We start from the raw sequence: 57,671 nt of genomic DNA, 5'->3' as shown, positions 1-57,671 counted from the left end.
CCGATCTGCACGTAGACCATGTTGGTCTGCACCGGCTCGACAGCGTAGCCGAGCCCGCTCAGGCCTTCGGCCAGAAACGCAGCATTGGCATGGTCATCCGCCAGCCGCTCGACCTGATGATCCAGCGCGTAGAGCCCTGCGGCAGCCAGCCCTCCGGCCTGACGCATGCCGCCACCGAGCATCTTGCGCAGGCGACGCGCTCTGGCGATCAATGGCTGCGATCCGCACATTACCGAGCCGATCGGTGCGCCCAGGCCCTTGGAAAGGCACACCGAAACAGAATCGAAGTGCCGGGTAATCTCGCGGACATCGACGCCCAGCCTGACCGATGCGTTGTACAGCCGTGCGCCGTCCAGATGAAGGGCGAGGCCTTTTTCCAGCGTCAGTGTGCGTGCGGCAGCCAGGTATTCCAACGGTAGCACCTTGCCCTGCATGGTGTTTTCCAGGGCCAGCAGGCGTGTGCGGGCAAAGTGAAAGTCATCGGGCTTGATGGCGTCGAGCACCTGCTTCAGGTCCAGCGAGCCATCGGCCTGCACGTCCAGTGGCTGCGGCTGGATGGAACCCAGCACCGCTGCACCGCCGCCTTCGTACTTATACGTGTGTGCCTGCTGGCCAACGATGTATTCATCGCCACGCTCACAGTGCGCCATCAGTGCCAGCAGATTACTCATGGTGCCTGACGGGACAAACAGCGCGGCATCAAACCCGAGGCGCTCGGCGAGCGTCGCTTCGAGCAGGTTGACGGTTGGGTCCTCACCGTAGACGTCATCGCCAACGGGCGCACTTGCCATGGCATCGAGCATGCCGGCCGTAGGCAGAGTCACTGTGTCGCTGCGCAGATCGATGACAGTCACGAAAAAGCTCCCTGAAGTTGAAGATCGATAATGCATGCAACCTTTGGCTTGCAACAAGGCATTACTGAGGCCGCGGTACATGATAATCAAGCACCGCCGCTCTCGATACTCCGTGCCCTTATAAGAAAAAGGTAGGTGCACCGTACGAAAGTGTCCATGCATGATCCAGCGAACTGTGATAAAAATCCCGCGCCGGCCACGTAAAGTGCCGGCAACGTTCTCAGGGCGGGGTGCAATTCCCCACCGGCGGTAATGGCGCGCAATGCGTCTAGCCCGCGAGCGCTTGGGGGTCGCAGCTTTGGCTGGCGATCGGCAAGGTCAGCAGACCCGGTGTGATTCCGGGGCCGACGGTCATAGTCCGGATGAAGAGAGAGCGGGATTGGTGTCTGCAAGAACGTCTGCAAAACCTCATCATGAACGACATCGTTCAGGAGGCTTTCCTACGCGACTTGAATCCCTTTCGATCCAAACGCCCTGTTTTTTCTATAAACAGGAGTCAGAACACGTGCAACCTACTGCAATCGACAGCAAAAGCAAAAGCCACCCGAACGAACGCGTCGCCTTTATCCAGGCCTGCTGGCACAAGGATATTGTCGATCAAAGCCGTAAAGGTTTTATCGCCGAGATGGCCAATCATGGCTATGCGGAAAGTGACATCGACATCTTTGAAGTGGGCGGTGCCTTCGAAATTCCGCTGCATGCAAAACTGCTGGCCAATACCGGCCGCTACGCTGGCATCGTCGGCGCTGCACTGGTAGTGGACGGCGGCATCTATCGCCATGAATTCGTTGCACAGTCAGTGGTCAGTGCGCTGATGCAGGTCCAGCTGGAAACCGAAGTACCGGTGTTTTCCGTGGTCCTTACACCGCACCACTTCCATGCGGGCGAAGAACACCAGAAGTTCTTCTTCGATCACTTCTCGCACAAAGGCGAAGAAGCGGCGAAGACCTGCGCTGACACCTTGAACAAGGTACGCAGCCTGCGTCGCCTGGACGCTCAGCAAAAAGCGGCCTGCTGAAACGCGTAGGTGTGACGCAGAGCGTCACGAACTGCATGCCAACGCGGAGCATTGGCACGATAGGTGTTCTCCCGGACACCTATCGTTCCTCACGCTCCAGCGTGGGAATGCCGTTCTGGACGCTCTGCGTCCGATCTTGAGGGTGCCAGGCGATCAGCCAAGGCTACCCGCATCAGTCGGCACAATCAGAATCCCCGCCCGCAGGCCGTTTTTGACTTTCGGGTTGGGGAAGATGATCCTCGCGCCCTCCTCCTCTACCACCCAGCGTGAACCGCCCGCGTCTTCGGCCAGCACGTAGCCCTTTTCCAGCGGTGAGAAGTTTTCTACAGCATCGGCAAGGTTGAACGTGAATGCATCGGTACGCTTGATGACTTCGCGTGCCACGCTGAACAGTTGCAACCCCTCAAGATTTTCATCCAGCTCGGGCTCGCGGCCTTCGATGATCTGCTCCAGACGCAAACGCAGCGGCGCAAGGTTGACCTGTTGGTTCTGGCCGAACGGCCGGGCCTTGCCCAGTTCCAGAGTGAAGGCCTCGGCACCCAGTTGATCGTAGGTATAGGCGCTGAACACAATGGACGGCTTGTTCTGCAACAACACCGCACTCATCCCCGCAGCACGCAGCCGGGCCAGTTCGAGACGCGAGTGCTGACGGCCTTCTTTCCACGGGTACAGCGCGAACTGCTCGATCTTCGAACCGCGAATGGCAGTGTGCAGGTCGTAATGCAGGCGGTAGCGATCCGGCAGGCTGAAAAAGCTGGCGGCCAGGTGCTCCAGCTCGCAGGCACGCAGGGCTTCTGCACCGCCGCTTTGCTCGTGACGACCGTTGAACAGCCGATTGACGTCCTGCTCGACAAACCGGGTACCACGCCGCATGGCGTCGGGATTGCCGAACAGAAACAGGATACGTGCGCGCGGTTTAAGGTCGCCGCGCGCGATGCTGCGGATCAGTTCATCCAGCAGCTCGACGGGTGCAGTCTCGTTGCCATGAATACCGGCGGAGAGCAGCAGGTCCGTGCCATTGTCACGAACCTCCGGCGGGCGAACCTCCAGAGCCCCCTCGCCCATCCATCGCATTCGCACGCCTTCGACGGTCAGTTGAGTCTTTTCCGCTGGCTCACGTCCAGCCAGGGTCAGTTCAAGCAGTTTGCCGAGGGCGAGCATAGGGCAACTTCCTTAGTGGTTGCAGTCAGGGCCGTGAACGTGACCGTCTTCGTCGGCACCTGCGTCGGCCGGTTCCATTTCCAGTTGCAGGCTGACCAGGTTGGTTGCCAACGGGCGCAGCAGCAGGTTGGCGTACTCGGCATCGTCTTCTTCGACGTCAACGCCGATCAGCAATTGGCCACGGCCATCCTGCTGAATCCACAGTTCCTTGCCCTGCCAGATAATGGCAACGCGGGTGCAAGAGGTTTCCAGCTGGGTGCCATCGGTGTCTTCAAGGATCAGTTGCAGGGCGTCGCTCATAGTCGGAATGCTCTAGATAAAGAAATCATGCGCCAGACATTTGCCCGGCGCGCAGGGTGTTTCAATTCAGTTGAAACGGATAGACGGCACCCAGTTTAAGGATTTGCGTCAGTTCATCCAATGCCGTACGGCATTCGGTCAGCAATCGGGGATCGGCCAGATCGTTTTCACTCATGCGATCACGGTAGTGCCTGTCGACCCATTGCGTCAGCGTGTCATACAGGGGCGCGGTCATGATCACGCCTGGGTTCACCGCTGCCAGCTCGGTTTCCTTGAGCGCCACACGCAGTCGCAGGCAGGCAGGGCCGCCGCCGTTCTGCATGCTTTGCTTGAGGTCGAACACTTTGACCTGGGCAACCGGGCCGTCATCGGCAATCAATCGCTGCAGATAAGCCCAGACGCTCGCATTGGCCTGACACTCCTGCGGCACGATCAGCAGCATCGAGCCGTCCGGGCGTGACAACAACTGGCTATTGAACAGGTAAGAGCGCACCGCATCCTGCACCGAGACTTCGGCACGCGGCACACAAATCGCCCGCAACTGCCCACCGACACGGCCGAGTTTGGCGCGCAGCTCATTGAGCATCGGCTCGGTGTTGAGGAATGCATCCTCGTGATAGAACAGCACCTCACCGTTACCGACCGCGATCACATCGTTATGAAACACACCCTGATCAATGACCGCCGGGTTCTGCTGAGCATAAACCACGCCGCCCTCGCTCAAGCCATGCAAACGCGCAACAGCTCGTGACGCTTCCAGGGTCTGGCGGGCCGGATACTTTTGCGGTGCCGGGTAGCGGGTATCGAACGCACTGCGGCCAAAAACGAAAAACTCCACACCGGGCTGGCCGTAGTCCTGACAGAAACGGGTGTGGTTGGCCGCGCCTTCGTCACCGAACTGCGCGACTGGCGGCAACGCAGGGTGATGGGCAAAATGCTTTGCATCGGCAAACATCGCCCCCAGCACGCGGCTGGTGGTCGGGTGCTCGATGCTGCGATGGTATTTGCAGTTGAGGTTGGCCGCCGTGAAATGCACGCGCCCATCTACCGTGTCGGCACTGGGGCTGACCGTCGCCGCGTTGGCCACCCACATGCTCGACGCCGAGCAACTGGCAACCAGCAATGGCATGTCCTGACGGGCGGCTTTTTCAATCACCTGTTCATCGCTGCCGGTGAAACCCAGCTGCCGCAAACCGGCCACATCAGGGCGTTCCTGCGGTGCCAGCACGCCCTGGGTAAAACCCAGGTCCATCAGCGCCTTCATTTTCGCCAGGCCTTGCAGCGCCGCTTCACGCGGGTTTGCGCATTGCTGGCTGTTACTCTGGGAGGCGACATTACCGTAGGACAACCCGCCGTAGTTGTGGGTTGGCCCGACCAGACCGTCAAAATTCACTTCACAGGACTTCATCGGCAAGGCTCCGTGGATCTGTTTTTATAAGCAATCGTGCGCACCCTGTCAGCTCAGCCTGATGCCGGGGGTCAGTGTCGACGGCAGGGTCAGGCTGCCCGTCTCCAGCGAAGCCACCGGATAGGCGCAATAGTCGGCTGCGTAATAGGCGCTGGCGCGGTGGTTTCCCGAGGCTCCGACTCCGCCGAACGGTGCGCTGCTGGCGGCGCCGGTCAGCTGTTTGTTCCAGTTGACGATCCCGGCGCGGCTGTGCAGCCAGAACTGCTGATAGCGTGCTTCGGAGTCCGAGAGCAAACCTGCCGCCAGGCCATAGCGAGTGGCGTTGGCTTCGGCGATGGCGGCGTCGAAACCGGCGTAGCGGATGACCTGCAACAGCGGGCCGAACAGCTCTTCGTCAGGCCGCTCGGCGACCGCGCTGACATCCACAATGCCCGGCGTCAGCAGCGCCGCGCCGGGCTGCGGCTGACGCATTTCCAGCAAGGTCACTGCGCCGTTGGCGAGCAGGTTGCGCTGCGCGTCGAGCAAGGAGCGCGCGGCCTCCAGCGAAATGACCGAGCCCATGAACGGAGACGGCTGCTGATCGAACGCCCCCACCTCGATAGTCGCGCTGACGGCAACCAATCGCGCCAGCAAGGCATCGCCCCAGTCGCCCTCGGGCACCAACAGGCGACGCGCGCAGGTGCAGCGCTGGCCTGCGGAAATGAATGCCGACTGAATGATGGTGTAAACCGCTGCGTCGATGTCCTGAACCTGATCAACGATCAGTGGATTGTTACCGCCCATTTCCAGCGCGAGAATCTTCTCGGGGCGCCCGGCGAACTGCTGGTGCAGCGCGTCACCGGTGCGGCTTGACCCGGTAAAGAACAGCCCGTCGATGCCTGGGTTGGCAGCCAGTGCAATACCGGTTTCGCGACCGCCTTGCAGCAGGTTGAGAACACCGGCAGGCAACCCGGCTTCGATCCAGCACTTGACGGTCAGTTCGGCGACTTTCGGCGTCAGTTCGCTGGGCTTGAACACTACCGTATTGCCCGCCAGCAAGGCCGGAACGATGTGCCCGTTAGGCAGATGACCAGGAAAGTTGTACGGCCCGAACACCGCGACCACGCCATGTGGCTTATGGCGCAATACTGCTGTGGCATCGCCCAGCGGCCCGCTCTTTTCGCCGGTTCGTTCGCGATAGCTCTGCACCGAGATGGCAATCTTGTTGACCATGCTGGTTACTTCGGTCGCCGACTCCCACAAAGGCTTGCCGGTTTCTTCACCGATGCAGTGCGCCAGCGCGTCGGCGTGATGCTTGAGACGTGCAGAGAAGGCTTCCAGCACCGCGATACGCTGATCCAGAGACAGCAGCGCCCAGCCGGGAAATGCCTGACGCGCAGCCTGCACAGCGTAATCGACTTGTTCTGCCGTAGCGCTTTGCCCGGACCATAGCGTCTGCTGGCTCACCGGGCTCAACGAATGGAATAGCTCGCCCTGCCCGGCCTGCCATGCACCTGCAATATAAAGGGTACTCATCAAACGCCCTCCCGCGCCGCAGACAAAGGCACGGCGCGCACGTTGTCGCCTGCACTCATGCGCAGCCGCTTGGCGGTTTGTGGCGCAACCACCAGCGTACCGGCGGCGAAACGCGCAGCGCCTACCGTAATGCGGCAGTCTTCACGCTTGCGGTTGTAAATCAGGAACTGCGGCGCATCGTCACCTGGCGTGCCGATGGCCAGTACCAGCGCCTGACTGTCCTTGATTGCGCGAATCTTGCCGGTTTCGCACTCGATGGCAGGCCCAGCATCGAAGATGTCGACGTAACCCTGATACGAGAACCCTTCGCCCTTGAGCATGGTCAGCGCAGGCTCGGTGTCGGCATGCACGCGGCCGATCACATTGCGTGCGTCTTCGGAAAGAAAGCAGCTATAAAGCGGAAATTTGGGCATCAGCTCGGCAATGAACGCCTTGTTGCCAACGCCGGTCAGGTAATCGGCCTGACTGAATTCCATCTTGAAGAAATGCCGACCCAGACTTTCCCAGAACGGCGACCGGCCATTCTCGTCGGACATGCCACGCATCTCGGCAATGATCTTGTTACCGAACAGCTTTGGAAATTCGGCGATAAACAGCATGCGCGCCTTGGACAGCAGGCGGCCATTGAGACCATTGCGTGAATCGCTGTGCAGGAACAGCGAGCACAGCTCGGAATTGCCGGTCAGGTCGTTGGCCAGGAACAGGGTCGGGATTTCCCGGTAGATGTTCAGTTCCTGCGACGCACTGACCGTGAGGCCGACCCGATAGTTGTACCAGGGCTCGCGCAGGCCGACCGCCCCAGCGATGGCAGAGATACCGACCACCCGGCCATCGTCATCTTCAAGCACGAACAGATAGTCGGCATCGCCGCGCTCGGCTTCTCCGCGAAAGGTCTTTTCAGCCCAGCCTACCCGGTGCGCGAGACGCTGCTCATTGGCGGGCAGTGTCGTCAGACCGGCACCGGTGCTGCGCGCCAGCTCGATCAGCGCAGGCAGGTCACTGCTGCGTACAGGACGAACGATCATGTTATCTCCTCAGCGGCTCATCGAGAGCCTTGAAACTCGCTAATCGGCTATCGAACGTCTGGCTCAGACCGCGACGATCCGCACACTGGCACCTTCACCAACGCCCAGTGCTTCGGCGGCCTGGAGGCTCAGCACCACCGGTCTGCCAGGTGCCCAGTCCAGTTCCAGGAGCACCGCGCGGTAATCCTGCAACAGGCCGTTGGCAACCAGATAAAGACGCCCGCCTGTGCCGACATCGCTGCTTTGCGCAGTTTCGACCTTGACCGGCACCAGACGGCTCTGCGCGATGGACCGGATTCCGGATACCTTGGCATGCAGGGTCGGGCCACCGTCGAAGATGTCGATGTAATGGTCGGTTTCAAAGCCTTCGCGCATCAGGATGTCGAAGGTGATCTGCGCACGCGGATGCACCTGGCCCATGGCCTCCTGCGCAGCGTCAGGCAGCAATGGCACGTAGATCGGGTAATGCGGCATCAGCTCGGCGAGGAAGGTCCGGCTTTTCAGCCCGCACAGGCGCTCGGCAGCGGCGTAGTTAAGATCGAAGAAGTTGCGCCCGATGGCATCCCAGAACGGCGAATCTCCCTGTTCGTCGCTGTAACCGACGATCTCGGTGACCACCGAATCGGCAAAGCGCTCGGGGTGACTGGCGACAAACAGCAGACGGCCGCGCGAATTGAGCTCCGACCATGCCGTGCCGACCAGCTCCGGGACCACGTAGAAACTGGTCAGCAGGCTGTTACCGGTCAGGTCGTGACACTGGGACAGAACATGAATTTTGTTATGGATCTTCAGTTCGCGGGAAGCATGCACGAAGGTTTCGTTGCGAAAACTGTAAAACGGCTCGGAGTAGCCCGCCGAAGCAACAATGCCCGAGCAGCCCACCAGCTTGCCGCTTTCGCTGTCTTCGAGCACGAAGAAGTAGGTTTCTTCGCCGTTGAAGCTGACCTCGGCGGCGAACGATGCCTCCGACGAGCCGATCTTGTCGGTCAGGCGGCCAGCATCGTCGGGCAAGGACGTGACACCGATAGGGCTGTCGGCAGCGAGGCGTTGAACCTCGGCCAGATCAGCCATTTGCGCAGGGCGCATCACCAGCATGGTGCCACTCCTTGTAGATCGACCGGCATTTGCGACCGGCACTGGTAAAAGCACCACACGGCATCATGCCGCACAGCACAGGAAAATGTCCGGTGTTTGCCGGTCAGGCAGACACCGGTATAAAGCGGATGAATCAGGACGTCAGCTTGGCGATGGCACGTTCGAAGCGGTTCAGGCCTTCTTCGATGTCTGCGTCTTCAATCACCAGGCTCGGCGCGAAACGGATCACGTCGGGACCGGCCTGCAGAATCATCAGATCCTGGGCTTCAGCGGCGTTGAAAATGTCCTTGGCCTTGCCTTTCCAGGCGTTGGACAGCACGCAGCCGATCAACAGGCCCAGGCCGCGCACTTCGGTGAACACGCCGTACTGCTGGCCGATGCTCTCCAGGCGGGTCTTGAATTGCTGATGCTTGCGCTGCACGCCAGCCAGCACTTCAGGCGTATTGACGACATCGATCACCGCTTCACCGACCGCGCAGGCCAGCGGGTTGCCGCCGTACGTTGTGCCGTGAACGCCGACCGCAAAATGTTTGGCAAGTTTTTCAGTGGTCAGCATGGCCGCCAGCGGGAAGCCGCCACCGATACTTTTAGCGCTGGAAAGGATGTCCGGGGTCACGCCGTAATGCATGTAGGCGAACAGATGACCGCTACGGCCCATGCCGCTCTGCACTTCGTCGAACACCAGCAACGCGTTGTGCTCGTCACACAGTTTGCGCGCGCCTTGCAGGTATTCCAGCTGGCCCGGCAACACGCCGCCTTCGCCCTGAATCGGCTCCAGCACCACGGCGCAGGTCTTGTCGGTAACAGCCGCTTTCAACGCTTCAAGGTCGTTGTACGGCACATGGCTGATGCCGGTGATTTTCGGCCCGAAACCATCGGAGTACTTCGGCTGACCACCGACGCTGACGGTAAACAGGGTGCGCCCGTGGAAACTGTTTACGGCCGCAATGATTTCGTATTTTTCAGGGCCGTGCAGGTCGTGCGCCACTCGGCGCGCCAGCTTGAAGGCCGCCTCGTTGGCTTCAGCGCCCGAGTTACAGAAGAACACGCGCTCGGCGAAGGTCGAATCCACCAGCTTTTTGGCCAGACGCAGGGTTGGCTCGTTGGTGAAGACGTTGGACACATGCCAGAGATTATTGGCCTGCTCGGTCAAGGCACCGACCAGCGCCGGATGGCAGTGGCCCAATACGTTGACGGCGATCCCGCCCGAGAAATCCACCAGTTCGCGTCCCGCCTGATCCCAGACCCGGGAGCCCGCACCGCGCACGGGAATGAACCCGGCCGGGGCGTAATTGGGGACCATTACCTGGTCGAAATCGGCGCGTTGCACCGCAGCATGCTCAACGGACATCGGAGTCTCCTGATGAGGAACGCCTGCCTGAAACTGGCGAGCGATGGGAAGATTGTAAGGACTGAATTGTGTTCGGCCTTGCCGCCAGGCGACAACTTGTTACAGCGCAAAACCGGGTTTTTTCAAGGTTTTCGGCAATGCGACATATTGCGTCACAAAGGCGCAGTTTAAACGGATTGAGGCCGGCCTGTCTGGACCAGAGCTGTCGCGGCAGCACTTCTATCGCGACAAGACAATCAACCGCGCTCGGCAGGCACCGGCGAAAGTTCGAACGGGCTGCTGCTGCGTCGCTGGTTGCGGTCTTCACGCGGCGTGGCGCCGAAGAAGTTGCGGTAGGCGCTGGAGAAGTGCGGCCCCGAGGAAAAACCGCACGAAAGGCCGATCTGGATGATCGATTTGCTGGTCTGCATCAACATCTGACGCGCCTTGTTCAGGCGCAGCTCCAGGTAATACTGACTGGGTACACGGTTGAGGTACTGCTTGAAGATTCGCTCCAGCTGACGGCGCGACACACACACGTGCTGGGCGATTTCGTCAGTGGTCAACGGCTCTTCGATGTTGGCTTCCATCAACAGTACAGCCTGGGTCAGCTTTGGATGGCTGGAGCCCAGACGGTTCTGCAACGGAATGCGCTGACGCTCGCCGCCTTCGCGAATGCGTTCGACCACCAGCTCTTCGGAAACCGCCCCGGCCAGTTCCGCACCGTGATCGCGAGACAGCACCGCCAGCAGCAGGTCGAGCACCGACATGCCACCGCAGGCGGTCAGACGATCCCGGTCCCAGTCGAACAAATGGCTGGTGGCGATGACTTTGGGGAAGCGTTCGGCGAAGTCGTCCTGCCAGCGCCAGTGCACGGCAGCGCGATAGCCGTCCAGCAGGCCCAGTTGCGCGAGCGGATAAACGCCCGCCGACAGCCCGCCAATCGAACAGCCGGCACGCACCAGTTGCTTGAGCGCGCTGCCCAGCGCCGGGGCCACGGCTGCCGGAGGCTCATCGGCGAGCAGAAACAGCTTCTGAAAACCGTCCAGTCGCCCGGTCCAGGGCTCGCCCGGCAATTGCCAGGCGCCGGCAACCGCTGTCGGCTCCCCTGCCTCGGCCTGTAGAAACGACAATTCGTAGACCACTTCAGGATGAACGCGCTGAGCGACACGCAAGGCTTCCTCGGCAAGTGCCAGAGTCAGGGCTTTGGTGCCAGGCCAGACGAGAAAACCTATTCGATGGGCAGTCATTGGGACATCCGATACGTATTGCCGCAAAAGCCGAGCCTCAGAAGATGGCTCGATCTGGAACATCCAGGTCATGTCGCGCGTCGCGCAGCATGCCCTGTTCTGCCGTAAAAAGGCATCGCCATGCGATGCCGATCGTCACTTGAGGCTGCCTGACAGGAACTGCTGCAGACGCTCGGTCTGCGGGTTGGCCAGTACCTCGCGCGGGTCGCCACGCTCCAGAACCACACCCTGGTGCAGGAAAACCAGCTGGTTGGAGACTTCCCGGGCAAAGCCCATTTCGTGAGTCACCACCACCATGGTCCGGCCTTCCTGAGCCAGACCCTGCATGACCTTGAGCACATCACCGACCAGTTCCGGGTCGAGCGCCGACGTGGGCTCGTCGAACAGCATCACCTCAGGCTCCATCGCCAGCGCGCGGGCAATGGCCACACGCTGCTGCTCGCCACCGGACATGTGCCCTGGATAAGCGTCTTTACGATGGGACACGCCGACCTTGGCCAGATAGTGCTCGGCTTTTTCCAGCGCTTCCTTTTTCGACACGCCCAGAACGTGAACCGGCGCTTCGATGATGTTCTGCAGTGCCGTCATGTGCGACCACAGATTGAAGTGCTGAAACACCATCGACAGGCGTGAGCGCATGCGCTGCAACTGTCTGGCGTCAGCAGCTTTCAGACCGCCGTCCTTGTTCGGCACCAGCTTCAACTCTTCGTTGTTGAGCAGGATCTTGCCGGCATGGGGCTGTTCGAGCAGGTTGATGCAGCGCAGAAAGGTGCTTTTGCCCGAGCCGCTGGAGCCGATGATGCTGATGACATCGCCAGCTTTGGCGGTCAGGGACACGCCCTTGATCACTTCGTGACTGCCATAGCGCTTGTGCAGGTCCTGCACTTCCAGTTTGTTCATGCTTTGGGTTCCCACAGAACGGTCAATCACTGAGCAGACGTCCATGACGCAGCGCGGTGCGCCCCGCCACTTTGGCCAGCCAGAAACCTGGTTGAGCGTAACGAAGCCGCTCGATGGCAAACAACACCCCGGCAGTATTCGCACAAATGGTACTGACCTGATCGGACAGCGGGTCGATGACTTCGAACAGCGCATCGCCGACTTCGACTTTATCGCCTGCGGCACGCAGGAATGTCACCACGCCAGGATGCGGCGCATAGAGCAATTCGGTGCCTTCGAATGGCATACCTTCGCAGGCTTGATGTGCCGGCTGCGGCCAGTCACCGCTGATGAAACCCTGCTCGGCCAGAAACGCCAGAATGCCTTCGGCGTGCGCTTGCGCCTGAGGCCTGCCGGTGTCGGCCTGACCACCCAGCTCGATAGTGGTCGCCAGACACGCCAGCGGGATCTGCGCCTGCGGGAAGGTCCGTGACAGACGCAACCACGGCAGCGAACAGGCTTCATCGAAGGAACTGCCACCGGAATCCTCGGCCAGCAGTGCCACCTGAATATTCAGGTGCGCCGACAGCGAGCGCCATTGCGGCCAGTGCTGCGGCAAGGCATACATATGCAGCGCGGCATCGGCATCGCAATGCAGGTCAAGCACCACATCAGCGATGCAGGCATGCTTGAGCAGGATGCGCTGCATGCCCTGCAACTCCGATTGCGCGGCAGGCAAGCCGTCAAGTGCAGTCATCATCGCCTGACGAATCAATTGGGTATTGGCGCGCGGGTCATCGCCCAACTGGCCTTCCAGCAACTCGGCGACCGGCTCGCTCAGCTCGGTGAAGTCACGGTTGAAATTCTTGCCGCTGCCGAACTCGAAACGCCCTTGGTGTGCGCCTTGCAGCAACTGCCCCAGCCCCAGCGGATTGGCCACCGGCACCAGCTCGACGACGCCCTTGAGGGCGCCTTGCTGTTCCAGCTCGGTCAGGCGTTTCTTCAACTCCCAGGCGGTGCGCATGCCGGGCAGTTCGTCTGCGTGCAGACTGGCCTGAATATACGCTTTGCGCTCGCCGGTGCCGAAACGAAAGACACTCAGCGTGCGTTCGGTGCCGAGGGTGCTCCACGGCAATACATGATCGATTCTTTGCATTTCAGACCTTCCGTGGGGCCAGATAGCCCAGCCAGCGGCGTTCGGCAATTTTGAACAGCCGCACCAGAATGAATGTCAGGCATAGATAGAAAACGCCTGCGGTAACGTAAGCCTCGAACGGCAGGTAGAACTGCGCGTTGACCGTGCGGGCAGCGCCGGTGATGTCGATCAGGGTCACGATGGAGGCCAGACTGGTCGTCTGCAGCATCATGATGACCTCGTTGCTGTACTGCGGCAGCGCCCGGCGCAAGGCCGACGGCAGCAGAATGCGCCGATACATTTTGGCCTTCGACATGCCCATGGCCCGCGCTGCCTCGATTTCACCGGCCGGCGTGGCCTTGAGGCTGCCAGCAATGATCTCGGCTGTGTAGGCGCTGGTATTGATGGTGAATGCCAGACAGGCACAAAACGTAGCGCTTGACAGCCAGGGCCATAAAAAGCTTTCGCGCACCGCGTCGAACTGGGCCAGCCCGTAATAAATCAGGAACAGCTGGACCAGCATCGGCGTGCCGCGAATCACATAGGTGTACAGCCAGGCAGGCATGTTGACCCAAGGGTTTTTCGAGACCCGCATCAGGCCCAGCGGCAACGCCGCGAGCAGCCCGAATGCGAGCGAAATCGCCAGCAGTTTCAGGGTGGTCAGCAAGCCGTCGAAGTACAGCGGCAGGCTGTCCCAGATCACGTTGTAGTCAAAGATCATAGGTCAGCCGCCCTGACGCCTACCGAGTAGCGTTTTTCGAGGTAACGCAAGGCGAGCAGCGAAACACTGGTAATAACCAGGTACATCGCTGCAACCGCCAGAAAGAAGGTGAAAGGCTCGCGGGTGGCATCGGCCGCCTGCTTGGCCTTGAACATCATGTCCTGCAGGCCGACCACGGAAATCAGTGCGGTGGCCTTGGTCAACACCAGCCAGTTATTGGTGAAGCCGGGGATCGCCAGACGAATCATCTGCGGCACCAGAATGCGGAAGAACACCTTGCCGCTGCTCAGGCCATACGCCATGCCGGCTTCGGCCTGCCCCTTGGGGATCGCCATGAACGCACCGCGAAAGGTTTCCGAGAGATAGGCACCGAAGATGAAGCCCAGAGTGCAGATGCCGGCCAGCAAGGGGTCAAGATCGATGTAGTCATCAAAACCCAGCAGCGGCGCAACGCGGTTGAGCAGGTCCTGACCGCCGTAGAAAATCAGCAATATCAGGACCAGATCGGGAATGCCGCGAATGACCGTGCTGTACAGATCGCCCAGCCAGGCAATCCAGCGTACCGGCGACAGACGAAGCGCCACGCCGATCAGACCGAGAACGATCGCCAGAGCCATCGACGACAGGGCCAGCTGCAACGTCAGCCAGGCACCTTCGAGGATGACAGCTCCGTAACCTTTCAACATGATGTGCGGTCCTCAAGCGTGGAATAAAAATGGCGCAAGCCAGGCAATTCTGTTTGCGCCATTGATCAGGATCGGTATGACGACTTACTTGCCGTAGATATCGAAGTCGAAATATTTGTCCTGGATGGCCTTGTACTTGCCGTTGGCACGGATGGCTGCAATGGCAGCATTGAGGCGCTCAAGGTTGGCCTTGTCACCCTTGCGCACGGCGATGCCGATGCCGTCACCGAAGTATTTCGGGTCGGTGAACGATGGACCTGTGAACGCGTAACCCTTGCCTGCGTCGGTCTTCAGGAAGCCGTCCTGCAGCAGGGTGGCGTCGGCAATCGTGCCATCCAGACGACCCGCACCGATGTCCAGGTAGATTTCGTTCTGCGAACCGTACGGCGTCACTTCCACACCTTTGGGAGCAAGAACTTCACGGGCGAAACGCTCATGGATCGAACCGCGCTGCACGCCGATTTTCTTGCCCTTGAGTTCCGCCAGGCTGTCGCTGATCACGGTGCCGTCTTTCATGACCAGACGGGCCGGGGAATTGTAGTACTTGCCGGTGAAATCCACAGACTTCTTGCGGTCGTCGGTGATCGACATGGACGAAAGGATCGCGTCGATCTTGCGCACTTTCAGTGCCGGGATAAGACCGTCGAATTCCTGCTCGACCCAAGTGCACTTGACCTTCATTTCTTCACACAGCGCATTGCCGATGTCGTAGTCAAAACCGACGATGCTGCCATCCGGAGCCTTGGAAGCGAACGGAGGGTAAGCCGCTTCGATGCCGATTTTCAGCGGTTTTTCATCAGCAAAGATCGGCTGGGCGAGCACGGACAACGCCATCGCGCCAATAAGCATGAGCTTCTTCATTTCCAGGACTCCATCGGTAAAGCACGACAAGTGGCAAAGTGAGCAAGCGCCCAATGTGCGAAAGGACAATCTCGGGGGAGAGCGACGCCGGGGGCGTGACACCGCATTGGTGGCTCACGGACCTTCGGCGAATGACGGGCATTTTAACGACAGGCTCGAAGTCGATATTTCTTCAATGCGACAACTAGTTACAGATGCACCGAAAAACCCACTACCAGCTATTGACGAAGCATATTTCTGCTGATCCAGCAGAGCCAGCTAAACCTGTCATAACAGCAAAAAGCGCGCCCATTATTGGCAAACCCTTCTAATCCGGCAAGCCCAGCGTTCCATATGGCGGATGAAACGCCCTGATGCGTCGCAGCTTCCTAAAAGAAAGCCAGAGAACGTCTCACAATGAAGCACCGTCCGACAACGCCGTGTAAACCCGTAACAAACCGATATATATCTCGTTTCCGATACCGGGCCGCACAAACAAAAGCGCCCCGCCCGGCGTTCACCGGACGAGGCGCGCTCAGTCAATGAGCGGTCAGGCAGCGTTCATGGTCTTGTGCGTGTCAATCAGGTGCTGCACCACACCCGGATCGGCCAGCGTCGAGATGTCACCCAGCGCATCGTACTCAGCGGTGGCAATCTTGCGCAGGATACGGCGCATGATCTTGCCCGAACGGGTCTTCGGCAATCCAGGCGCCCACTGGATGAAATCAGGCGAAGCAATCGGGCCGATCTCCTTGCGCACCCAGTTGCGCAACTCAGTGCGTAGCGCGTCGCTCGGTTCTTCGCCACCGTTGAGGGTGACGTAGACGTAGATGCCCTGCCCTTTCAAGTCATGCGGCACACCGACCACTGCGGCTTCGGCGACTTTCGGGTGCGCAACCATCGCGCTTTCGATCTCTGCGGTGCCCATGCGATGGCCGGAAACGTTGAGCACATCATCTACGCGCCCGGTGATCCAGTAGTAGCCGTCCTCATCGCGACGGGCACCGTCACCGGTGAAGTACATGCCACGGAAGGTCTTGAAGTAGGTGTCGACGAAACGGTCGTGGTCGCCGTACAGCGAGCGTGACTGACCCGGCCAGGAATCGAGAATCACCAGATTGCCTTCGGCCGCGCCCTCGATGAGGTTGCCCAGGTTGTCCACCAGCGCCGGAATCACGCCGAAGAACGGACGTGTTGCCGAGCCCGGTTTCAGCGCTGTTGCGCCTGGCAGCGGGCTGATCAGAATGCCGCCGGTTTCGGTCTGCCACCAGGTATCGACAATCGGGCAGTTCTGTTTGCCAACGGTGTTGTAGTACCAGCCCCAGGCTTCCGGGTTGATCGGCTCGCCCACCGAACCCAACAAGCGCAGACTGGAACCGTCGGCACCTTCAACAGACTTGGTGCCCTCGGCCATCATGGCGCGGATCGCGGTCGGCGCGGTGTAGAGGATATTGACCTTGTGCTTGTCGATGATTTTTGACACACGCGTGATGTCCGGGTAGTTCGGCACACCTTCAAACAGCAGCGTGGTTGCACCATTGGCCAAGGGCCCATAGACAATGTAGCTGTGCCCGGTGACCCAGCCGACGTCGGCGGTGCACCAGTAGATTTCGCCCGGTTTGTAGTCAAACACACGCTCGTGGGTCAGCGCCGCATAAAGCAGATAACCTGCGGTGGTGTGCAACACACCCTTGGGTTTGCCGGTCGAGCCCGAAGTGTAGAGGATGAACAGCGACTCTTCGGCCCCCATCTCTTTTGGCGCGCAGGTGCTGGAGGCCACTTCCAGAAGCGAGTGGTACCAGATGTCACGATGACGGTTCCACTCGATCTCGCCACCGGTGCGTTTGCAGACGATAACCTTCTGCACGCTGCTGGTTTCCGGGTTGGTCAGGGCGCGGTCGACGTTGGCCTTGAGCGCAGTCTTCTTGCCTCCACGCAGGCCTTCGTCGGCAGTAATAACCACTTTGGAACTGCAATCGATGATCCGCCCAGCCAGCGCTTCGGGCGAGAAACCGCCGAATACCACCGAGTGAATCGCACCGATCCGGGCGCACGCCAGCATGGCGACCACAGCCTCGGGGATCATCGGCATGTAGATAGTGACGACGTCGCCACGGTGAACGTCCTGACCACGCAGTGCGTTGGCAAACTTGCAGACTTCGGCGTGCAGCTCGCGGTAGGTGATTTCGCGGTGCTCGGAAGGGTCATCGCCTTCCCAGATGATGGCAATGGTGTCGCCGCGCTCTGCCAGATGGCGATCCAGGCAGTTATAGGCAACGTTCAGCGTACCGTCGGCGAACCATTTGATATCGACCCGATGGTCGTCGAACGAGGTTTGCTTGACCACACTGAAAGGTTTGATCCAGTCGAGGCGCTGAGCCTGTTCACGCCAGAAACCATCAGGGTTGACCACCGACTGCTGGTACATGGCCTTGTAGGTCGCTTCATCCGTCAGCGTAGTCGCTGCGACTTCTGGGCGGACGGGGTACAGGGAAGCTGCACTCATCTTGGTTACCTCGGTGGATAGTTGTTGTTTTATGCACCCGTTGTATCCCGCCCCACCCGGTGGGGCCATTCGACGTTGGTATTACCGGGCGGGGCCGGAGCCTCAGACGGCCTCCGGATTATTACCGTTTTGATGAAAGCGCTTATCCAAAGTCTTTATATATGTCGCCTTGCAACAGGCCTAGAATTCATCTCGCCAACACGGCAACTATCAGCTGCCCCCACGCAGCCCGCTTCTAGATATCAAACAGAGTTCGCACATGACGCTAAAAGCGTGATGCGCACGCGCTCACTTTCAAAAAGGTAAAACACAATGAAAGCTTTATTAGTGACATTGGCACTGTGCGGTGTCAGCAGCTTCGCCATGGCCGAAGAATCGCAGACCAAAGTTGCTGCCCAGCAAGCCCGTGTCGAGCAATACACGTATGGCACTCATCTGGATATCGCCCGGGTTATTTCCATCAGCCAGATCCCCAACGTCTGCGAAGTGGTCCCGGCGCGCATGGTCTATGAAGACTCGCAAGGCGCACGGCACACCATGAGCTACCAGGTGATGGGCAACGGCTGCAGCAACGGTTGATGCTTTTCGCTGTTGCGACCCGTGCCCGACGCCTCGCAGATATTGATTGCGAGGCGTATGCACGAGCGTTGGTTGCCGGACGGTCAATCAGCGGATTGTTGATCGGCTGCGTGCTGACCTGACTCACGCCCCAACTCATAGCCACGCAACTTGTTGGCAATGGTTGTATGTGACACCCCCAGGCGTTTGCCCAATTGGCGACTGCTGGGATATTGCACATATAAATGTTCCAGCACCGATTTTTCGAAACGCCCGATAATAGCCTCCAGCCCCCCTTCCAGAGACATATCGCTCAGCCCTGGCCGCACACCGTAATCCGGCAAACGAATATGCTCGGCCTGTACCTTGCTGCCGTCACACAGCGATACAGCCTGAAACAATACATTTTCCAATTGCCTTACATTGCCGGGCCAGTGGTACTGACTCAGGCGCTTGATGGCAGCCGGCGCAATGCCTGGCAACGGGCAGCCGATCTGGCGGCTGGCGTGATCCAGAAAGTGTTCCACCAGCGGCTCAAGACCGTCCAGACAATCGCGCAACGGCGGTATGTGCAGCGACAGCACATTGAGGCGATGATAAAGGTCCTGCCTGAAAACCCCTTGGGTGCATAGCTCCGACAGGTCGACCTGGGTCGAACACATCACACGCACATCGAGAAACATATCCTCATCGCTGCCGACCCGGCGAAAGCTGCCGTCCTGAATGAAACGCAGCAGCTTGGCCTGCATACGCGCACTCAACTCACCCACGCCATCAAGGAACAACGTGCCGCCTGCTGTCAGCTCCAGCAGCCCGAGTCGGCCTTCCGCTCGCGCGCCTTCGAACGCACCGGGGTCATAGCCGAACAGCTCAATCTCGGCCATGGACTCCGACAGCCCGGCACAGTTGAGCGCCATCAGCGGTGACTGGCCGCGCGGGCTGGCAAGGTGACAGGCACGGGCCAGCAATTCCTTGCCGGTGCCGGTTTCGCCCTCGATCAGCAGCGGCGCATCCAGTGGTGCCATGCGCCGCGCCTCGCGGACGACCGCGGCCATGACCTTCGAACTCTGAAAGATGCTGTCAAAGCCGCGTAACTCCTGCTTGCGCACATGGTAAATGCGCTCACCGACCCGATCAGCGCGGTGCAGGGTCAGTACGGCCCCGGCCATGGCTTCGCTGTCATCGTGCTCCGATTGCAACGGGGCGATGTCGGCGAGAAACACATCGCCGCGCACCTTGACCCGCAGGCCGTTGATCCGCGACTGGCTGGCCCGCACCAGCTCAGGCAGGTCGAAATCCTCGGCATAGCGCGACAAAGGTATCCCCGGCACTTCATCGACCCGCACACCCAGCAACTGCGCGGCTGCGCGATTGGCTGCGACGATTGCGCCGGCCATGTCGATGGACAGCACAGGGAACTCCAGCGCACCGAGCAAGGCGTTGAGCTCCATGTGCCGACGCTCGCTGGGCATCAGCCCGACACGCTTGACGCCGAATACACCGGTGATCGCCTCGAACTTCGGGCGCAGGGCCTGAAACTGCAGATTGATCAGGTTCGGGCAATGCAGATAGATAGCGTCGCCATGCTCGCCCCCCACTTCACCACGCGCCACGTTGACGCCGTAGGCCACCAACAGATCGAGAATGTCGCGAAGAATGCCGATCCGGTTCTGGCAATGCACCTTGATGCGCATGATTCATTCGCCCCTGTGAGCATGGTTTTTTTAGAGAGTGGCAAAGTTTTCCGTCAACAATACGTTACAGACGCACGCTTCGCGAGAGAGCAATCTGCTGAATTCCTGACCCACGGGAATCATTCGTAAAGTTTTCGTTACGAAATCTGGCGACAGGACGGGAGCGCGACGAGTTTCACAGGCAGACCCATCGTCGAAAGCGGGTTATTCCTGCAGGCAGGCTTTTACAAAAATACTTCACAAGAGCAGCCTTTCGAGGACATCAGCATGGCCCAGACGCTTTACGTGGCACGCGAGCCGGACGCTTCGGGCTTCATTGATTACACAGCTACCGAACATGCGGTATGGAACACCTTGATTACCCGGCAGATGACGATCATTGAAGGTCGGGCCTGTCAGGAGTATCTGGACGGTATCGAGCAACTGGGCCTGCCCCATGAGCGCATTCCGCAGCTGGGAGAAATCAACAAGGTGCTGGGTGCGACCACCGGCTGGCAGGTTGAGCGAGTGCCAGCGCTGATCCCCTTCCAGACGTTCTTTGAACTGCTGGCCAGCAAGCGCTTCCCGGTGGCGACGTTTATTCGCACCGAAGAAGAGCTGGACTATCTTCAGGAACCGGACATCTTTCATGAAATCTTTGGTCACTGCCCGCTGCTGACCAATCCGTGGTTTGCCGAATTTACCCACACCTACGGCAAACTTGGCCTGAGCGCGAGCAAGGAACAACGTGTGTATCTGGCCCGGCTGTACTGGATGACCATCGAGTTTGGCCTGGTCGATACACCACGCGGGCGCAAGATCTACGGCGGCGGTATTCTTTCTTCGCCCAAGGAAGCGGTGTACAGCCTGTCGTCGGCTCCCGAACACCAGTTATTCGACCCGCTTGAAGCGATGCGCACGCCATACCGCATCGACATTCTGCAACCGCTGTATTTTGTTCTGCCAAGCCTCAAGCGTCTGTTCGACCTGGCGCAGGAAGACATCATGGCGCTGGTAGAACAGGGCATGCAGTTGGGCTTGCACGCCCCGAAATTCCCACCTAAAACCAAAAGCCACGCGGCCTGAAATGCGGCCAGGTATCTGAAAAGGAAACCCTGTTTATGAGCACCTTGAATCAAGCCCATTGCGAAGCCTGCCGAGCAGACGCCCCACAAGTCAGCGAAGCCGAGCTGCCGGAACTGCTCAAGCAGATCCCCGACTGGAACATCGAAGTCCGCGACGGCGTCATGCAGCTGGAAAAAGTGTTCCTGTTCAAGAATTTCAAATTCGCCCTGGCGTTCACCAACGCGGTCGGCGAGATTGCCGAGGCTGAAGGCCACCATCCAGGCCTGCTGACCGAATGGGGCAAGGTGACGGTGACCTGGTGGAGTCATTCGATCAAAGGACTGCACCGCAACGACTTCATCATGGCCGCGCGCACCGATGAAGTGGCCCGTGGCGCCGAGGGCCGCAAATAATTTTTGCGAGAAGGTCTACGAAGGTTATTGCGCCCTGATGCAGCCATAACGCAGTAAAACCAAAGCGTGCAGCGACTCGCAAGGCATAGGCCCGGACAGTGAAAATGCGATTTTGTTTCGCTGACAGGCCAATGAGGATAAAAAAATATCCTGATTGTCATTTTCAGTGGGGTATCCTGCGCAGGCTTTTTTAAAGCACGGTTCTATCTGCAACCCCTTGCGAGGAGCGACGACGATGCATGAAATCCCTAACTTCCCACCAGGCCAACAGGAACCACAACAGTCGACCCTGGCTCAACAGGAGCTTGGTCAACCTGTCGCAATGAAAGCAGCACCCTCGGCTCAAGACAGCCAGAAAGCCGGAAGCAAAGACTGAAGGCGATTGTTTTCAGGCGTATCGAAAAACGGTTCTGCCGATTTTCAATACGCCTGGAAAACCAGCAACAGGCAAACAGCAGATTTTTATGAGCGACTTCACTGAAACGCAAGCCAATGCCCTGATTGGCACCGCCGAGAAAATGATCGAAATCTGGTCACGTCTCAGCCCGGAAAAACAGAGCGCCCTGCTCGCCCGTTTCGGTACTCAGGAAAACGCCTTGGCCGCCCTCGTGACCACTCAGCTTGTAGCCCCGGCAGACAAATAATCCCCCATTTGCCGTTTATTTCACTTCGTTGCACCTGCACCACGCGATGCGTCGGTATGATGAGCACTTCGAGAGCTTGCTAAGGGTTTTTCCCTGCCCGCTCGAACGCCATACCCGCACAGAACGAAAGCCTGCCCCATGCCCGAGACACAGCAAACCACGCCGCAAACCCCTATGGCTGTTACCCAGACCGTCATTTCCATCGTGATGTTCACGTTCATCGGCTACCTGAATATCGGTATTCCGCTTGCCGTATTGCCAGGCTACGTCCACAGCGATCTGGGCTTCGGCGCGGTTATCGCAGGCCTGGTGATCAGCGTGCAGTACCTGGCGACGTTGATCAGTCGGCCGTGGGCGAGCCGCATCATCGACAATCTGGGCAGCAAGAAAGCCGTGCAGATCGGCCTGACCGGCTGCGGGCTGAGCGGTATATTCATGCTGGTGCCGGTCTGGCTGGACAGCTGGCCGATGGCGAGCCTGATCATTCTGCTGATTGGCCGGGTGATTCTCGGCAGCGCGGAAAGTCTGGTAGGTTCGGGTTCGATTGGCTGGGGCATTGGCCGGGTCGGCGCGCAGAACACTGCCAAAGTGATCTCCTGGAACGGTATCGCCAGCTACGGCGCTCTGGCCATCGGCGCACCGCTGGGTGTCTGGATGGTTAACTCGCTCGGGTTGTGGACAGTGGGGGTCAGCATCATGCTGCTCTGCGCACTGGGCTTATACCTGACCTGGCACAAGCAGGCCGCACCGATTGTGCCGGGTGAACGGTTGCCCTTCATGCATGTGCTGGGGCGAGTGTTTCCACACGGCATGGGCCTGGCGCTGGGCGGCATTGGCTTCGGCACCATCGCAACCTTTATCACCTTGTACTACGCGAGCAACCACTGGCCGAATGCGGCGCTGTGCCTGACCCTGTTCGGTGGCAGTTTCATCGCGGCGCGCCTGCTGTTCGGCAACCTGATCAATCGTCTGGGCGGCTTTCGGGTGGCGATTGTCTGCCTGTCAGTGGAAAGCCTGGGGCTGTTGCTGCTGTGGATGGCCCCCACTCCGGAGCTGGCACTGGCTGGCGCGGCGTTGACCGGTTTCGGGTTCTCGCTGGTGTTCCCGGCGCTGGGCGTGGAAGCTGTGAACCTCGTCCCTGCCTCCAGCCGCGGCGCAGCGGTGGGCGCTTACTCGCTGTTCATTGACCTGTCCCTGGGCATCACCGGCCCACTGGCAGGCGCGATTGCCGCAGGCTTCGGCTTTGTCTCGATCTTCCTGTTCGCGGCACTGGCGTCACTTACCGGGCTGGCGTTAAGCGTCTATCTGTACAAGCAGACGCAGGTGGTACGCCACTGATGGTCGGTTCCGGTCATCGCTCAGACGCTTTAGCGTCGTAACGCTCTGCGTCGCAAAGAGGACGCAGAGCGTCCGGAAAGGCATGCGACGCAGAGCGCCGCACGATAGTGCGATTATCGGTAATGCATTTCGCGACGCTCTGCGTCCGATCTTGAAGGGCCAGCCGTACTCAGAAATCCACTTTGCCGCGTCCGGCCTTGATCGAGCCGCGTTTGCTCTTGGACTCCAGACGGCGGGTCTTGGAACCCGGGGTCGGCCGTGTCGGGCGGCGTTTCTTTTCGACTTTGGCGGCGTTGACGATCAGTTCGCTCAAGCGCAATAACGCGTCGGCGCGGTTCTGCTCCTGAGTGCGGTATTGCTGGGCCTTGAGTACGATCACGCCATCGCTGGTAATACGGCTGTCACTCAACGCCAGTAGCCGCTCCTTGTAGAACGGCGGCAGCGACGAGGCGTTGATGTCGAAACGCAAATGCACGGCGCTGGAGACCTTGTTGACGTTCTGCCCACCCGCGCCTTGGGCGCGAATGGCAGTCAGCTCGATCTCGGCGTCCGGCAAATGGACATTGTTGGAAATCACCAGCATCGGGGCATCTTCTTTTCTGCTACAGGCACGGTTATTTGCCAGTCTTGGCATTCACGACAACGCTACGCCTGTTCTTGGCTCGATAACACACCCACATGACCGCCAGCCAGACCGGTATCGCGTAAACCGATATCTGGATGCCGGGAATCATCAGCATGATGCCGAGGATAAACAGCACAAACGCCAGACACACGTAGTTACCGTAGGGATACCACAGCGCCTTGAACAGCGGCACCTGGGCGGTGCGGTTCATGTGCTGGCGGAATTTCAGGTGCGAATAGCTGATCATCGCCCAGTTGATGACCAGTGTGGCCACCACCAGCGACATCAACAGTTCCAGTGCCTGCTGCGGCACGAAGTAATTGAGCAGAACCGCCACCACGGTCACCGCGGCAGACGCAAAGATAGCCTTGACCGGCACCCCGCGCCTGTCGACCTGCGCCAGCGCTTTCGGCGCATCGCCCTGCTCGGCCATGCCTACCAACATGCGGCTGTTGCAATAAGTGCCGCTGTTATAGACCGACAGCGCTGCAGTCAGTACCACGAAGTTCAGGATATGCGCCGCCGCATCGCTGCCCAGCATCGAGAACACCTGCACGAACGGGCTGCCGCTATAGGAGTCACCCGAGGCATTGAGGCTGGCCAGCAGGCTGTCCCAGGGTGTCAGCGACAACAGCACAACCAATGCGCCGATGTAGAAAATCAGAATGCGGTAGATGACCTGATTGATCGCCTTGGGGATCACGGTCTTCGGCTGTTCGGCCTCGGCAGCGGTGAAGCCGAGCATTTCCAGGCCGCCAAACGAGAACATGATGATTGCCAGCGCCATGACCAGCCCGCCGACACCATTGGGAAAGAATCCGCCATGCTCCCAGAGGTTGCTGACCGACGCCTGCGGGCCGCCACTGCCACTGACCAGCATGTAGCTGCCCAGCGCAATCATGCCGATAATCGCCACCACCTTGATGATCGCGAACCAGAACTCGGTCTCGCCGAACACCTTGACGTTGGTCAGGTTGATGGCATTGATCAGAATGAAGAACGCAGCCGCTGAAACCCAGCTCGGGATGTCCGGCAGCCAGTAATGAATGTACTTGCCGACAGCAGTCAACTCCGACATACCGACCAGGATGTACAGCAGCCAGCAGTTCCAGCCAGACAGGAACCCGGCAAAACCGCCCCAATAATTGTGGGCAAAATGGCTGAACGACCCGGCGACCGGTTCTTCGACGATCATCTCGCCCAGCTGGCGCATGATCATGAAAGCGATGAAGCCACAAATCGCATAACCGAGAATCATCGAAGGCCCGGCCGATTTCAGCACGCCCGCCGAACCGAGAAACAAGCCAGTGCCGATAGCGCCGCCCAGAGCAATCAGCTGAATGTGCCGATTCTTCAGACCGCGCTTCAATTCACCCGAAGGTGCAGTTGTTTCACTCATTCGATAGCTACCTGATTGTTCTTGTTCTGTGACCGAAAAGGACCTGCCGCGCTTGTGGCGCAACAGAATTGCAGCACCCCGGACGGATAGCCCGAAGCATTGAGCAGCAATGATTCACAGAAAAAAGCGCGGCATTGTACACCTGCATCCAGGTTGAGGTTTGAAACAGGGAAATGAATGCGCCGGAGCTGTATGACAAGGTTTTTCACATCGCCCGAAACGACAACGCCAGCCCTCGGGGCTGGCGTTGCCATTCATTCACACCACAGGATCACTCAGGCTTGCGACGACCGAAGCCAGGGCGCTGACCCGAACCTGCCGGTGGACCGCGACGCTTGCCTGACGGCACATCGTCGTTGACCAGCTTGATGCCGACACGCTTTGGCCCAGGCTTGGCCGGGCGCTTGTTCATCTCGCTCGGACGCTCGGCGACCGGTGTGCCACGGCTGTTGTCCGCCGGGCGCGGTGCACGCGAACCGGGCTTGCCCGAATCCTTGCGCGGCGAAGGACGCTGCGTGGAATCGCCGCCACGCGGACGATCACGTTCGCTGCCGGTAATTTGCGGCTGACGCGGTGCGCGGTCGCCAGTCGCCGGAGCGCCAGCAGCCGGACGCAAGGTGCGAACGCGCTCGCCTTTGCCCAGAGGGCGCGACGATTGACGCTGCAGACGCTCCATCTTGTCTTTGGTCTTGGCATTCATCTGCGGCTGGGCCACAGGTTGCAGACCGACTTCGGCCGCCAGAATGTCGACTTCGTACTGGCTCATTTCGCGCCAGCGGCCCATCGGCAGGTCGGAGTTGAGAAACACCGGCCCGTAACGCACACGCTTCAGACGGCTGACCACCAGCCCCTGGGATTCCCAGAGACGGCGCACTTCACGGTTACGACCTTCCATCACCACGCAGTGATACCAGTGGTTGAAGCCTTCGCCGCCCGGTGCCTGCTGGATATCGGTGAAACGTGCCGGACCGTCTTCAAGAATCACACCATTCTTGAGGCGCAGCAGCATGTCATCATCGACTTCGCCACGCACACGAACCGCGTATTCGCGGTCCATTTCAAACGATGGGTGCATAAGACGGTTGGCCAGCTCACCGTCAGTGGTGAACATCAGCAGACCGGTGGTGTTGATGTCGAGACGGCCGATGTTGATCCAGCGACCCTCTTTTGGGCGCGGCAGACGATCGAACACGGTCGGACGGCCTTCAGGGTCGTCACGGGTGCAGATTTCGCCATCGGGCTTGTTGTACATGATCACGCGGCGAACCGTTTCGGCTGCTTCTTCGCGCTTGATGACGCGCCCATCGACACTGATGGCGTCATGCAGATCGACGCGTTGACCGAGGGTCGCGTCCTTGCCATTGACCTTGATGCGGCCTTGGGTAATCCAGGCTTCTACGTCACGGCGTGAACCCACGCCAATGCGCGCCAGAACCTTCTGCAGCTTTTCGCCTGCGGGTCCGATTTCCTGGCTGTCCTGCTTGTCTTTTTCACTCATCTGGGCACCTCCCGGTGTGTCGAATCAGGGCTGGCCGAGAACCGGCAAGACCTGTGCCCGGCGCGCTGTGGATAGCGGCAGGGCGAAATACTTGAAAGCCCGGGCGACACTTGATCGCCGAGGGTCGGCCATCATACGCCCCTGCGCCGGTTTACGCATCCAGCGTCAGTGGCAAATGCCCGAATCACTTCTTCTTTTTACGACCGGCGGTCTTGAGCTTCGCCAGCCGCTTGGCGGACTCATCGAGTACCGTGCGCTTGTCATCCTTGTCGAGTTTCTTCCAGGCCTTGATTTCACGCTTGCTGCGGCCACAGCCCAGGCAGATATCATCATCGAACTTGCACAGGCTGATGCAGGGGTTCTTGGTCGAACTCATGGGCAGCGGGTCTCATGGCGAGTGGTATCAGATGTGACCCTGGGCTGGCGTATGAATTCGACCGAAGTGCGCTGGGCGTTGGCACGACAGTCCTGATTATCGTTCTGCACGCTCCAGGACGAGGTATCAAGAGGACGCAGAGCGCTCATTGCTACATGCAGGTCTTGTGGGAGCGAGCTTGCTCGCGAAAGGGCCCTTACAGAATCCGAAAATAGCGAGCCTGCACCATCGCCTTCGCGAGCAAGCTCGCTCCCACGAGACTTGTGTATCACGCTGAACGCTTCAGCGTGGGAGCGATAGTCAATCAGACCTCATCGTCGCCTTTGTCGTCTTCTGGCTCTGGCTCTGGCTCCGCCCGCAGCAGGTCGTCGAAATCGGTCTTAAGGCCTTGCTCCATCGAATCCAGCTCCACCAGCAGGCTGCGGAAGCTGGTTTCGTCGCGAGGCGCTTCGGGCTCTGCGTCCGGGTCGAGGCTGGCGTCGGCCAGGGCTTGCAGGTGCGCGGGTACGGGGGCGTCTTCGAAATCCAGGACCGGCTCGGTTTCCATCTCGCGCAGGTCGGCCAGCGGTGGCAGCTCATCGAGGCTTTTGAGGTTGAAGTGGTCCAGAAACCCCTTGGTGGTCGCGAACATCGCCGGCTTGCCGGGCACGTCACGATAGCCCACCACCCGAATCCACTCGCGTTCCAGCAGGGTCTTGACGATGTGGCTGTTCACCGCAACACCGCGCACCTCCTCAATTTCGCCCCGCGTGATCGGCTGGCGATAAGCGATCAAGGCCAGGGTTTCCAGCATGGCGCGGGAGTAACGCTGCGGCCGCTCTTCCCACAGCCGTCCGACCCAGGGGGAAAACCGGTCACGAATCTGCAGGCGATAACCCGAAGCGACCTCCTTGAGTTCGAAAGCACGCCCCTCGCAAGACTTACGCAGCACCTCCAGCGCTTTTTTGAACACCGGCGGTTCGGGACGCTCGCCCTCTTCGAACAGCTCATAAAGCCGCTCCAGTGTCTGCGGCTTTCCGGAGGCCAGCAGAAATGCTTCAAGCAGCGGGGCCAGTTCGCGGGGTTCGTTGAGGTTCATGGGTGTGTTCTTGCTCTACTCGGCTCGCGCCCGGACATGGATCGCCGCAAAGGGCTCGTTTTGGACCAGTTCGACAAGTGACTCCTTGACCAGCTCAAGCACCGCCATGAACGTCACGACCACACCCAGACGCCCTTCTTCGGCGGTAAACAGCTCGGCGAACGGCACAAAACCGCCGCCCTTGAGACGTTCCAGGACATCGCTCATGCGCTCGCGGGTGGACAGTGCCTCGCGGCTGACCTGGTGGCTTTCGAACATGTCGCCACGGTGCAGCACTTCGGCCATCGACATCAGCACTTCTTCAAGGCTGACATCCGGCAGCAACTTGCGTGCGCGGGCTTCGGGGGCGTCCAGTTTCGGTACGATGACATCGCGGCCGACCCGGCTCAGGCCGTCAATACCTTCGGCAGCGGCCTTGAAACGCTCGTATTCCTGCAGGCGGCGAATCAGCTCGGCGCGCGGGTCACCTTCTTCCTCTTCGACTTCCGCCGAGCGCGGCAGCAGCATGCGCGACTTGATCTCGGCCAGCATGGCGGCCATGACCAGGTATTCGGCCGCCAGCTCCAGGCGCACGGTTTTCATCAACTCGACGTAACCCATGTACTGCTTGGTGATCTCGGCCACGGGAATATCGAGGATGTCGATGTTCTGTTTGCGGATCAGGTACAGCAGCAGGTCGAGCGGCCCCTCGAACGCCTCAAGAAAGACCTCCAGCGCGTCGGGCGGGATGTACAGGTCCAGCGGCATCTGCGTGACCGCACGCCCGTAGACCAGCGCGAACGGCAGCTCCTGCTGGGCGTCTGCCTGGCTGTCGACTGCCTCGACGACGGTCATTAAGCGCGTTCACCGAACGGCGTTGGATCACCGCAGCCGACCCGAACCACCTCGGGCTCTCCACCGGCCAGGTTGATGACCGTGGACGCCGAAATACCGCCGATCCCGCCATCAATGATCAGGTCCACCTGATGCTCGAGAATCTGGCGCATCTCGTAGGGATCGCTGAGCGGCACAGTGTCACCCGGCATGATCAGGCTGACGCTCATCAGCGGCTCGCCCAATTGCTCGAGCAAGGCCTGGGCAATGGGATGGCTCGGCACGCGCAGGCCAATAGTGCGGCGCTTGGGGTGCAGCACCAGGCGCGGCACCTCGCGGGTGGCGTTGAGAATAAAGGTGTAAGGCCCTGGGGTGTGCGCCTTGAGGGCACGGAAAGCGCCAGTGTCGACCTTGGCAAAAAGCCCCAGTTGCGACAGGTCGCAGCACATCAGGGTGAAGTTGTGCTTGTCGTCCAGCTGACGCAGGCGGCGGATACGCTCGATGGCGCTCTTGTCACCGATCTGACAACCCAGCGCATAGGACGAATCTGTCGGGTACACCACCAGCCCGCCGGCTTTTATGATTTCCGCGGCCTGTTTGATCAGGCGCGGCTGCGGGTTTTCCGGATGGACCTGGAAAAATTGACTCACGGTAACTTCCTGTTCAGACGGCGGCAGTAGGCTGTTCATGTTTGAATCTGCACCACAAAGGCGGTAGATCTTCAGGCACGGGACGATAAGTGCCGATCTCGCCCCAGTTGCCAGGACCGTGGAAGTCGCTGCCGGCAGAAACCAGCAGACCGAACTCGCGTGCAAGGATGGCCAGGGTCCCCACCTGATCGGCAGGCTGCATGCCATTGACCACTTCTATGGCGTGCCCACCAGCCTGGACGAAATCGCTGACCAGTTTACGCCGTTTACTGCGGGTAAAGTCATAATGTGAAGGATGCGCGAGGCTGACCCATGCACCCGACGCCCGCAAGGTGGCGACGGTTTCTTCCAGCGTTGGCCAGTGCTGCTTCACATCGCCCAGTTTGCCAGCACCCAGCCATTTACGAAACGCCTCGGCGCGGTCCTTGACGAAACCTGCGCGCACCATGAAGTCAGCAAAGTGTGGACGCGCAGGCGCATTACCGCTGTCACCCAGTTCCTGCTGGATCGCGCGAGCGCCTTCCAGCGCGCCAGGCATACCTTTGATCGCCAATTTGCGGCTGATTTCTTCCGCACGCAGCCAGCGCCCTTCATGCAAACGCACGATGGCTTCGGTCAGCGCCGGTGCCTCGGTATCGAATCCATAGCCCAGAATATGGATGGTCGCACCGCCCCAGGTGCAGGACAGCTCCACCCCATTGACCAGCTGCATGCCCAATGAATGCGCTGCCGCGCGGGCCTCTTCAAGCCCTTCGAGGGTATCGTGGTCGGTCAGCGAAAGGACGCGCACGCCATTTTCATGAGCACGGGCAACCAGTGCCGTGGGCGAGAGCGCCCCGTCGGAAGCGGTGCTGTGGCAGTGCAGGTCAACATTCATAGTGGTGCTTTCGTGTTCATTGATGTTTGTTATTATGCCGCCACATCCTGCTTCTGGCTGCCATTGTGAAACAATTCATCGACTTCATCCCGCTGCTCCTGTTTTTCATCGTTTACAAAACCGAGCCGCGTGCCGTGGATATCCTCGGCAATACCTATATGGTAGGCGGCATTTTCAGCGCAACGGCGATGCTGATCATCAGTTCGGTGGTGGTCTACGGCATTCTTTACCTCAAACAGCGCAAGCTGGAAAAAAGCCAGTGGCTCACACTGGTCGCCTGTCTGGTGTTTGGCAGTCTGACACTGGCCTTCCACAGCGAAACCTTCCTGAAATGGAAAGCCCCGGTGGTCAACTGGCTGTTTGCCGTGGCCTTCGCTGGCAGTCATTTCATCGGTGACCGCCCGCTTATCCAACGCATCATGGGCCACGCACTGACCCTGCCAGCGGCGATCTGGACCCGGCTCAACATCGCCTGGATCGTATTCTTCCTGTTCTGCGGCGCGGCCAACCTGTACGTGGCCTTCACCTATCAGGAATTCTGGGTCGACTTCAAAGTATTCGGCAGCCTGGGCATGACCCTGATCTTCCTGGTCGGCCAAGGGATCTACCTGTCACGCCATCTGCACGACACCGCTCCCAATACGACCAAATCCGAGGACTGACATGCTCTACGCAATCATCGCCACCGACGTCGAAAACTCGCTGGAAAAACGCCTCAGCGTGCGCCCGGCACACCTTGAGCGCTTGCACGCGCTCAAGGACGCAGGCCGTCTGGTGCTGGCCGGTCCACACCCGGCAGTCGACAGCAACGACCCGGGTGCTGCCGGTTTCAGCGGCAGCCTGATCGTGGCCGAGTTTGAATCGCAAAGCGCCGCCAAAACGTGGGCCGAAGCCGATCCATACGTTGCAGCAGGCGTCTATGCCAATGTCGTGGTCAAGCCGTTCAAGCAAGTCCTGCCCTGATCCCCTCCTCTGACACACAGACACGCTCTGCTTCAACCGAGGCAGAGCCGTGTTGACCCCCGCCTCTTGCTCATCCTTCCCGACACACTGCCGATAACCTGCTCAATGTGCGAATTTACACGGCTCGGTAAAAGGGAGTTCAGATGCGTTCAGGTACGTGGTGTCTGTTGGCAGTTTTGATGGCGACAGGGTTTCAGGTGAACGCCGAGACGGTCACTGAGAGCGGCGCAGTGCAGCCTTTGCACCTGCCCAGCCCCGCCAATCAGATTGCCGACCTTCAGTTGCGGCTCAAGGACAGCGAGCGTCAGCGCGACGAGCTGACACGGCAGTTGCAAAACGTCGACCCGGAACGCGACAACGCCTTGTTGACACGTTTGCGCCAAGAGAACCAAAAGCTCAAGTTGCAGCTCAAAGAAGCACTGTCGGCAGCGCCTCCTCGCTTGCTGACCGAGCAACAACAATGGTTCGTCGCAGGCGGTGGCGTTGCGATGTTCGCCCTTCTGTGCGGTATATTGGTCAGTGGTTGGCGTAGGCAACGTCGGCAGTGGCTAAATTGAGTGAGTCATGAGCGAGCTGTTACTAATTGATGATGATCAGGAGCTGTGCGAGCTGCTGAGCAGTTGGCTGAGCCAGGAAGGTTTTCAGGTGCGCGCCTGTCACGACGGCGCCAGTGCGCGTCAGGCTCTGGCCGATGAAGCTCCGGCGGCCGTGGTGCTGGACGTGATGCTGCCTGATGGCAGCGGCCTGGAACTGCTCAAGCAATTGCGCAATGACCATCCGGACCTGCCGGTGGTCATGCTCTCGGCACGCGGCGAACCGCTGGACCGCATTCTGGGCCTTGAACTGGGCGCTGATGACTACTTGGCAAAACCCTGCGACCCGCGTGAGCTCACCGCCCGCCTGCGCGCCGTGCTGCGTCGCAGCCACCCGGTGGCGTCGTCTACGCAACTGGAACTGGGCGACCTGACCTTCAGTCCGATGCGCGGCGTGGTCAGTGTCGACGAAAAGGAACTGACCCTCACCGTCTCCGAAAGCCGTCTGCTTGAAGCACTGATGCGCCAGCCCGGCGAACCACTGGACAAGCAGGAGCTGGCGCAACTGGCGCTGGGCCGCAAACTGACGCTCTACGACCGCAGCCTGGACATGCACGTCAGCAACCTGCGCAAGAAAATCGGCCCTCACGCTGACGGTCGCCCACGCATCGTCGCCCTGCGCAGCCGCGGCTATTATTATGCTTTGTAAGTATCTGCCCCCTTACACAAGCTTTACCAAGCGCTGACTGCGCTTGACCTTGATCTCCCTAAACTGGGCTCATCGGCATCGAGCCGCACTAGAGACAAGGAGATACACCATGCGCAAGACCCTGATCGCTTTGATGTTCGCCACTGCCCTGCCCACCGTTGTCATGGCTGCACCACCACCTCCGCCAGCGGGTGGCCCTGACGCAGACGCGCCGGCAATGCGCCTTGATCGTCCTGATCGTGGCCCAGGTCCAGACATGCGTCGCGGCCCTATGGGCGAGCCAGGCCCTGGTCCGGAAATGCGTCGAGGCCCCGGCCCTCTGCGAGACCTGGACCTGAGCCGTGAACAGCGTCAGCAGATCGACCGGCTGATGCGCGAGCAGAAGCACGAACACCATGAGATCACTCAACGCTATCTGGACAAGATGCCTGCCCCCGAGCAGAAAGCGATGTACAACGAAATCAATGCCAAGCGCGCCGAGACCGACAGCGCCATTCGTGTACTGCTGAGCCCTGAACAGCAGAAGCAGTTCGACGAAATCAAGAAACGGCAGGACGAGCGTCGCGCCGAATGGGCCGAATTCAAAGCCTGGAAAGCGGAAAAAGCTGCAAAGATGCAGTAATGGTCAGGCCGTCTGGCCAGATGACTTGAACCAGACCCGGCATGCATACGCATGCCGGGCTTCTTTATTGAGATCGAGGGAATCCTGTGCGTTCATTGTTCTGGCGAATCCTGGCCAGCTTCTGGCTGGCCATTGCTCTGGTGGGAGGCCTGTCGGTGCTCGTCGGGCACATGCTCAATCAGGATGCATGGATTCTCAATCGTCATCCGGTGCTCAACTCACTGCCGGAACAATGGACCCAACGCTTCGAAGAAAAGGGCGCGGATAACGCTCAGGATTTCCTTCAGGATATCAAACGACGCAATCGTATCGATGTTCAGGTGCTGAGCGACAGCGGCGAGCCTATGGTGCGTGGCACTTTCCCGCCACGCGCCGCTGCGCTCGAAGCGCGCCAGCAGGCCGACGAGGATCAGGGCCGCAAACTGCCCTGGCGCCGTCTGGCAACCGAATACAGCAGTCCGAAAACCGGTGAAACGTACCTGTTCATCTACCGCGTTCCGCACCCGGAGCTCGACGAGTGGCACCGTCAGAGCCTGATGTGGCCGCTGAGTGCGCTGGGTATTGCGCTGGTGGTGCTGACCCTTTTCAGCCTGTTCGTAACGCTCTCGATCACCCGACCGCTGAGCCGTCTGCGCGGCGCGGTGCATGATCTGGGGCAGACCAGCTATCAACAGCACAGCCTCGGCCAACTGGCCAACCGGCGTGACGAATTCGGCGTGCTGGCCACTGACTTCAACCGTATGGGCGCACGCCTGCAAAGCCTTATCGGCAGCCAGCGGCAGCTGTTGCGTGATGTGTCACATGAACTTCGTTCGCCACTGGCCCGGCTGCGTATCGCCCTGGCGCTGGCTGAACGTGCGGAGCCTGCCGAGCGTGAAAAGCTCTGGCCACGGTTGGGTCGTGAGTGTGACCGGCTGGAGGCGCTGATCAGCGAGATCCTGGCCCTGGCGCGCCTCGACGCCGAGCTTCGCGGCCCTGAGCCCGTCGACCTCGAAGCGCTGCTGCAGCGCCTGAAGAACGATACTCAACTGGACGGTATCGACCAGAACATTCGCGTCGAGGTGCAGGACAACCTGCAGTTCAAAGGCTGGCCGGACATGATCGAACGTGCGCTGGACAACCTGCTGCGCAACGCGCTGCGCTTCAACTCCACCGGTCAGCGCATCGATCTGCAGGCAACTCAGGTCGGCGATTACGTCCGTCTGAGCGTCCGCGATCATGGCCCGGGGGTTGCCGACGAACATCTGGCACAACTGGGCGAGCCGTTTTATCGCGCGCCCGGCCAGACGACGCCGGGACACGGTCTGGGCCTGGCGATTGCAAAACGTGCAGCGGAACGGCATGGCGGCAGCCTGATACTGGGCAATCACCCGGACGGCGGCTTCATTGCCACGCTGGATCTGCCCAGAGAACCGCTCAGCTCATCATCTGTTTAGCCTTGCCACTCGCTGACAAACCCGCCAACGTCGACTTTCGGGGCTTCGCGCGGCGGGTTCTGCGGGGTGCCGAGGTATAGAAAGCCAATTACCTCTTCGTCGGCCTCAAGCCCGAACCCTTTGGCGACGTGTGGCGTATAGCACAGCTCACCCGTCCTCCAGACCGCGCCGACACCCAGTGCATATGCCGCCAGCAACACGCCGTGGGCGGCGCACCCGGCGGTGATCAGTTGTTCCGAGCGCGGAACCTTGAAATGGTCTTGCAAGCGAGCGATCACCACCACGACCAAGGGTGCGCGCAACGGTCCCAGACGGGCCTTTTCCAGCGCCTGCGGGGTAATCTCACCGCTACTTTGCTGCAGCGCTTCCACCAGCAGCTCGCCCATGCGATCACGCGCCGGGCCTTCGACGGTCAGGAAACGATAAGGCTTGAGCTGTCCATGATCCGGCGCGCGCAATGCAGCACCGAACATGATTTCCCGCTGCGCAGCATCCGGGGCCGGGTCGACCAGTCGCGGAACCGATACGCGATTGAGCAAAACGTCGAGCGCCTGCATGGGCGGTCTCCTTGAAAAGTGATCGAGCATTCTAGAGCCTGTTTACCGTCAATAACGAGTGCGACGGACAATTCCTTACCAACTCTGTCGAACCCTGCCCCTGGCTGCACTGGTTTACATGCCTTCAAGCGCGGGTAGAATGGCGCCTTCCCTCACACCCGCCCGAGCCATTCATGTCGTTGCCGACCTTTCGCATCATCGGTTTCATTATCGGCATCTTCCTGATCACCCTGGCTGTCGCCATGATCGTGCCTATGGCTACGCTGGTCATCTACGACCGTTTCGAGGACCTGCGCGAGTTTCTGTGGGCCAGCGCCATCACCTTTATCGCCGGCCTGGCGCTGGTGGTGCCCGGACGCCCCGACAACGTCCAGTTGCGCCCGCGGGACATGTACATGCTGACCGTCTCCAGCTGGATCGTGGTGTGCATTTTCGCCGCCCTGCCCTTTCTGCTGACCCAGCACATCAGTTACACCGATTCGTTCTTTGAAAGCATGTCAGGCATCACCGCCACCGGCTCCACCGTGCTCAGCCATCTGGACAGCATGTCACCGGGTATTCTGATCTGGCGTTCGATGCTGCACTGGCTTGGCGGTATCGGCTTTATCGGTATGGCCGTGGCGATTCTGCCGTTGCTGCGTATTGGTGGCATGCGCCTGTTCCAGACCGAATCGTCGGATCGCTCGGAAAAGGTCATGCCCCGCTCGCACATGGTGGCCAAGTTCATTGTGCTGGCCTACGTCGGTTTTACCGCGCTGGGCAGCCTGGCCTTCTGGGCGGCGGGCATGAGCCTGTTCGATGCGATCAACCATGCGATGTCGGCCATTTCCACGGGCGGGTTCTCCACCTCCGACCTGTCGCTGGCCAAGTGGCCGCAGCCTGCGGTGCATTGGGTCGCGATTGTGGTGATGATCCTCGGCAGCCTGCCCTTTACCCTGTATGTCGCGACCCTGCGCGGTAATCGCAAGGCGTTGATCAAGGATGAGCAGGTGCAGGGGCTGATCGGGCTGCTGTTGGTCACCTGGCTGGTAATGACTGTCTGGTACGCCAACACCACCGACCTGCCGTGGACCGAGGCGCTGCGTCACGTGGCCCTGAACGTGACATCGGTGGTGACGACTACCGGTTTTGCACTCGGCGACTACAGCCTGTGGGGCAACTTCTCGCTGATGCTGTTCTTCTATCTGGGTTTCATCGGCGGCTGTTCGGGCTCGACGGCGGGCGGGGTGAAGATCTTCCGCTTTCAGGTCGCCTATATCCTGCTCAAGACCAACCTTAACCAACTGATTCACCCACGCGCGGTGATGAAGCAGAAATACAACGGCCATCGACTGGACGACGAAATCGTTCGCTCGATTCTGACCTTTTCGTTTTTCTTCACCATCACCATCTGCCTGATCGCATTGATGTTGTCGCTGCTCGGGCTGGACTGGATGACTGCACTGACCGGCGCTGCCAGCACTGTGTCCGGCGTAGGGCCGGGGCTGGGCGAGGTGATTGGGCCTGCGGGCAACTTCTCTACCTTGCCCGATGCTGCCAAATGGATTCTCTCCGGCGGCATGCTGCTCGGCCGCCTGGAGATCATTACCGTGTTGGTGCTGTGTGTGCCGGCGTTCTGGCGGCATTGAGGTCTGGCTGGGCGCGGGAGCAGACCGGGCGACGCTTCGCTTAGTCGCGAAGACGGCATTTGATTTATCGTTCCCAAGCTCCGCATGGTAATGCAGTCGCACTCTGCGTCGTCAGTGCCATCGCGGTTGAAAAGCGCCCTGGGGAGGTTTGGCCAAGGCTCGGTTCAGCCAGGCGCATAGCAACTAGTGCCCGCCCCCCGCCGCTGGCCCCGCCTTGGCGCCAAACGGCGGTTTGGCCAGCCAGACCAGCAGTATCAGCCCCGCAAATACCCAGCCCAGCAGGTAGAAATAATCCACCGTGGACATCATGTAGGCCTGCGCGTTGAGGGTGCGTTCCAGCTGTGCGTAGGCCTGCGGGCTCGCGCCGCCCAGGCTGTCGAGGGCATGCCGGGTTGTCGGGTCGAAGGTGCTGATGTTTTCACTCAGGTAGGCATGATGCTGGTTGGCGCGGCGAATCCAGATCCAGGTGGTGAGCGAGGCTGCGAAGCTGCCGCCCAGGGTGCGCAGGAAGGTTGCCAGCCCAGAGCCATCGGCAATCTGATTGGGCGGCAGGTCGGACAGCAGAATGCTCAGGGTGGGCATGAAGAACAGCGCCACACCAATGCCCATGAACAACTGCACCATTGCCACGTGCTCGAAGTCCACGTCAGTGTTGAAGCCGGCACGCATGAAACAGCTCAGCCCCATCGCCAGAAACGCCAGCCCTGCCAGCAGACGCAGGTCGAATTTGTGCGCGTACTTGCCGACAAAGGGCGACATCAGCACCGGCAGGATGCCAATCGGTGCGACGGCCAGCCCCGCCCAGGTCGCGGTGTAACCCATCTGGGTCTGCAACCACTGCGGCAGAATCAGGTTGATACCGAAGAAGCCTGAATAGCCGCCGATCATGACCAGCGTACCGATACGGAAATTGCGGTAGGCAAACAGCCGCAGGTTGACGATCGGATGCTTGTCGGTCATTTCCCAGATCACGAAGAAGACCAGCGCGACCAGCGAAATCAGCGAACCGAAGATGATGAAGTTCGACTCGAACCAGTCCAGATCATTGCCCTTGTCGAGCACTATCTGCAACACGCCGACACCGACGATCAAGGCCAGCAAGCCGATGTAATCCAGCGGTTGATGAGCGGTGCTGACCGGCCTTTTAGCCATCTGCGAACGCACCACCAGCACAGCGAACAGGCCGATGGGGATGTTGATAAAGAAAATCCACGGCCAACTGTAACTGTCAGTGATCCAGCCACCGAGGATCGGCCCGGCGATAGGCGCAACCACCGTCACCATCGCCAGCAATGCCAGAGCCATGCCCCTTTTCGCCGGAGGATAAACCGCGATCAGCAATGTCTGGCTCATCGGATACAGAGGACCGGCCACCATGCCCTGCAACGCCCGGAACCCCACCAGTTCCGGCATGGACTGGGAAATGCCACACAGAAACGACGCCATCACGAACAGAATGGTGGCCCATAGAAACAGCTTCACCTCGCCAAAGCGGCGACTGAGCCAGCCGGTCAGTGGCAAGGCAATCGCGTTGCTGACTGCGAACGAGGTAATAACCCAGGTGCTCTGCTCGGAGCTGACCCCCAGGTTGCCGGCGATGGTCGGCAACGCCACGTTGGCAATCGTGGTATCGAGCACTTGCATGAAGGTCGCCAGCGACAGACCGATGGTGCACAGCAACAGGCTTGGCGGGGTGAAAGAAGCGGGGGCGTTGTTGCTCATCGCAAATCCCTGAAGACGAGTGCGACACCCCGGCCAAGCGGCCGGGGTTCACGGATTGGCGGTTCAGCGCTGAACGGCAGTCTTGCCACTGGAAGCACTGTTCTCGTGAATCAGACGGGCGATCAACGCATCAGCGTCGGCCAGCTGCGCGGCGTAAACCTGAGTGCTGAAAGCGGCCTGCTTGCGCGGCTGTTGCGCTAGCACCGGACCGCTCTGGTCATGCAGATTGACCTCGACGGTGGTCGACAGACCGATGCGCAACGGATGCTTCGCCAGCTCTTCAGGGTTGATATGTACACGGACCGGCACACGCTGGACGATCTTGATCCAGTTACCCGTCGCGTTCTGTGCAGGCAACAGCGCAAAGGCACTGCCGGTGCCAGCCCCCAGGCTGTCGATAGTGCCGCTGTACTTCACATCGCTGCCATACAGGTCGGAGCTGATTTCCACCGGCTGACCAATGCGCATCTTGCCCAGTTGGGTTTCCTTGAAGTTGGCATCAATCCACAACTGATCCAGCGGGATCACAGCCATGGTCGCGGTGCCCGGCTGAATGCGCTGGCCCAGTTGCACGCTGCGCTTGGCCACATAACCGGTGACCGGCGCTACCAGCGTACTGCGTGCATTGGCCAGAAAGGCCTGACGCAACTGGGCGGCAGCAGCCTTGACGTCGGGATGTGAGGAGACAACCGTGTCATCGACCAGCGCCACGCTGGTGCTCAACTGCTGCTGAATATTGTTCAACTCACTTTGCGCGCTGGTCAGGCTGTCTCTGGAATGCGACAGCTCTTCCTGGGAAATCGCCCCGCCCGCGGCCAGACTGCGCCGCCGGTTATAGTTCTCCTGAGCGGTCTGCACGGCGGTACGCTGCGCAGCCAGTTGTGCCTTCATGCCATCGACATTGCTGTATAAACCACGCACCTGACGTACAACCTTGCCCAGATTGGCCTCGGCGCTTTGCAGCGAGACTTCGGCGTCGCTCGGGTCGAATTTGAGCAGTACCTGCCCTTCGTGCACCAGATCCCCGTCATCGGCACCAATGCTGATAACGGTTCCGGTGACCAACGGGGTGATTTCGACGACGTTGCCATTCACGTAGGCGTCATCAGTCTCTTCGCTCCATTGGCCGTAAAACTCGTACCAGGCCCAGATGGCCAAACCAAGAATCACGACGATGACGGCGAGCCCGATCAGCAGGAACTTGCGCTTGCCGGGCTTCGGCGTTTGCTGTGAGGACGGGGCAGATGTGTTTTCAGTGGCGGCAGTGGCCATGGCAGTTACCTTTTTATCAGCGAAGCGGCGAGACAGGGACGAGGGGCAGGCGCACGCCTGCCGACAGGTCTGCCGCTCAGCTTTTAGCTTTGGGGTTGAAGCTCAGACGAGTCAGGGTGATGTGGTCATCGGCGGCCACCAGTACTTTGGTGAGAATCCTTGTCAGGGTCTCGACCTCATCACTGTCGAGCGCGGCAAAGGTGTCATTCATGGCGTCCGCACCAATCTGCGGTAGCAGGTCAGAGAGCGCCTGCCCCTGCTCCGTCAACGCCAGGCGCACCTGACGACGATCAGTCGCTGACCGCTGGCGCACAACCAGCCCTTTCTGCTCCAGCCGATCGAGCATGCGGGTCATCGAACCGCTGTCCAGCGACAGGTGACGACACAACTCCACAGGGGTGTCGGTCGAGAACTGGGCAATGATGATCAGCACCTTAAACTGCGCGAACGTCACGTCATAAGGCAGCAGGTACTTGTCGAGCATGCGGTCTTTGAGCGCATTGGTACGACCGACCAGCAGCCCTATCAGGCTGGAATCGAAATTGTCGGGGCTGAAATGTTTCAAGAAATCTTCCAGATAACTGCCTAGGCAGTGATTACAAAATATTACTGCCTAGGCAGCCGTTGTCAAAGCATTTATTAGCTTGCTTACTAAATGCCCATAAAAAAACGACCACTGGCAAGGCGGTCGTTTTTTGAAGGTGCGCGAGGGGAATCAGGCGGCGACGGGCACACCACTGTGAAAGCGGAACTCTTCATCAGGGCTTTCGATCAGCTCACGCTCGGCCAGACGGATTTCCTCGATCTTGGCATCGACATCAGCCTTGTCGCCGTAGCTGTAAGCCAGCTTGAGATAATCCTGAAAATGCCGCGCTTCGGATTTAAGCAGGCCGCCGTAGAATTTGGCCAGTTCTTCGTCCAGGTGAGGCACCAGCGCAGCGAAGCGCTCACAGGAACGGGCCTCGACAATGGCACCGACGATCAGCGCGTCGGTCAGTCGGTAAGGATTGTGATTGCGCACAAGTTTGCGCAGCGCTCCGGCATAACGCGCCGAGCTGATGTTGGCCATAGGGATCTGGCGCTTTCTGATGATGCTGATCACTTGCTCGAAATGGCGCAGCTCTTCCCGAGCCAGACGCGACATCTTGCTCAACAGGTCGAACTTGTCGTTGTACTGAAACATGAACTGAAACGCAGCCCCGGCCGCCTTCTTCTCATTGTTCGCATGGTCGATCAGCAAGATATCCAGGTTGCGCAACGCGGCCTGAACCCAGCTGTCGGGGGTGCGGCAAAGCAGGAAGGCTTCGATTTCGGGGATCGGGTACATAAGCTCACAGAATGACAGAGAGGCACGGCCGCGCATTATACGAGGAGCAACGAGGCCTCGCGACACAAAAGCATGCCGGTTTGTCAGGCGCCGAATGCGTCGCGCAGAAAGCCCGGCGCGATATAACGCTGATAGTGCGCCTCGGACAGCAGGAAAAACTCACGATCGATCGCATCACGCAGTTCCGGCAGCGTCCAGTCACGAAACTCCGGCAGCAGCACAAAGCCGTAGGCCTCAACCTGACTGATGACCCGTGCGCCGCGCGCGATCAACTGGTAGGCCCAGCAATACTCGGATTGGTGCGGCACGAAACGGATCTTGCGCTGGGTGAGCTGCGCGCGCAGCTTGTCTGCATCGAAGACTTCAAGCTTGGCAGTCATCACCTGGACCAGCAATTGTTCCAGACGCAGCCATACCGCTCTTTTTTCATCCTCGTTATAGCCGTTCCAGTGGATGACCTCGTGGTGGAACCGCTTGCAGCCACGGCACACAAGGTCCCCGTAAACAGTGGAGCAAAGGCCGACGCAGGGGGTTTTGATAATGTAATCGGGCATGTCAGGCAGGACTGGGGAAGGCGAAACAGGGGCTCATGTTAGCCCTTTGTCTAAGCAAGTTCACCCCCGAAGATGTAGGGGCTAACTTACCTTTAGCGAAGTTTTGGCGTAGAATCAGCGAGCCTTTTAAGGCGCCAATGTCCGTTGGAAGCTGTTTTCAAAGCGTCACGAGCACAGTCAGGTTAACCCCGCATTGCGGCGTCGACAGGCCATTCCCTCATCAAGAATGGCCGTGTCGACCGTCACTCCCCCCGTTCTGCAGGCGTAAAACTTTGAAAACAGCTTCTGTTAGGAATCGCCGACACCCTGCCAACAAGGCTCAATAAGCCTTGCGTGGGTACGGACGATTTCTGGATGAGCGTCCCGGACACCCATTTGGGACCACTGATGAGGGTTAATACTGTGCTTGAAGCCTACCGTAAACACATCGAAGAGCGTGCCGCCCAGGGCATCGTGCCCCAGCCGCTTAACGCCGAACAAACTGCAGGCCTGGTCGAGCTGCTGAAGAATCCCCCGGCTGGCGAAGAAGCTTTCCTTGTCGATCTGATCACCAACCGCGTTCCGCCAGGCGTTGACGAAGCCGCTTACGTCAAGGCCGGTTTCCTGTCTGCCCTGGCCAAGGGCGAAGCCACTTCTCCCCTGATCGACAAAAAACGTGCAACCGAACTGTTGGGCACCATGCAGGGCGGCTACAACATCGTCACCCTGGTTGAACTGCTCGATGACGCCACCCTCGCGCCGGTCGCCGCCGAACAGCTCAAGCACACCCTGCTGATGTTCGATGCCTTCCACGACGTGGCCGAAAAAGCCAAAAACGGCAACGTTCACGCCAAGGCTGTCCTGCAGTCCTGGGCTGACGGCGAGTGGTTCAAGAAGCGTCCGACGCTGGCCGACAAGATCAGCCTGCGCGTCTTCAAGGTCACCGGCGAAACCAACACCGATGACCTGTCCCCGGCACCTGATGCCTGGTCCCGTCCGGATATCCCGCTGCACGCCCTTGCCATGCTGAAAATGGCCCGTGACGGCATCGTTCCAGACGTTCAGGGCTCTATCGGCCCGATGAAACAGATCGAAGAAATGCGCGGTCAGGGTTTCCCTATTGCCTACGTCGGCGACGTGGTCGGTACCGGTTCCTCGCGTAAATCGGCAACCAACTCGGTACTGTGGTTCTTCGGCGACGACGTTCCTTACGTACCGAACAAGCGTGCCGGTGGTTTCTGCTTCGGCAGCAAGATTGCCCCGATCTTCTACAACACCATGGAAGATGCTGGCGCCCTGCCAATCGAATTCGATGTCTCGAACATCAACATGGGTGACGTGATCGACGTCTACCCCTACGCTGGCAAGGTCTGCAAGCACGACAGCGACGAAGTCATCACCACCTTCGAAATGAAGACCCCGGTGCTGCTCGACGAAGTCCGCGCAGGCGGCCGTATTCCGCTGATCATCGGTCGCGGCCTGACCAGCAAGGCGCGCGCCGAACTGGGCCTGCCTGAGTTCGACCTGTTCAAGACTCCTGACCAGCCAGCCGAAAGCACCAAGGGTTATACCCTGGCGCAGAAGATGGTCGGCAAGGCGTGCGGCGTGGCAGGCGTTCGTCCTGGCACCTACTGCGAGCCGAAGATGACCACCGTCGGTTCCCAGGACACCACTGGCCCGATGACCCGCGACGAGCTGAAAGACCTGGCATGCCTGGGCTTCTCGACCGACCTGGTCATGCAGTCGTTCTGCCACACTGCAGCCTATCCAAAGCCTATCGACGTCAAGACGCACCACACGCTGCCTGACTTCATCATGACCCGCGGCGGCGTTTCCCTGCGTCCGGGCGACGGCATCATCCACAGCTGGCTGAACCGCATGCTGCTGCCGGACACCGTCGGCACCGGTGGCGACTCGCACACCCGCTTCCCGATCGGTATCTCCTTCCCGGCCGGTTCCGGTCTGGTGGCGTTTGCCGCTGCCACCGGCGTCATGCCGCTGGACATGCCTGAGTCGATCCTGGTTCGCTTCAAGGGCAAGATGCAACCCGGCATCACCCTGCGCGACCTGGTTCATGCCATTCCTTACTACGCGATTCAGGCTGGCCTGCTGACCGTAGAGAAGAAAGGCAAGAAGAACGCATTCTCCGGCCGCATCCTGGAAATCGAAGGCCTCGACAACCTGAGCATCGAGCAGGCTTTCGAGCTGTCCGACGCCTCTGCCGAGCGTTCGGCTGCCGGTTGCACCATCAAGCTGGCCAAAGAGCCGATCCTCGAATACCTGAATTCGAACATCACCCTGCTGCGCTGGATGATCGAACAGGGTTACGGTGATCCGCGCACCCTGGAGCGTCGTGCTCAGGCGATGGAAGCCTGGGTTGCCAACCCGGAGCTGCTGGAAGCCGACAAGGACGCCGAGTACGCCGAAATCATCGAAATCGATCTGGCCGACGTCAAAGAGCCTGTGCTCTGCGCGCCGAACGACCCGGACGATGCCCGCCTGCTGTCTTCGGTACAAGGCGAGAAGATCGACGAAGTGTTCATCGGCTCCTGCATGACCAACATCGGCCACTTCCGCGCTGCGGGCAAGTTGCTGGATCAGGTCAAGGGCCAGCTGCCGACGCGTCTGTGGCTGTCGCCGCCGACCAAGATGGACGCTCACCAGTTGACCGAAGAAGGCTACTACGGCATCTACGGTAAAGCTGGCGCGCGTATGGAAATGCCGGGCTGCTCGCTGTGCATGGGTAACCAGGCACGCGTGGAACCGAACTCGACCGTAGTGTCGACGTCGACCCGTAACTTCCCGAACCGTCTGGGTGACGGCGCGAACGTCTACCTAGCCTCCGCCGAGCTGGCGTCCGTCGCTTCGATTCTGGGTCGCCTGCCGACCGTCGAGGAGTACATGGGCTACGCCAACCAGATCGACACCATGGCAGCGGACGTGTATCGCTACCTGAGCTTCGATCAGATCGCCGAGTTCCGTGAAGCCGCTGCGAACGCCAACATCCCGGCCGTTCAAGTGTAAGCACGAAAGCAGGCGTTAAAAGAACCCCATCCTCGTGATGGGGTTTTTTTTGGCTTGAATCACCCTCGTACATATATTTTTCACATTCGGATGGCTATAGTAGCGGCCCTTGTTGGGGAGTAGCCTGCTCTTGACTCCGGTCACTGAGCGTTCGCATCAACATTCTCGGCTGCATGCCGTGGTGCGGACACCTTCTGGTTGGCGAGACCAACGATGCATCCATGCCTAAAGTCGGGCGTGTGGTTGCGTCGTTGACTCATAGCCCGACTGGATATAACCGTGAACCCGATTTCCCTCCTCTTTCTCGCGCTTGCCATGTCCACGGACGCCTTTGCTGCGGCCCTTGGTAAAGGGGCAAGCCTGCATAAACCGCGCTTTATCGAAGCGTTGCGTACCGGTTTGATATTCGGCGCTATCGAGACCATCACTCCGGTGATCGGTTGGGGCATCGGTCAGGTCGCTGCCCGCTTCGCTGAAAGCTGGGACCACTGGATCGCCTTCACCTTGTTGCTGGTGCTGGGCCTGCACATGATCTACAACGGCATCAAGCACGATGACGATGAAGAGCAGGAAAAACCCGGCCAGCACTCGTTCTGGATTCTTGCCGTCACCGCATTCGCCACCAGTATCGATGCACTGGCGGTCGGCGTAGGCCTGGCGTTTGTCGACGTCAATATCATGGCCGCAGCGCTGGCTATCGGCCTGGCCACCACCGTGATGGTTACCATCGGCGTGATGCTCGGTCGCGTGCTCGGCACCATGGTCGGCAAGCGCGCTGAAATCGTTGGCGGCATCGTGCTGATCGTGGTTGGCGCAACGATTCTTTATGAGCACTTGTCTGCGGCGGCCTGATTGAGGGCCCGAGACCTATAAATGCAGAATCGAGTAGGAGGCGGGTTCACACCCGCCGTCCTCTCACACCACCCCCCGCCGACCAGCCAGAACCTTTCAGGCACTAAGATTTGTTACCACTACAACGATGTCACCCAGCACAGCCAGAAATATAGATGACATCCCGATCAGATTCTCAAGGCACTACGAGAAAATTAAGACTTCTCCTACAGACCGCCTTTCACGTTTCCGATAGCCTCCCATGCGTCAACTAAACGCTGGTTATTGTTTACGGATCAAAGACATAAGGACGGCCTGCAATGATTTCTTCAGCTCGATTGGGTGACAAGCACGCCTGCCCATTGCCGGGTCACGGTACAACGTCAATCACTTCTGCATCCGGTGACGTCAACATCAACGGCATGGGCGCGGCACGTGTGGGTGATACCTGTGGGTGCGGGGCGGTCATCACTTCGGGTTTCCCCTCTATTCAAGTGAATGGCCGTCCTATGGCGCACCTGGGAAGCCCAACCAGTCACGGCGGGACAATCATCACGGGCTCCAATAATGTTGGTGGCGGCTTCGTCATGGGTGACGCGGGTGGCGCGACCATTATTAACTTCATGGCGCTGGGGGCCTTACGACCAGACGGTTCCGTGGACGACGAGAAGATGGCGACCTTGTTGGCTGACCCGAAGCTCACGGAGAAAGCCTTGGCGGCGAACGCTTTGGTAAATCCAAATGCGGCCCGTGAGAAACCTGAAGAGGAAGCTGTACCAAATGATGGACCTGAAGGCTGTACGCATCCGAACATGATGGAAAAGCTGGCGACCTACATCGCAGACGAGATGAACAACAATATCCACCACTCCTCCGTCTTGAAGATGAATAAGCTGCTCAACTATGACGTTGCGGAAGAGACTCGTAAAAAAATGGACCTGCCTTGGTACGCCCAAATAGGGAACACCAGCCCTCAAGCTATCGGCGCTTCAAACGTGGCGGCAGCCATGATCCTTTGGACTGAGCGAGTAGGCCAGGGTCGTGATTGGGACCACAAACCAAAGATCCACGCGAAGTTTGGCAGGTATCGCCATAGGCAAGGCAAGTACGACTACTACTACGATATTTGGTCCAACATTCATTACGGCTATGTGGGCATGGCCGGAGGACTCAGTGAGAGCGTCCTTTTAGACGGCGCGGGTGTCGAGCAGATTGTTTCTGATCAATTACGACGGTGGGGAGAGCAGATATTCGAAGCCAAAGAAGATCAGAGACTCAAAGGACCTCATGCCACTGAGGGCGTAGAAGGGATGCGCGCATGGGATGACGTCCCGGATCGGATTTCTATTAGCATTGGCGTTAAACTCTTCTATGAGAATCCAAACGGAGGCGTCACGGCAAGAATGATCATGGACAAAGTACTCGCTGTCACACCGTCAGAATGGGGAGATGGCGCCAGTGTCCATGTCTGTGAAAAATATTAAGGCCCGGTATTTTATTGGGGCATTCATAGTTATTCCAGCGCTGTTCTGGTACGTGGCGACCCCAGTCGTTCGTGTCCATTATTCTAAAGAAGCTACAGACGAGCTTCGTGTGATTTGGAACACCCAGCACAACATCCATAAAGAAGGAATGCTACCGGGTCAGGGCACATACGATACCGGGCATATTTTCCCCAATGAGAAATTCTTTATGAACTTTGATTGGTGGAATGAAAAGAGTCTGCGGAGGTGTATAGCAATTACGCCAAAATGGGGCGGCGTGATCGACATCTACCTCGATGGCAGAGGCCGCATCGAAACTGCTAAAACTGGCCCTGACGTTATTGCTCGCTTGAAGAGATGTGAGGGTGACGCTGATCCTTTCCGGCCTTAAGGTGCCCAACCAGCCGCCCAAGAATGGGGAACACGTGTTATTGAGCACAAATGCAAAAAAATCAAGGTCCGTTACTTGTTCCTTTTCCTATTGATAGCTCCGCTGGTGGCTTGGTATTTTGCTGCTCCCGGCGTAATTGTCCACTACCCTAAAGAAACCCCGGACGAACTGCGCTTAATTTGGAACGCTCACGACCAGATTACACGACAGCGAATGCTACCGGGGGAGGCGACATCGGAGTTTGGTCATGTATTCCCTGATGAGAACTTCTTCATGGTGTTCTTTTGGTGGACCGACAGAGGTTTACGAAAATGCATCGACATCACACCTAAGCGCTGGGCAACGATAGACATCTACCTTGATAGGCTGGTAGGGTCGATATCGAAAAAACATCTCCTAAGGTTATTGCCCGGCTGAAACAATGTGTGGGTGAATCTGCCCCCTTTCTGCCCTAAAGAGCCCTGCCAGCAATACAAAAAAGACAATCAGCACGGCCATCATGCAGACCGAGACGACCTCCTTACGGAACACCACATCCAAGCTGGTTGCGCTTAGGCGCAACGCGCCATGCTTGTCGCACCACAAAAAAACCGCATCTCTCGATGCGGTTTTTTCATGGCTCTACCGGTTACAAGCGGATCAGACCGTGAGGCTCTGCCCACTCATGGCCAGGTCCAGCAGCTCACGGTTGGCAACGGCGTACATGGCGTAATCCGTGCCGCTTGCCGCACGAAGCTCGACCAGCATGGCACGCCAGCGCTCGACCATCAGCGAGTGCTGCTCCAGCCACAGGGCCAGACGCGCATCGATTTCCGAAGGACCGTCAGCCATTTGCAGGACCGACACGGTGATCGCCCGCTGTTGCCAGTCAACATCGTCACGGAACGCTTCACGCGCCAGGGCCTGCCAGTTGTTTTCCACCGGCAGGCTGCTGATCTGTTGCAAGTACCAGGTGATGTCCAGCGCGCTGCCCACGGCAAAGTACGCCTTGGCCACGTCGGCAGCGTTCTGCCCGGTCACGTCGGAGGCTTCGATAATCGGCAGCAGCGTGTACAGGTGCGTCGTACCCGCCACCATACGCGCCAGCAGTTCCGGCACACCGGCTTCGACATAAGCCTGATAACGCGTCTGCCAGATCTCGCGGGTAGGCCCGTCTTCCAGCAACTCGTCAAGCTTGAGGCCCAGTGCAGCAAGGTGCGGACCGAAGTGCGCCACGTCACGACCGGCATCCAGCTCGTTGCGGCGACTGCGCAGGAACCAGCGCGTCGCACGACGCCCCAGACGCATCAGTTCATCCATCAGCGCCAGCTGGATCTCGGCGGAAACCTTGTAGTCCAGCGCTTCGATCTGACGGAACCAGTGCGGCAGGTGGAAGATGTCGCGCACAATCACGTAAGCACCAGCCACAGCCGCAGCACTCATGCCGGTCGACTCCTTGAGCCGCTGCACGAAGGTGATGCCCATGTGGTTGACCAGATCGTTGGCAATCTGGGTGCTGACGATTTCGCGTTTCAGACGATGACTGCGCATGGCCGTTGAAAATCTGGCACCCAGCGATGGCGGGAACGCAGTTTCCATATCGCGCGCCAGATAATCGTCATCCGGCACACGGGATTCCAGCAATGCTTCCTTGAGGTCGATCTTGCTGTAGGAGATCAATACCGACAGCTCGGCACGACTCAAGCCCTGCTTGGCCGCCACCCGCTCGGCAATCTGTTCTTCGGCAGGCAGGAACTCGATGGCCCGGTCGAGCTTGCCGCGGGCCTCCAGGTCATTCATCAGACGCTTGTACTCAGCAATCCGCTCGTAAGCGCGGCGTGCTGCCAGCGACAGTGCCTGAGTCTGCTTGTAGTTGTTGCCCAGCACCAGGTGGCCCACTTCGTCGGTCATGCTTTCGAGCAACTGGTTGCGCTGCTTCTCGGTCATGTCACCGGCCTGCACCACCTCGTTGAGCAGGATCTTGATGTTCACTTCGTGGTCGGAGCAGTCCACACCACCGGCGTTGTCGATGAAGTCGGTGTTGGTCGCGCCGCCATTGAGGCCGAACTCGACACGGCCCAGCTGGGTCATGCCCAGGTTGCCGCCCTCGCCCACCACCTTGCAGCGCAGCTCGTTGCCATCGACGCGCAGCGCATCGTTGGCCTTGTCGCCCACGTCGGCGTGCGACTCCTCGCTGGACTTCACGTAGGTGCCGATGCCGCCGTTCCACAACAGATCGACCGGCGCCTTGAGCAGCGCGTGGAGCAATTCGGTCGGAGTCAGCTTGTCAGCCTTGATGTCGAAGCGCGCCTTCATCTGCTCGGTAATGGCGATGCTCTTGAGGCTGCGCGGGAAGATCCCGCCGCCAGCGGACATGATGCTGGTGTCGTAGTCGGTCCAGGACGAGCGCGGCAGATTGAACAGGCGCTGGCGCTCGACAAAGCTGCTGGCCGGGTCCGGATTCGGATCGATGAAAATGTGCAGGTGGTTGAATGCGGCAACCAGTTGCAGCTTGTCGGACATCAGCAAGCCGTTGCCGAACACGTCACCGGCCATGTCGCCGATGCCGATCACACTGATGCTGTCCTGCTGGACATTGATGTCGCGCTCACGGAAGTGACGCTGCACACCTACCCACGCGCCCTTGGCGGTGATGCCCATCTTCTTGTGGTCATAACCGGCCGAACCACCGGACGCGAACGCATCACCCAGCCAGAAGCCGTAATCGATGGCGATGCCGTTGGCGATGTCGGAGAAGGTCGCGGTGCCCTTGTCGGCGGCAACCACCAGATATGGGTCATCGTCGTCATGACGCACCACATTGACCGGCGGCACCAGCACGCCTTCCTTGAGGTTGTCGGTGATGTCCAGCAGCCCCGAGATGAAGATGCGGTAGCAGGCAATCGCTTCAGCCTGCACTTCATCACGGTTGCCGGTGGTCGGCAGACGACGCGGCACAAAACCGCCCTTCGCGCCAACCGGCACGATGACCGAGTTCTTCACCTGCTGAGCTTTTACCAAGCCCAGCACTTCGGTACGGAAGTCTTCTTCGCGATCCGACCAGCGCAGGCCTCCACGCGCCACGTTGCCGAAGCGCAGGTGCACGCCTTCGACGCGCGGCGAGTAGACGAAGATTTCAAACTTGGGCACCGGCTTTGGCAATTCGGGGATCAGGCGCGGGTTGAACTTGAAGCTGAAGTAGCCCTTGCTATGCCCGTTGGCATCAGCCTGATAGAAGTTGGTCCGCAGGGTGGCCTTGATCAGGTCCAGATAACGACGCAGGATGCGGTCTTCGTTGAGCACCTGCACGTCGTCCAGGGCAGTCAGAATCGCCTGTTCCAGGCGCAACTGCTTGTCATCAAGATCATCGGAACCCAGCTTGCGCGCCAGGTAGAAACGGGTCTTGAACAGACGCGTCAGCTCGCGGGCAATGCCGGTGTGGTTGTTCAGGGTGCTGGCGATATAGCCCAGATCGAAACCCAGACGAATCTGCTTCAGGTAGCGCGCATAAGCACGCAGCAGGGCCACGTCGCGCCACGGCAGACCGGCAGTCAGCACCAGACGGTTGAACGCATCGTTTTCAGCGTCGCCGCGCACGATATGCACGAACGCATCCTGCAAGGTGTCATTGAGCTGCTGGATATCGAGGTTCAGACCTTCGCCATAGGTAAAGGCGAAGTCATGAATCCAGAATTCGCGACCATTGGCGTGGTGCAGACGGTATGGGAACTCGCCCAGTACACGCAGCCCGAGGTTTTCAAGAATCGGCAGCACATCGGACAGTGCCAGCGGCGTGTCGGCGTGATACAGCTTGCAATGCAATTGCTGGCGGCCACCGGCCAGTGGCTGATAGAAGCTCATCACCAGCGGATTGGTTTCGCTCAGGCTCAGCACGTGCTGCATGTCGACCACCGCCGAATGCGCAGCAAAGCGCTCGCGGTAGCCGGCCGGGAAACCTTTCGGGAAATCGGCCAGCACGTTGGTGCCGTGGGCCTCGCCAAAGCTCTCGACCACCAGACTGGCGTAGTCGTCTTTCCACGAGCGGCAGGCCTGAATGACTTCGTTTTCCAGCTGGGCAACGTCGATGTCCAGATTGACCTTCGGATCGACCCGCAGGATCAACTGCACGCGCGCCAGCACGGATTCAGAGAAGAACGTCCAGAACTCGCAATCGCTGGCTTTCAGGCGATCCATCAATACCTGCTGGATCTTCTGACGCACTTCGGTGGAGTACACGTCGCGCGGCACATAAGCCAGGCAGTAGCAGAAACGGCCGTACGGGTCCTTGCGCAGGAACACGCGAATCTTGTTGCGCTCCTGAATCTGCACGATGGACATGACCGTAGTAAACAACTCGTCCACCGGCGTCTGGAACAGGTCGTCACGGGGCAGCACTTCGACGACCTGCGCCAGTTCCTTGCCCAGGTGCGCCTTGGCGTCGAAGCCGGAACGGCGCTCGACTTCTGCGACCTTGCGACGGATATACGGGATCTGCCGTACGCTCTCGCCGTAAACCGACGAAGTGTACAGGCCCATGAAGCGACATTCCTTGATGACCTTGCCCGAGGCGTCTATCTGCCGGATCGACACGTAATCCGGGTAGGCCGGACGGTGTACGCGGCTTGGATGCGCAGCCTTGGCAAACGACAGCAGCACCGGCTCTTGCAGGTATTTCACTGCGTAGTCTTCGATGTGCAGCTCTTCGCGGGTCAGGCCCGGGCGCAGCAGTCGGGTCAGCCCGAGGAAGGACGACTCGTCGTAGACCAACTGGCCGCCTTCGGCGTCGTTGCGCACTTCAAACTCTTCGTAGCCCAGAAAAGTAAAGTGGTTATCTACCAGCCATTGCAGGAAGACCTTGATCTCGGCCTTCTCTTCGACGTCGGTATTGGACTCGTTGGCATCGATGCTGGCCAGCAGCTCGTGCAGACGCGCTTTCATCGGCCCGAAGTCTTCGACGGCAGCACGTACCTCGCCCAGCACCTGCTCCAGCTCGCGAGCCAGCACGTTCAACTCGCTGACGTTGGCGCAGCGGTCGATCTCCAGGTACATCAGCGATTCCTGCAGCACGTCCTCACCGGTGGTGCCCTTGGGCAGCAGCTCCAACAGTTCGCCAGCAGCGCCGCGACGCACGCTCAGTACGGTGGTCTGCAGGGTGTGGATGCTGTAACCGCGACGGTTCAGCTCGGTACGCACGGAGTCGACCAGAAACGGCAGGTCGTGATGCAGCACTTCAACGGCAGTATGAGTCGACTGCCAGCCGTGGCGCTCGTAATCAGGGTTGTAGACCCGGACCTGCGGGTGAGCATGTTCGAAACGCTCCAGCAGGCGCCATGCGGACAAGGTGCAGCCTGCCAGGTCGGACAGACGCCGCTGGGTGAGTTCGTCGAGGGAAATGATGCCGAAGAATTGCTCGGCAAACAGCGCCACTTGTGGCAGTGCCTGTTCGCTGATGTGCTGAGCCAGTGCCGCTTGCAGTTGATGCTGGAAGTCGGCCTTGCTGGCTGCGGTGAAGAACGCCATCTGTGGTACTCCGCTTTGGCTTTTATTGAGGAGGCTTGAAGAAGGTGTTGCGACCGGTGTGCCCTTACATTCACTTGCGTGGGCATAACCTGATCGAGTGTAAAGCTAAAGTACTAACGCGCGCTGTGTCAGGGTAGTCACATTTGAATGCGGGAATAAAAAAAGCTGCGCGCACCCGACACCGTACACCACTCGTCTGCCATGCAGCTTAACGAGAGCTGACGGCGTGCTGCTTACGAGGCTGCGACATATTCGGTCATCAGGTCGCGTTAAAATCCGCACGATGGTGCCAAACATCCCCGACAAAATTTACTCGGGACTGGCAAAATCCCCCTCACGCCTCAGTTGCCAAGACCCGGAGCCCCCTCATGCAAATCAAGACCGCCAGCCTCATCGCCAACCCGTGCGACGACGAATACGACGACATGGCGCTGCTTTGCTGCCACGCAGAGAACGGCGTGCTGTTTTCCCTGACCCGCTTCCCGGACGAGAACGAAGTGGAAATCACTGTCAGCGATGAAAAGTCACTGAATGTGTCCAGCCTGAAAGTCAGCTTCAGTGCCGAGCGCCTGTTGGTGGAAATCACCCCGGAGGACGCGAAGCAGCTCGATGGCCACCACCAGTATGAAATTCTCCACGGCACCGACGCAGCCGAGCTGCAGGATGTTCACCACACGCTACAGATCATTCTTGAAAACGTGGGCGAGTACACCAGCACGATCAGTTAACGGGCAAAACCGCTAGAGTGAGTACTTCGCCGTACAGGAGCCCGTCATGAACCGCATTTTCGACGCCCACTGCCATATCATCGACCCGCACTTCCCGCTGATCGCCAATAACGGCTACCTGCCGGACCCGTTCGGCGTCGGAGACTACCTTGCGACGGTCCAGCCGCTGGGCGTTCAGGGCGGCGCGGTGGTGTCCGGGTCCTTTCAGGGCTTTGATCAGGGTTATTTACTTCAGGCGCTGCGCTTGCTGGGGCCGGGCTTCGTCGGTGTCACTCAACTGCCCGCCAGTGTCACCGATACTGAACTGGACACCCTCAATGCCGCAGGCGTGCGCGCCCTGCGTTTCAACCTCAAGCGCGGCGGCTCGGAGCAGCTCGACCAGCTGGAAGCGCTGGCCGTGCGAGTGCATGAACGCGCAGGCTGGCATTCGGAGCTGTACATCGACTCCCGAGAACTGGCGGAAATAGAAACCCGTCTGCTGAAGTTGCCAGCGATCAGCGTCGATCACCTGGGATTGAGCGCCGAAGGATTGCCCGTGCTGCTGCGTCTTGCCGAGCGCGGCGTGCGGGTCAAGGCCTGTGGTTTCGGACGCGTTGACTTCCCGGTGCGCGAAGCACTCAGGGATATCCATGCCGCCAATCCGAATGCGTTGATGTTCGGCACCGACCTGCCCTCCACGCGAGCGCCCCGCCCTTTCCAGCCTGACGATATCGAATTGCTGATCGACGCACTGGGTGAAGGCGGCGCCCGTCAGGCGTTGTGGGATAACGCAGCTGAATTCTATCGGCTCTAACCCTGCCGCATTCGACGGCCTGACCCTGTCGTCCTACACGCCCATACACAGAACATGTAGGGCAATTCCCAGTTAAATGACGTATGCGTCTCTAAATGCAATAAAAAACGCGGTAGTCGTTAGTCGATACCTGCCTGGATGGATTAAAGTATCGCCCCCAGCTCAGCAGTCACCAGACACAGCTGATTACCCTGCCAGGAACCGTCACCGATGGAACATCGTGAAGCGCTGATTGCGCTGCGAACCTTTCTTTCAACGCAGATCCTTGGCCAGGAAAAGCTGATCGAACGTCTGCTCATCGCCCTGCTTGCCGACGGTCACATGCTGGTCGAAGGCGCACCCGGCCTGGCCAAGACCAAGGCCATCAAGGAACTGGCAGAAGGCATCGAAGCACAGTTCCACCGCATTCAGTTCACCCCCGACCTGCTGCCTGCCGACATCACCGGTACGGAAATCTATCGCCCGGAAACCGGCAGTTTCGTATTCCAGCAAGGGCCGATCTTCCACAATCTGGTACTGGCCGACGAAATCAACCGTGCGCCGGCCAAGGTTCAGTCAGCGCTGCTCGAAGCCATGGCCGAACGCCAGGTGAGCGTGGGCCGCAGCACCTACGACCTGTCACCGCTGTTTCTGGTCATGGCCACCCAGAACCCCATTGAGCAGGAAGGCACTTACCCGTTGCCCGAAGCCCAGCTCGATCGCTTTCTGATGCACGTCAAGATCGGTTTCCCGGATGCCGCCGTCGAACGCAAGATCCTGCAACAAGCGCGTGGCGAAGCCCTGAATGGCGAAACCAAGCCGGAACGCCGTGTCAGCCAGCAGGCGATCTTTGCCGCACGCAAGGAAATTCTCGGCTTGTACATGGCCGATGCGGTCGAGGAGTACCTGGTGCAACTGGTCATGGCCACCCGGACCCCGGCCAAGTTCGACCCGGAGCTGGCCGAGTGGATTGCCTACGGTGCCAGCCCGCGTGGTTCCATTTCGCTGGACCGCTGCGCCCGCGCACATGCCTGGCTGGCCGGACGTGACTTCGTCAGCCCCGAAGACATTCAGGCAGTGCTGTTCGATGTATTGCGCCACCGGATCATCCTGTCGTTCGAAGCCGAAGCTGCCGGTATCGATCAGGATCGCGTGATTCAGCGCATCCTCGACGTCGTGGCCGTCGCCTGAGCCCATGCAACCCTACCTGATCCCCCAGCCGGGCATCCGCGTCAGCCTCAGCGAGCTGATCGAAATGCGTCATCGGGTGCGGGAAGTTCAGCTGTTCTCTACGCCCAGCCAACGCAGCCCGTTGATCGGCCTGCACCACTCCAAACTGCGCGGGCGCGGCGTGGATTTCGATCAGGTGCGGGTCTATCAGGCTGGTGACGACGTGCGCAGCATCGACTGGCGCGTGACCGCACGCACTCAGGAGCCGCACACCAAGCTGTTCCACGAAGAACGCGAGCGGCCGATTTTCATTCTGGTGGAGCAAAGCCGTCGACTGTTCTTCGGCTCCGGTCTGATGTTCAAGTCGGTACTCGCGGCCCAGGCTGCCGCGCTGATCGGCTGGGCAGCGCTGGAACACAACGACAGGGTCGGCGGGCTGGTGTTCGGCGATAACGAGCACTACGAGATCAAGCCCCGACGCAGCAAACAAAGCCTGTTGCAGTTGCTCAACCGACTGGTGCGGGTCAATCAGTCACTGCACACCGAGATCCCGGCAGACCGCGATGCCTTCGGCACTGCGCTGCGTCGCGCCCGGGAAGTGCTGCGCCCTGGCAGCCTGGTCATCGTGTTGTGCGACGAACGCGCCCTTTCCGATGCTGCCGAACAACAGTTGAGCCTGCTGTCACGCCACAGCGACCTGCTGTTGCTGCCATTGTCCGACCCACTGGACCGCGCGCTGCCCGCTGCGGGCCTGCTGCGCTTTGCCGAACGCGGCGCGCAGCTGGAACTCGATACCCTCAACCCCGAACTGCGCCGCGCCTACCGGCAACAGGGCGAAGACCGCTCTGCGCGCTGGGAATTGCTCGCGCAGAAACTGCGGGTATTGCTCATGCCCTTGAGCACCCAGGCGGAACTCGTTGAACAATTGCGCGAATACCTCAACGCAAAGCGTCCGGTGAAGCGCAAATGAATCCGCTTGATCAGCTCGAGCCGCTGATTGCTCCCGAAGCCGTCGGCTTTTGGCCGCTTGCCCCGGGGTGGTGGCTGCTGCTGTTGCTGATCCCGGCAGCGGGCTGGGGCCTGTGGCGTTTGCGCGTACTGCTGCCAGTCAAGGCGCGCAAGGTTCGCAGCGAACAACCGCTGGACCCGGTTCGCCTCGCCGCCCTGGCGGAACTCGCCAGCTTGCCCAAGCCCTACGATGGCGCCCCGGCAGGTGCCTGGCTGCAGCAGATCAACGGCCTGCTCAAGCGCCTGTGCCGCAACCATTATCCGCACAGCCAGAGCCACACGCTGAACGGCCGAAAATGGCTGGCGTTCCTCGACAACCGCTGCCCGGCGGCAGGCCTGACGCGCTGGATGATTCTGGTCGAAGGTGCCTACAAACCCGAGTGCAAGCTGGACGACAAGGCCATCACCGGGCTGACCCAGGCGGTTGATACCTGGATCCGCAAACATGTTTGAGTTCGTCTGGCCCTGGGTTTTCGCCCTGCTGCCGCTGCCGTGGCTGATGCGCGCCCTGCTGCCCATGGCCGACAGCGGCGAGCCGGCGCTCAAGGTCAGTTTTCTCAGTGAACTCGAAGGGCTGAGTGGACGCCGCGCCAAGGCCAATCTGCCGGTCTGGAGGCAGCGCGCGCCCTTTCTGTTGATCTGGCTGTTGCTGTTGATTGCCACCGCGCGACCGCAATGGCTGGGCGAGCCACTGCCAGTGGCTGCCAGCGGGCGCGACCTGCTGGTGGCGGT

Annotated in this window: 55 protein-coding genes and 1 riboswitch (2 of these 56 cut by a window edge); of the genes, 23 read left to right on the top strand and 32 right to left on the bottom strand. The window is 59.6% G+C overall.

Annotated elements, in window-relative coordinates; all coding sequences use genetic code 11:
* Positions 1–854, bottom strand: the 5' portion of a protein-coding gene (gene ltaE, locus RYB09_RS15925) for a low-specificity L-threonine aldolase (RefSeq protein ID WP_122258037.1). Its footprint begins 151 nt before the window's first position; the window shows 854 of its 1,005 coding nt (coding positions 1–854); its start codon is at positions 852–854; the stop codon falls past the left edge of the window.
* 212 nt (positions 855–1,066) lie between these two features.
* A riboswitch (FMN riboswitch) is annotated at positions 1,067–1,233 on the top strand.
* 126 nt (positions 1,234–1,359) lie between these two features.
* On the opposite strand from ltaE, the gene RYB09_RS15920 reads away from it, so the two are divergent.
* Positions 1,360–1,872: a 6,7-dimethyl-8-ribityllumazine synthase gene (locus RYB09_RS15920; RefSeq protein WP_005746300.1), complete on the top strand. Its 513-nt coding sequence runs from the start codon at positions 1,360–1,362 to the stop codon at positions 1,870–1,872.
* A gap of 153 nt (positions 1,873–2,025) precedes the next feature.
* On the opposite strand, the gene astE is transcribed toward RYB09_RS15920, so the two are convergent.
* From astE to acs, 14 genes are all read right to left on the bottom strand, one after another.
* Positions 2,026–3,033: a succinylglutamate desuccinylase gene (gene astE / locus RYB09_RS15915; RefSeq protein ID WP_122258006.1), complete on the bottom strand. Its 1,008-nt coding sequence runs from the start codon at positions 3,031–3,033 to the stop codon at positions 2,026–2,028.
* A gap of 12 nt (positions 3,034–3,045) precedes the next feature.
* Positions 3,046–3,333, bottom strand: coding sequence for a hypothetical protein (locus RYB09_RS15910; protein ID WP_005731381.1), 288 nt, complete (start codon positions 3,331–3,333; stop codon positions 3,046–3,048).
* A gap of 61 nt (positions 3,334–3,394) precedes the next feature.
* Entirely contained in the window at positions 3,395–4,741 is a 1,347-nt protein-coding gene (gene astB / locus RYB09_RS15905; protein ID WP_122258005.1) for an N-succinylarginine dihydrolase, read from the bottom strand.
* Positions 4,742–4,789: 48 nt separating this feature from the next.
* Positions 4,790–6,259 (bottom strand): succinylglutamate-semialdehyde dehydrogenase, encoded by a 1,470-nt coding sequence (gene astD / locus RYB09_RS15900; protein ID WP_193600916.1) that lies wholly within the window; start codon positions 6,257–6,259, stop codon positions 4,790–4,792.
* Positions 6,256–7,281, bottom strand: a complete 1,026-nt coding sequence (gene astA / locus RYB09_RS15895; protein ID WP_004659722.1) for an arginine N-succinyltransferase — start codon at positions 7,279–7,281, stop codon at positions 6,256–6,258. Before astA ends, astD begins: the two co-directional genes overlap by 4 nt.
* Positions 7,282–7,344: 63 nt before the next feature.
* A complete protein-coding gene (gene aruF, locus RYB09_RS15890) occupies positions 7,345–8,376 on the bottom strand; it encodes an arginine/ornithine succinyltransferase subunit alpha (protein ID WP_002554436.1) in 1,032 nt (343 codons plus the stop codon).
* A gap of 133 nt (positions 8,377–8,509) precedes the next feature.
* On the bottom strand, positions 8,510–9,727 hold the full coding sequence (locus tag RYB09_RS15885; RefSeq protein WP_122258003.1) for an aspartate aminotransferase family protein: 1,218 nt from the start codon (positions 9,725–9,727) through the stop codon (positions 8,510–8,512).
* A 236-nt stretch (positions 9,728–9,963) separates the two neighbouring features.
* Positions 9,964–10,956, bottom strand: a complete 993-nt coding sequence (gene argR / locus RYB09_RS15880) for a transcriptional regulator ArgR (protein WP_004665895.1) — start codon at positions 10,954–10,956, stop codon at positions 9,964–9,966.
* A 135-nt stretch (positions 10,957–11,091) separates the two neighbouring features.
* Positions 11,092–11,856, bottom strand: coding sequence for an ABC transporter ATP-binding protein (locus tag RYB09_RS15875; RefSeq protein WP_002554439.1), 765 nt, complete (start codon positions 11,854–11,856; stop codon positions 11,092–11,094).
* A 22-nt stretch (positions 11,857–11,878) separates the two neighbouring features.
* Positions 11,879–12,991, bottom strand: a complete 1,113-nt coding sequence (locus tag RYB09_RS15870; RefSeq protein ID WP_122258002.1) for a succinylglutamate desuccinylase/aspartoacylase family protein — start codon at positions 12,989–12,991, stop codon at positions 11,879–11,881.
* Position 12,992: 1 nt separating this feature from the next.
* Entirely contained in the window at positions 12,993–13,691 is a 699-nt protein-coding gene (locus RYB09_RS15865; protein ID WP_057454656.1) for an ABC transporter permease, read from the bottom strand.
* Positions 13,688–14,377 carry an ABC transporter permease gene (locus RYB09_RS15860; protein ID WP_002554442.1) on the bottom strand — a complete coding sequence of 230 codons (690 nt, stop codon included), beginning with the start codon at positions 14,375–14,377 and terminating at the stop codon, positions 13,688–13,690. The genes RYB09_RS15865 and RYB09_RS15860 overlap by 4 nt, the downstream gene beginning before the upstream one ends.
* Before the next feature lie 84 nt (positions 14,378–14,461).
* Positions 14,462–15,238 carry an ABC transporter substrate-binding protein gene (locus RYB09_RS15855; RefSeq protein WP_002554443.1) on the bottom strand — a complete coding sequence of 259 codons (777 nt, stop codon included), beginning with the start codon at positions 15,236–15,238 and terminating at the stop codon, positions 14,462–14,464.
* Positions 15,239–15,767: 529 nt separating this feature from the next.
* The gene (gene acs, locus RYB09_RS15850; protein WP_002554444.1) at positions 15,768–17,723 is read right to left on the bottom strand and encodes an acetate--CoA ligase; all 1,956 of its coding nucleotides are present in this window, start codon (positions 17,721–17,723) and stop codon (positions 15,768–15,770) included.
* A 312-nt stretch (positions 17,724–18,035) separates the two neighbouring features.
* On the opposite strand from acs, the gene RYB09_RS15845 reads away from it, so the two are divergent.
* Positions 18,036–18,302, top strand: coding sequence for a DUF2790 domain-containing protein (locus RYB09_RS15845; RefSeq protein WP_002554445.1), 267 nt, complete (start codon positions 18,036–18,038; stop codon positions 18,300–18,302).
* 83 nt (positions 18,303–18,385) lie between these two features.
* On the opposite strand, the gene RYB09_RS15840 is transcribed toward RYB09_RS15845, so the two are convergent.
* A complete protein-coding gene (locus RYB09_RS15840) occupies positions 18,386–19,975 on the bottom strand; it encodes a sigma-54-dependent transcriptional regulator (protein ID WP_316889262.1) in 1,590 nt (529 codons plus the stop codon).
* A gap of 267 nt (positions 19,976–20,242) precedes the next feature.
* Between RYB09_RS15840 and phhA the strand changes: the two genes are divergently transcribed.
* The 4 genes from phhA to RYB09_RS15820 all read left to right on the top strand — a co-directional run bounded on the left by phhA (position 20,243) and on the right by RYB09_RS15820 (position 23,414).
* Positions 20,243–21,040, top strand: a complete 798-nt coding sequence (gene phhA / locus RYB09_RS15835; RefSeq protein WP_122257999.1) for a phenylalanine 4-monooxygenase — start codon at positions 20,243–20,245, stop codon at positions 21,038–21,040.
* A gap of 35 nt (positions 21,041–21,075) precedes the next feature.
* Positions 21,076–21,432 (top strand): 4a-hydroxytetrahydrobiopterin dehydratase, encoded by a 357-nt coding sequence (locus RYB09_RS15830; RefSeq protein ID WP_058409642.1) that lies wholly within the window; start codon positions 21,076–21,078, stop codon positions 21,430–21,432.
* Between the two features lie 464 nt (positions 21,433–21,896).
* Positions 21,897–22,076, top strand: a complete 180-nt coding sequence (locus RYB09_RS15825) for a hypothetical protein (protein ID WP_005746724.1) — start codon at positions 21,897–21,899, stop codon at positions 22,074–22,076.
* A 138-nt stretch (positions 22,077–22,214) separates the two neighbouring features.
* Positions 22,215–23,414, top strand: coding sequence for an MFS transporter (locus tag RYB09_RS15820; protein ID WP_122257998.1), 1,200 nt, complete (start codon positions 22,215–22,217; stop codon positions 23,412–23,414).
* Between the two features lie 169 nt (positions 23,415–23,583).
* On the opposite strand, the gene arfB is transcribed toward RYB09_RS15820, so the two are convergent.
* The 9 genes from arfB to RYB09_RS15775 all read right to left on the bottom strand — a co-directional run bounded on the left by arfB (position 23,584) and on the right by RYB09_RS15775 (position 30,730).
* The gene (gene arfB / locus RYB09_RS15815) at positions 23,584–23,997 is read right to left on the bottom strand and encodes an alternative ribosome rescue aminoacyl-tRNA hydrolase ArfB (RefSeq protein WP_316889259.1); all 414 of its coding nucleotides are present in this window, start codon (positions 23,995–23,997) and stop codon (positions 23,584–23,586) included.
* A gap of 31 nt (positions 23,998–24,028) precedes the next feature.
* Entirely contained in the window at positions 24,029–25,438 is a 1,410-nt protein-coding gene (locus RYB09_RS15810) for an amino acid permease (RefSeq protein WP_219169742.1), read from the bottom strand.
* Complete coding sequence (locus RYB09_RS15805) at positions 25,435–25,692, bottom strand: hypothetical protein (protein WP_122257996.1); 258 nt, start codon at positions 25,690–25,692, stop codon at positions 25,435–25,437. Before RYB09_RS15805 ends, RYB09_RS15810 begins: the two co-directional genes overlap by 4 nt.
* Positions 25,693–25,709: 17 nt before the next feature.
* Positions 25,710–26,936: a 23S rRNA pseudouridine(2605) synthase RluB gene (gene rluB, locus RYB09_RS15800; RefSeq protein WP_122257995.1), complete on the bottom strand. Its 1,227-nt coding sequence runs from the start codon at positions 26,934–26,936 to the stop codon at positions 25,710–25,712.
* Positions 26,937–27,120: 184 nt separating this feature from the next.
* On the bottom strand, positions 27,121–27,312 hold the full coding sequence (locus RYB09_RS15795; RefSeq protein ID WP_005767716.1) for a DUF1289 domain-containing protein: 192 nt from the start codon (positions 27,310–27,312) through the stop codon (positions 27,121–27,123).
* Positions 27,313–27,616: 304 nt separating this feature from the next.
* Entirely contained in the window at positions 27,617–28,390 is a 774-nt protein-coding gene (gene scpB, locus RYB09_RS15790; protein ID WP_316889257.1) for an SMC-Scp complex subunit ScpB, read from the bottom strand.
* A 15-nt stretch (positions 28,391–28,405) separates the two neighbouring features.
* Complete coding sequence (locus tag RYB09_RS15785) at positions 28,406–29,104, bottom strand: segregation and condensation protein A (protein WP_170855934.1); 699 nt, start codon at positions 29,102–29,104, stop codon at positions 28,406–28,408.
* Between the two features lie 119 nt (positions 29,105–29,223).
* Positions 29,224–29,853, bottom strand: coding sequence for an L-threonylcarbamoyladenylate synthase (locus tag RYB09_RS15780; RefSeq protein ID WP_002554456.1), 630 nt, complete (start codon positions 29,851–29,853; stop codon positions 29,224–29,226).
* Between the two features lie 13 nt (positions 29,854–29,866).
* Positions 29,867–30,730, bottom strand: coding sequence for a PHP domain-containing protein (locus RYB09_RS15775; RefSeq protein WP_122257992.1), 864 nt, complete (start codon positions 30,728–30,730; stop codon positions 29,867–29,869).
* Positions 30,731–30,795: 65 nt separating this feature from the next.
* On the opposite strand from RYB09_RS15775, the gene RYB09_RS15770 reads away from it, so the two are divergent.
* The 6 genes from RYB09_RS15770 (at position 30,796) to RYB09_RS15745 (ending at position 34,993) form a co-directional block, all read left to right on the top strand.
* Positions 30,796–31,392, top strand: a complete 597-nt coding sequence (locus tag RYB09_RS15770; RefSeq protein WP_002554458.1) for a septation protein A — start codon at positions 30,796–30,798, stop codon at positions 31,390–31,392.
* A 1-nt stretch (position 31,393) separates the two neighbouring features.
* A complete protein-coding gene (locus tag RYB09_RS15765; protein ID WP_058399942.1) occupies positions 31,394–31,693 on the top strand; it encodes a YciI family protein in 300 nt (99 codons plus the stop codon).
* 143 nt (positions 31,694–31,836) lie between these two features.
* Positions 31,837–32,250: a hypothetical protein gene (locus RYB09_RS15760; RefSeq protein WP_058399941.1), complete on the top strand. Its 414-nt coding sequence runs from the start codon at positions 31,837–31,839 to the stop codon at positions 32,248–32,250.
* Between the two features lie 7 nt (positions 32,251–32,257).
* Positions 32,258–32,935: a response regulator transcription factor gene (locus tag RYB09_RS15755; protein WP_058399940.1), complete on the top strand. Its 678-nt coding sequence runs from the start codon at positions 32,258–32,260 to the stop codon at positions 32,933–32,935.
* Positions 32,936–33,044: 109 nt separating this feature from the next.
* Positions 33,045–33,557, top strand: coding sequence for a Spy/CpxP family protein refolding chaperone (locus RYB09_RS15750; protein WP_058399939.1), 513 nt, complete (start codon positions 33,045–33,047; stop codon positions 33,555–33,557).
* Between the two features lie 86 nt (positions 33,558–33,643).
* The gene (locus tag RYB09_RS15745) at positions 33,644–34,993 is read left to right on the top strand and encodes a sensor histidine kinase (RefSeq protein WP_058399938.1); all 1,350 of its coding nucleotides are present in this window, start codon (positions 33,644–33,646) and stop codon (positions 34,991–34,993) included.
* Here the strand turns inward: RYB09_RS15745 and RYB09_RS15740 are convergent.
* Complete coding sequence (locus RYB09_RS15740) at positions 34,990–35,550, bottom strand: nitroreductase family protein (RefSeq protein ID WP_058399937.1); 561 nt, start codon at positions 35,548–35,550, stop codon at positions 34,990–34,992. The genes RYB09_RS15745 and RYB09_RS15740 overlap by 4 nt on opposite strands.
* A gap of 173 nt (positions 35,551–35,723) precedes the next feature.
* Here RYB09_RS15740 and RYB09_RS15735 point away from each other — a divergent pair, with 173 nt between their 5' ends.
* The gene (locus RYB09_RS15735; protein ID WP_004665905.1) at positions 35,724–37,178 is read left to right on the top strand and encodes a TrkH family potassium uptake protein; all 1,455 of its coding nucleotides are present in this window, start codon (positions 35,724–35,726) and stop codon (positions 37,176–37,178) included.
* Between the two features lie 183 nt (positions 37,179–37,361).
* Here RYB09_RS15735 and RYB09_RS15730 read toward each other — a convergent pair whose 3' ends face one another.
* The 5 genes from RYB09_RS15730 to RYB09_RS15710 form a co-directional block, all read right to left on the bottom strand.
* On the bottom strand, positions 37,362–38,900 hold the full coding sequence (locus tag RYB09_RS15730; protein WP_316889248.1) for a DHA2 family efflux MFS transporter permease subunit: 1,539 nt from the start codon (positions 38,898–38,900) through the stop codon (positions 37,362–37,364).
* A gap of 63 nt (positions 38,901–38,963) precedes the next feature.
* On the bottom strand, positions 38,964–40,172 hold the full coding sequence (locus RYB09_RS15725; RefSeq protein ID WP_058399936.1) for an HlyD family efflux transporter periplasmic adaptor subunit: 1,209 nt from the start codon (positions 40,170–40,172) through the stop codon (positions 38,964–38,966).
* 76 nt (positions 40,173–40,248) lie between these two features.
* A complete protein-coding gene (locus tag RYB09_RS15720) occupies positions 40,249–40,737 on the bottom strand; it encodes a MarR family winged helix-turn-helix transcriptional regulator (protein ID WP_004659671.1) in 489 nt (162 codons plus the stop codon).
* 150 nt (positions 40,738–40,887) lie between these two features.
* Complete coding sequence (locus RYB09_RS15715; protein ID WP_003368536.1) at positions 40,888–41,499, bottom strand: tRNA-(ms[2]io[6]A)-hydroxylase; 612 nt, start codon at positions 41,497–41,499, stop codon at positions 40,888–40,890.
* An 83-nt stretch (positions 41,500–41,582) separates the two neighbouring features.
* Positions 41,583–42,053, bottom strand: coding sequence for a DUF1289 domain-containing protein (locus RYB09_RS15710; protein ID WP_002554470.1), 471 nt, complete (start codon positions 42,051–42,053; stop codon positions 41,583–41,585).
* Between the two features lie 402 nt (positions 42,054–42,455).
* On the opposite strand from RYB09_RS15710, the gene acnB reads away from it, so the two are divergent.
* From acnB to RYB09_RS15690, 4 genes are all read left to right on the top strand, one after another.
* Positions 42,456–45,056 (top strand): bifunctional aconitate hydratase 2/2-methylisocitrate dehydratase, encoded by a 2,601-nt coding sequence (gene acnB / locus RYB09_RS15705; protein WP_316889326.1) that lies wholly within the window; start codon positions 42,456–42,458, stop codon positions 45,054–45,056.
* Between the two features lie 279 nt (positions 45,057–45,335).
* Positions 45,336–45,908 (top strand): manganese efflux pump MntP, encoded by a 573-nt coding sequence (gene mntP, locus RYB09_RS15700; protein WP_122281830.1) that lies wholly within the window; start codon positions 45,336–45,338, stop codon positions 45,906–45,908.
* 299 nt (positions 45,909–46,207) lie between these two features.
* Positions 46,208–47,371: a polymorphic toxin type 44 domain-containing protein gene (locus RYB09_RS15695; RefSeq protein WP_316889247.1), complete on the top strand. Its 1,164-nt coding sequence runs from the start codon at positions 46,208–46,210 to the stop codon at positions 47,369–47,371.
* A complete protein-coding gene (locus RYB09_RS15690) occupies positions 47,352–47,762 on the top strand; it encodes a hypothetical protein (RefSeq protein WP_122281831.1) in 411 nt (136 codons plus the stop codon). The genes RYB09_RS15695 and RYB09_RS15690 overlap by 20 nt, the downstream gene beginning before the upstream one ends.
* A gap of 639 nt (positions 47,763–48,401) precedes the next feature.
* Here RYB09_RS15690 and RYB09_RS15680 read toward each other — a convergent pair.
* Positions 48,402–53,261: an NAD-glutamate dehydrogenase gene (locus RYB09_RS15680; RefSeq protein ID WP_122281832.1), complete on the bottom strand. Its 4,860-nt coding sequence runs from the start codon at positions 53,259–53,261 to the stop codon at positions 48,402–48,404.
* 368 nt (positions 53,262–53,629) lie between these two features.
* On the opposite strand from RYB09_RS15680, the gene RYB09_RS15675 reads away from it, so the two are divergent.
* The 6 genes from RYB09_RS15675 to RYB09_RS15650 form a co-directional block, all read left to right on the top strand.
* Entirely contained in the window at positions 53,630–53,989 is a 360-nt protein-coding gene (locus tag RYB09_RS15675; RefSeq protein ID WP_002554474.1) for a hypothetical protein, read from the top strand.
* 46 nt (positions 53,990–54,035) lie between these two features.
* Positions 54,036–54,782: an amidohydrolase family protein gene (locus RYB09_RS15670; protein ID WP_054078200.1), complete on the top strand. Its 747-nt coding sequence runs from the start codon at positions 54,036–54,038 to the stop codon at positions 54,780–54,782.
* Between the two features lie 210 nt (positions 54,783–54,992).
* Positions 54,993–55,952, top strand: a complete 960-nt coding sequence (locus RYB09_RS15665; RefSeq protein ID WP_002554476.1) for an AAA family ATPase — start codon at positions 54,993–54,995, stop codon at positions 55,950–55,952.
* 4 nt (positions 55,953–55,956) lie between these two features.
* Positions 55,957–56,901, top strand: coding sequence for a DUF58 domain-containing protein (locus RYB09_RS15660; protein WP_002554477.1), 945 nt, complete (start codon positions 55,957–55,959; stop codon positions 56,899–56,901).
* Positions 56,898–57,392, top strand: coding sequence for a DUF4381 domain-containing protein (locus tag RYB09_RS15655; RefSeq protein WP_004660770.1), 495 nt, complete (start codon positions 56,898–56,900; stop codon positions 57,390–57,392). The genes RYB09_RS15660 and RYB09_RS15655 overlap by 4 nt, the downstream gene beginning before the upstream one ends.
* Positions 57,385–57,671 carry the start of a vWA domain-containing protein gene (locus RYB09_RS15650; RefSeq protein ID WP_002554479.1) on the top strand. The gene runs 772 nt beyond the window's last position, so only the first 287 of its 1,059 coding nucleotides appear in the window; it begins with the start codon at positions 57,385–57,387; its stop codon lies beyond the right edge, outside the window. The genes RYB09_RS15655 and RYB09_RS15650 overlap by 8 nt, the downstream gene beginning before the upstream one ends.

The sequence above is a fragment of the Pseudomonas syringae group sp. J254-4 genome, assembly GCF_032586855.1.
Taxonomy (GTDB): domain Bacteria; phylum Pseudomonadota; class Gammaproteobacteria; order Pseudomonadales; family Pseudomonadaceae; genus Aquipseudomonas; species Aquipseudomonas amygdali.
Note: the sequence above shows the minus strand (reverse complement) of the source record. Positions and strands in the feature narration are given on the sequence as shown.

Excerpts from the sequence above, each read along its gene's own strand:
- astE (WP_122258006.1), bottom strand. The coding sequence starts at position 3,033 with ATGCTCGCCCTCGGCAAACTGCTTGAACTGACCCTGGCTGGACGTGAG.
- RYB09_RS15910 (WP_005731381.1), bottom strand. The coding sequence starts at position 3,333 with ATGAGCGACGCCCTGCAACTGATCCTTGAAGACACCGATGGCACCCAG.
- astB (WP_122258005.1), bottom strand. The coding sequence starts at position 4,741 with ATGAAGTCCTGTGAAGTGAATTTTGACGGTCTGGTCGGGCCAACCCAC.
- astA (WP_004659722.1), bottom strand. The coding sequence starts at position 7,281 with ATGATCGTTCGTCCTGTACGCAGCAGTGACCTGCCTGCGCTGATCGAG.
- aruF (WP_002554436.1), bottom strand. The coding sequence starts at position 8,376 with ATGCTGGTGATGCGCCCTGCGCAAATGGCTGATCTGGCCGAGGTTCAA.
- RYB09_RS15885 (WP_122258003.1), bottom strand. The coding sequence starts at position 9,727 with ATGTCCGTTGAGCATGCTGCGGTGCAACGCGCCGATTTCGACCAGGTA.
- argR (WP_004665895.1), bottom strand. The coding sequence starts at position 10,956 with ATGACTGCCCATCGAATAGGTTTTCTCGTCTGGCCTGGCACCAAAGCC.
- RYB09_RS15875 (WP_002554439.1), bottom strand. The coding sequence starts at position 11,856 with ATGAACAAACTGGAAGTGCAGGACCTGCACAAGCGCTATGGCAGTCAC.
- RYB09_RS15870 (WP_122258002.1), bottom strand. The coding sequence starts at position 12,991 with ATGCAAAGAATCGATCATGTATTGCCGTGGAGCACCCTCGGCACCGAA.
- RYB09_RS15865 (WP_057454656.1), bottom strand. The coding sequence starts at position 13,691 with ATGATCTTTGACTACAACGTGATCTGGGACAGCCTGCCGCTGTACTTC.
- RYB09_RS15860 (WP_002554442.1), bottom strand. The coding sequence starts at position 14,377 with ATGTTGAAAGGTTACGGAGCTGTCATCCTCGAAGGTGCCTGGCTGACG.
- RYB09_RS15855 (WP_002554443.1), bottom strand. The coding sequence starts at position 15,238 with ATGAAGAAGCTCATGCTTATTGGCGCGATGGCGTTGTCCGTGCTCGCC.
- acs (WP_002554444.1), bottom strand. The coding sequence starts at position 17,723 with ATGAGTGCAGCTTCCCTGTACCCCGTCCGCCCAGAAGTCGCAGCGACT.
- RYB09_RS15845 (WP_002554445.1), top strand. The coding sequence starts at position 18,036 with ATGAAAGCTTTATTAGTGACATTGGCACTGTGCGGTGTCAGCAGCTTC.
- RYB09_RS15840 (WP_316889262.1), bottom strand. The coding sequence starts at position 19,975 with ATGCGCATCAAGGTGCATTGCCAGAACCGGATCGGCATTCTTCGCGAC.
- phhA (WP_122257999.1), top strand. The coding sequence starts at position 20,243 with ATGGCCCAGACGCTTTACGTGGCACGCGAGCCGGACGCTTCGGGCTTC.
- RYB09_RS15830 (WP_058409642.1), top strand. The coding sequence starts at position 21,076 with ATGAGCACCTTGAATCAAGCCCATTGCGAAGCCTGCCGAGCAGACGCC.
- RYB09_RS15825 (WP_005746724.1), top strand. The coding sequence starts at position 21,897 with ATGAGCGACTTCACTGAAACGCAAGCCAATGCCCTGATTGGCACCGCC.
- RYB09_RS15820 (WP_122257998.1), top strand. The coding sequence starts at position 22,215 with ATGCCCGAGACACAGCAAACCACGCCGCAAACCCCTATGGCTGTTACC.
- arfB (WP_316889259.1), bottom strand. The coding sequence starts at position 23,997 with ATGCTGGTGATTTCCAACAATGTCCATTTGCCGGACGCCGAGATCGAG.
- RYB09_RS15810 (WP_219169742.1), bottom strand. The coding sequence starts at position 25,438 with ATGAGTGAAACAACTGCACCTTCGGGTGAATTGAAGCGCGGTCTGAAG.
- RYB09_RS15805 (WP_122257996.1), bottom strand. The coding sequence starts at position 25,692 with ATGGCAACGCCAGCCCCGAGGGCTGGCGTTGTCGTTTCGGGCGATGTG.
- rluB (WP_122257995.1), bottom strand. The coding sequence starts at position 26,936 with ATGAGTGAAAAAGACAAGCAGGACAGCCAGGAAATCGGACCCGCAGGC.
- RYB09_RS15795 (WP_005767716.1), bottom strand. The coding sequence starts at position 27,312 with ATGAGTTCGACCAAGAACCCCTGCATCAGCCTGTGCAAGTTCGATGAT.
- scpB (WP_316889257.1), bottom strand. The coding sequence starts at position 28,390 with ATGAACCTCAACGAACCCCGCGAACTGGCCCCGCTGCTTGAAGCATTT.
- RYB09_RS15775 (WP_122257992.1), bottom strand. The coding sequence starts at position 30,730 with ATGAATGTTGACCTGCACTGCCACAGCACCGCTTCCGACGGGGCGCTC.
- RYB09_RS15765 (WP_058399942.1), top strand. The coding sequence starts at position 31,394 with ATGCTCTACGCAATCATCGCCACCGACGTCGAAAACTCGCTGGAAAAA.
- RYB09_RS15760 (WP_058399941.1), top strand. The coding sequence starts at position 31,837 with ATGCGTTCAGGTACGTGGTGTCTGTTGGCAGTTTTGATGGCGACAGGG.
- RYB09_RS15755 (WP_058399940.1), top strand. The coding sequence starts at position 32,258 with ATGAGCGAGCTGTTACTAATTGATGATGATCAGGAGCTGTGCGAGCTG.
- RYB09_RS15750 (WP_058399939.1), top strand. The coding sequence starts at position 33,045 with ATGCGCAAGACCCTGATCGCTTTGATGTTCGCCACTGCCCTGCCCACC.
- RYB09_RS15740 (WP_058399937.1), bottom strand. The coding sequence starts at position 35,550 with ATGCAGGCGCTCGACGTTTTGCTCAATCGCGTATCGGTTCCGCGACTG.
- RYB09_RS15735 (WP_004665905.1), top strand. The coding sequence starts at position 35,724 with ATGTCGTTGCCGACCTTTCGCATCATCGGTTTCATTATCGGCATCTTC.
- RYB09_RS15730 (WP_316889248.1), bottom strand. The coding sequence starts at position 38,900 with ATGAGCAACAACGCCCCCGCTTCTTTCACCCCGCCAAGCCTGTTGCTG.
- RYB09_RS15725 (WP_058399936.1), bottom strand. The coding sequence starts at position 40,172 with ATGGCCACTGCCGCCACTGAAAACACATCTGCCCCGTCCTCACAGCAA.
- RYB09_RS15715 (WP_003368536.1), bottom strand. The coding sequence starts at position 41,499 with ATGTACCCGATCCCCGAAATCGAAGCCTTCCTGCTTTGCCGCACCCCC.
- RYB09_RS15710 (WP_002554470.1), bottom strand. The coding sequence starts at position 42,053 with ATGCCCGATTACATTATCAAAACCCCCTGCGTCGGCCTTTGCTCCACT.
- RYB09_RS15695 (WP_316889247.1), top strand. The coding sequence starts at position 46,208 with ATGATTTCTTCAGCTCGATTGGGTGACAAGCACGCCTGCCCATTGCCG.
- RYB09_RS15690 (WP_122281831.1), top strand. The coding sequence starts at position 47,352 with ATGTCTGTGAAAAATATTAAGGCCCGGTATTTTATTGGGGCATTCATA.
- RYB09_RS15680 (WP_122281832.1), bottom strand. The coding sequence starts at position 53,261 with ATGGCGTTCTTCACCGCAGCCAGCAAGGCCGACTTCCAGCATCAACTG.
- RYB09_RS15675 (WP_002554474.1), top strand. The coding sequence starts at position 53,630 with ATGCAAATCAAGACCGCCAGCCTCATCGCCAACCCGTGCGACGACGAA.
- RYB09_RS15670 (WP_054078200.1), top strand. The coding sequence starts at position 54,036 with ATGAACCGCATTTTCGACGCCCACTGCCATATCATCGACCCGCACTTC.
- RYB09_RS15665 (WP_002554476.1), top strand. The coding sequence starts at position 54,993 with ATGGAACATCGTGAAGCGCTGATTGCGCTGCGAACCTTTCTTTCAACG.
- RYB09_RS15660 (WP_002554477.1), top strand. The coding sequence starts at position 55,957 with ATGCAACCCTACCTGATCCCCCAGCCGGGCATCCGCGTCAGCCTCAGC.
- RYB09_RS15655 (WP_004660770.1), top strand. The coding sequence starts at position 56,898 with ATGAATCCGCTTGATCAGCTCGAGCCGCTGATTGCTCCCGAAGCCGTC.